Below are 55,124 nucleotides of genomic sequence, written 5' to 3' on the forward strand. Positions count from 1 at the left end.
GGTCGTCGCGGCCTCAGGCGACGCCGGTCGTGATCGCCGCAAGAGCGAGGTAGCGGCCGGTTTTGGCGACGGTGACGAGCAGCAGGAACGACCAGAGCGGCTCGCGCAGCGCGCCGGCCACGAGCGTCAGCGGGTCGCCCACGATTGGCGCCCAGCTGAGCAGCAGCGACCAGCGCCCGTAGCGGGCGTACCAGTTCTTGGCGCGTTCGAGGCCGGCTTCGCTCGCCGGAAACCAGCGCCGATCCTTGAACCGGTCGATCTGCCGGCCGATCAGCCAGTTGGTCAGCGACCCCAGCACGTTGCCGAGGCTCGCGACCGCGACCAGCGTCCAGATCGGCTGGGTCTCCGACAGGATCAGCGCGACGAGCAGCGCCTCGGACTGGGCGGGAAGCAGCGTCGCGGCCAGAAAGGCGGCGCTGAACAGGCCGAATGAGGCCGCAGGATCCATGTCGGGGAGGCTGAAAGCGAAAAGCGGGAGCCGGTCGGGCCGGCCCCCGCTTCTTCATCGTTGGCGCAGCGCCCGTCAAGCGATGCGGAAATCGTCCTCGCTGAGGTCGAGGCCGGCGGTGATTTTCGCGAACTCGACAGCCTCGAACTTATCGCCCGAACCGTCGCGGTCGTAGAACAGCGAGCCGGTCGCCGCGTCGTAGATGATGCGGTGGTCGCCGTCGGTCGCCGCGGTCCCGATCGTGAATGCGTCGGCGTCGAGCCCGCCTTCGCCGATCTTGCGGAACACGCCGGCGTCGAGCTCGATCGTGTCGTCGGCGACCGCGAAGTCGAGGATCGCGTCGACGTTCCCGCCGCCAAGCGGGCTTGAGAACGCGAACACGTCCGCGCCCGCGCCGCCGATCATGCTGTCAGCGCCGGAGCCGCCGTTCAGCGTGTCGTCGCCGACGCCGCCGACGAGGAAGTCGTCGGCGTTTCCGCCCACCACCTTGTCGTTCCCGGCGCCGGCGTTGATGTAGGTCGCCCGCGACGGGTCGTCGAAGAACATCGTGTTGTCGCCGTCGGTCCCGAGCTTCACCACCTCGAACTCGTTCCCGCGCGCGACGCCCGAGACGAGGTCGCGGACGTCGAAGGTGACGCCGGTCCCGGCCGTGAAGGTGATGCCCTCGTCGTCGACGCGGGTGATCGGGCCAGTCAGGCCGTCCGCGCCGTCCTCGGCCTGCATGCGCACGGCGAGGCCGCCGTCCTGGTTCGGCATGGTCCCGGAGTCGAAGCCCGAGCCGTTGCCGACTTCGGTGGAGGTGAAGGTCAGGCGCACCTCCGTCGGGGTCGTGGCGTTCACCACCACTTCGTCTCCGCCGCGGTCGAGCTGGATCTGGTCGGCGCCGTCGGTGGTGATGTTGTGGATTACCGTGTCGGCTCCGCGCCCGCCCTTGATGACGTCGTCGCCGCCGCCGCCGATGAAGCTGTCGTCGCCGAGGCGGCCGAGCAGCGTGTCGTTGCCTGCGCCGCCGACCAGGAAGTCGTCGACGTCGCCGCCCACGATCTTGTCGTTCCCCATGCCGCCGTTGATGTAGTAGGCGCGGTCCTTGTCGACTGCGTTCAGGAAGTCGTCGCCCGAGGTGCCGAGCCGCACCACCTCGAACCCGTCGCCGCGCGCGACGCCGGAGACGAGGTCGCGGACGTCGAAGGTCACGCCCTCGCCGGCGATGAAGGTGACGCCCTCGTCGTCGACGCGGGTGATCGGGCCGGTCAGGCCGTCCGAGCCGTCCTCGGCCTGCATGCGGACAGCGAGGCCGCCGTCCTGGTTGGGCATGGTCCCGCTGTCGTTGGCGTTCCCGTTGCCGACCTCGGACGAGGTGAAGGTGAGGCGGACCTGGGTCTCGGCGGCGGCGGTCACGTTCACCGTGTCGTCGTCGGCCCCGAGATTGACCTGGTCGGCGCCGTCCGTGGTGATGTTGTGGAACACGACGTCGTCGCCGCGGCCGCCGAAGATCGAGTCGTCGCCGGAACCGCCGATGAAGCTGTCGGCGCCGAGGCGTCCGTTCAGCACGTCCGCGCCGGCTCCGCCGACCAGAAAGTCGCGCCCGACGCCGCCGAGGATGCCGTCGTCGCCGGCGCCGCCGTTGATGTAGTGGTTGCGCTGGTTGTCGTCGGCGCGCAGCGCGTCGTCTTTCGAGGTTCCGAGCGTGACGACGTCGAATTCGTCGCCGCGCGCCGCGCCGGAGACAAGATCGCGGACGTCGAACTTCACGCCGTCGCCGGCCACGAAGGTGATGCCCTCGTCGTCGGTGCGGGTGATCGGACCGGTGAGGCCGTCGGAGCCGTCCTCGGCCTGAAGCCGCACCGCAAGGCCGCCGTCCTGGTTCGGAAGCGTCCCGCTGTCGTTCGTGTCGCCGTTGCCGACTTCCGCCGAAGTGAAGGTGAGCCGCACCTGCGTCTCGCCGGTCCCGCTTCCCTCGACCTCGACCCGGTCGAAGCCCTGGCCGAGATTGATCTCGTCCGCCCCGTCGGTCAGCACGTTGAGGAAGGCGGCGTCGCCGCCGCGCCCGCCGAAGATGGTGTCGTCGCCAAGGCCCGCGTCGATGCTGTCGCGGCCGTCGGTGGTCTGCGGAATGTCGTTCGCGCCGTCCGGCGGCGTCTTGCCGTCGTCCGCGCGGTGAATGAAGTCGCTGCCGGCCGTTCCCGTGACATTCGCCATGCGTCGTCCTCCCAGTCGTGTCGACTCGCTAAGACGCCCACTCGGGTGCGTCCGAGGGGGCTACCCGCGGCGCGGGAGGCGGGATGCAGATCGGGTGATCACTTAACCGTGTCGTAACCATGCGGGTCGTCGCGCCCATCCGAGGCCGCGGCTTGGTCGTGGCCGACGGCGCGCCATAACGGCAGAGCCGGAAGGGAGGCGGCGAGCCGCGATGGGACGTCTGGGACTGGGATTCATCTGCGTGGCCGGCGCGCTCGCCGCGGGCGTCGCGGGGCTCGTCGCCATGGGGGCCGGCCGCGCCGCGATCCCGCCGGACACGCTCGTCATCGGCCAGCTCGCGGAGCCGAAATCGCTTGATCCGGCGACGGTGACGGCCGTCAACGACTTCCGCATCCTGGTCAACGTCTTCGAGGGGCTGACGCGCTACCGGCCCGGGACGCTCGAGGTCGGCCCGGGCCTCGCGGAGCGCTGGGAAATCCTCGACGGCGGAAAGACCTACGTCTTCCACCTGAAGCCGGGTGTTCGCTTCCATGACGGAACGCCCTTCGACGCCGACGCCGTGAAGTTCAATCTCGACCGGATGCTCGACCCGAAGCATCCGGCGGCCGGAACCGGCCCGTTCCCGCTCTCCTTCTTCTTCAAGCCGGTGCGCGAAGTCATTGTTGTCGATCCGTTAACCATAAAGCTGCGGCTCGAGGCGCCTTACGCCCCGCTGCTTTCGAACCTCGCTTATCCGGCCGGGCTGATGGTCTCGCCGACGGCCGTCACGAAGCTCGGCCGGGGGTTTGCACGCGCGCCGGTCGGCACCGGACCGTTCCGCTTCGCGGGCTGGGAGAGCGAGCGGCAGGTCAGGCTGGAGGCGAACCGCGAGCACCGGGACGGTGCGCCGAAAATCGACGCGCTCGTGTTCCGGCCGATCGCCGACGCCAACGCACGGCTGAGCGAGATGCTCGCCGGCGGCCTCGACGTGATGCCGGAGCTTCCGGCCGACAGCGTCGCGGCCTTTCGCGGCGACCCGCGTTTTCGTCTCGCGGAGGCCGCAGGGCCGCATCTGTGGTTCCTGATCCTCAACGTCCGCGAAGGGCCGACCAAGGACGTCCGGGTGCGCCGGGCGATCAGTCTCGCGATCGACAGGGAAACGCTCGTCCACGACGTGCTGCAGGGAACCGCGACCGCGCCTGCAGGTCCGATCTCCGAGGCGTTCGGCCCCGCGAGCGACCCGGCGGTGACGCCTTATCCGCACGATCCCGAGAAGGCGCGCGCGCTCATTCGCGAGGCCGGAGCCGAGGGCGCGCGCGTCACCCTGCTCGCGGCCGAGGGCGGCTCCGGCATGCTGGAGCCGATCGCGATGGCGACGGCGATCCAGTCGGACCTGCGTCGCGTCGGCCTCGACGCGCGCGTCGAGACCTTCGAGTGGAACGCCTATCTCGCCCGCGTCAACGGCGGCCTGAAGGACGCCGCCATGGCCGAGATGGCGTGGATGACGAACGACCCCGACACGCTGCCCTCGCTCGCGCTCAAGGGTTCGGCGACGCCCGACAAAGGAGGCTTCAACGCCGGATACTACGAGAACCCCGAGCTCGACCGGCTGCTCGACGAGGCCCGCGCCGAGCAGGACCCGAAGGCGCGCGCCGCGCTCTACCGGCGCGTCGACCGGCTCGTCCATGACGACGCGCCTTGGGCGTTCGTGGCGAGCTGGAAGCAGGACGCCGCCGTCTCCGCGAGCGTTCAGGGGTTCGAGCTTCAGCCGTCATTTTTGATGGATCTGCGTATGGTTAACAAGAAGTGAGCATGCGGAGAGGAAAGCACGCAGTCCGCCTCAGCCGCTGCGGCGCCCGATGATCGCCTATGCGCTCCGCCGGATCGCGCTCGCCGTGCCCGTGCTGTTCGGCGTGTCGGTGGTCGTGTTTCTCGTCATGGCGCTGATCCCGGGCGATCCCGCGCTCGCCATTCTCGGCGCCTTCGCGACGCCCGAGACGGTGGCGCGGCTGAACGCCGACCTCGGCCTCGACCAGCCTCTGCCGGTTCGCTACCTGATCTGGCTGAAGGGCGTGCTCACCGGCGATCTCGGCCGCTCCTACGCGCTCGACCGGCCGGTGCTCGACGAGGTGCGCGACCGTATCGGCCCGACGCTGATCCTCGCCTCCGCCGCGCTCTCGCTCAGCGTGTTCTTCGGGCTTGCGGCGGGCGTCGTCTCGGCGGTCCGCCAGAACACCGCCTTCGACGGCGCGGTGCGGCTGCTGCTCCTCGTCGGGATCTCCACCCCGTCGTTCTTCTTCGGCATCCTCGCCGCGCAGTGGCTGGGGGTGGAGCTCGGCTGGTTTCCCACCGGCGGAATGGTCTCGCTGTTCGGCGGGCGGGGGCTTTTCGACCTGCTGCACCACCTCGTCCTGCCGGCCGTCACGCTTGCGGTCGTCGCGACCGCGATCGTCGGCCGGCTCACCCGCGCCGCGATGCTCGACGTGCTGCGGCAGGACCATGTCCGCACCGCCCGCGCCAAGGGCGTCGCCGAGGACCGGGTGATCGGCGTCCATGCCCTGAAGCCCGCGCTTGTCGCGGTGGTCCCGGTCATCGGCCTGCAAGCCGGATACGTGCTGGGCGGCGCTGTCTATGTCGAGACCGTGTTCCAGTGGCCGGGCATCGGCCGGATGCTGGTCGAGGCGATCGGCCGCCGCGACGTGCTGCTCGTGCAGGGCGGCGTGCTGGTCGTGGCGACGCTCTACGTCGCGATCAACGTCGCGACCGACCTGCTGCAGGCCGCGCTTGATCCGAGGATCAAGACGTGACGGCGACGGCGATCGAAGCGCCCCGAAGCCAAGGCCGCGCCGGAGCGCTGTCGCGGCTCGTCCGCCAGCCGCTCGCGGCGGTCGGGCTCGGGATCGTCGGCATGTTCGTCGCGGCCGCGGTCCTGGCGCCGCTCCTTCCGCTCGCTGACCCCGATCTCGCCGAGCCCGCGCGACGCCTCATGCCGCCGCTCTCGGGCCATGGCCTTCTCGGGACCGACCAGCTCGGCCGCGACGTGCTCGCGCGCGTCGTCTGGGGTCTGCGCGTCAGCCTCGCGGTCGGGGCCCTGGCGACGCTCGCGGCGGCGTTCGTCGGCTCGGCGATCGGGCTTCTGGCCGCCTTCTACGGTCGTTTCGTCGACGGCGCGCTGATGCGGCTGGTCGACGTGCTGATGGCGTTTCCCTACCTGCTGCTCGCGCTCGGCGTGGTGGCGACGCTCGGGCCCGGCCTCATGAACGCCGCCATCGCGATCGCGATCGCCAACGTGCCGTTCTTCGCCCGCGCGGTCCGCGGTTCGGCGCTCGTGGTCGTGGGCCGCGACTATGTCGAGGCCGCGCGGATGGCCGGCCTCTCGGACCTGCGCATTCTCCTCGCGGAAGTGCTGCCGAACGTTTTGCCGCTGATCGTGGTGACGGCCGCCACCACCATCGGCTGGATGATCCTGGAGACCGCCGGCCTGTCGTTTCTCGGCCTCGGCGCGCAGCCGCCGCAGGCCGATCTCGGCTCGATGCTCGGCGACGGCCGCAAGACGCTCGCGGTCGCGCCGCATGTCGCGGCGGTCCCGGGCGTCGTCACCTTCCTGCTGGTCGTCGGCTTGAATCTCTTGGGCGACGGCCTGCGGGACCTGCTCGACCCGCGCATGGCCGACGGGCGGGGCGGGGCGCCGGCGGCCGCCACGGCGGTCGAGCGACCCGCCGACCGCTGCCCGTCGACGGCGACGCAGGACGCCGACCCGCTGCTTGCGGTCGAGGCTCTCACCACGGCGTTCGATCTCCCGTCGGGGCGTCACGCGGCGGTCCGCGAGGTCTCCTTCGCGCTCGAACCCGGCGGTTCTCTTGGGATCGTGGGCGAGTCCGGGTCGGGCAAGTCGGTCACGGCGCTGTCGCTCGCCCGGCTCGTCGCCTCGCCGCCGGGCGCGATCGTCGGCGGCCGCGCGGCGCTGCGGGGCGAGGACATTTTCGCGTTGTCTTTCGAAGACTTGCGGGCGGTCCGCGGGGCCCGGATCGCCTATGTGTTCCAGGATCCCTCGACCACGCTGAACCCCGTCATGGCCGTCGGCCGGCAGATCGCCGAGGCGGTCGCGGCGCATGGCGGCGTCGCCGCGAAGGCTGCGGAAGCGCGCGCGCGCGAGCTGATCGTCGAGGTCGAACTTCCTGATCCCGAACGCATTTTCTCGGCCTATCCGCACGAGCTTTCGGGCGGCCAGCGCCAGCGCGTCGGCGTCGCGATGGCGGTGGCGGCTGATCCGGAGGTTCTGATCGCCGACGAGCCGACGACCGCGCTCGACGCCACCACGCAGGCTACGGCGCTGAGATTGTTCAAGAAACTGCGGACGGAACGCGGCGCGGCGCTCGTCTTCGTCAGCCATGATTTCTCGGTGATCGAGGCGCTCTGCGAGCGGGTCGCGGTGATGTACGCCGGCGAGATCGTCGAGGAAGGGCCGACCCGCGAGGTGCTCCAAAGCCCGCGCCATCCCTACAGCGCGAGGCTTCTCGCCTGCGCGCCGAAGCTCGGCAAGCCGGACCGGGCGCTCGAGGCGATCGAGGGCGGGCCGCCGCCGATCGACGGCCGGCCGCAGGGCTGTTCGTTCGCGCCGCGCTGCCGGATCGGCGTGGCCGATTGCGCGGCCGGGCCGATCGCGCTCTCCGACCTCGGCGGCGGCCGAAAAGCCCGTTGCATCCGCGTGTTGGAGGTGGCGGATGGCCGGTATTGAGGTGGCCGCGCTGGCGGCGCAAGACGTGGCGAAGCGCTATGGCGGCCGCGCCGCGCTCGACGGCGTCTCGGTTTCGGTCGCGCGCGGCGAGGCGCTCGGCGTCGTGGGCGAGTCCGGATCCGGGAAATCGACGCTCGCCCGCGTCATGGTCGGGCTGCTGGCGCCCGACGAGGGCGCGGTCGCGGCCTCGGGCGAGACGTTCGATCCGAAGACGGCGCGCGGCCGGGCGGCCTTGCGCCGACGCGCCCAGTTCGTGTTCCAGGACGCCGCGAGCGCCTTCAACCCGCGCCGCACCATCGGCCAGAGCCTCGAGGCGCCGCTGATCGGCCTGACGAGGCTCGGCCGGGCCGACCGGCGCCGGCGGACGGCCGAGACGCTCGAGCTCGTCGGCCTTCGCGCGGAGCACGCCGAGCGTCATCCGCACGAATTTTCGGGCGGCCAGCTCCAGCGCGCCGGGATCGCCCGCGCGCTCATCGCCGAACCCGACGTCGTCGCGCTCGACGAGCCGGTCTCGGCGCTCGACGTCTCCGTGCAGGCGCAGATCCTCGCGCTGCTGAAGCGTCTTCGGGCCGAGCGCGGCCTCACCATGATCTTCGTCAGCCACGACCTCGCGGTGGTCGAAACGCTGTGCGACCGGATCGCGGTCATTAAGGCGGGACGGATCGTGGAGGAGGGCGCCTGCCGCGAGACGCTCGCCCGTCCGCGGGAGGATTACACCCGCGCGCTCGTCGCCGCGGCGGCCGGCGGCCATGGCTGAAGTCGTGGATACGCGGCTCCGCCGGGCATGACGGCGTCTCCCTTCTCGGCGGTCTTCGGCTTATAGGTCCGCCACCAGTCCACAGCACGGGAGACCGCCATGACGGCGTCGAGCGACAAGATCGAACAGGCCGCGGCGTTGCTGGCCTCCGCCCGCCCGCCCGGGGCGGCGCTGGAGATCCTGCCGGCCGAGCTCGCGCCCGCCGACGCGGCCGAGGCCTGGGCGGTCCATCAGGCGTTCGTCGCCAAAAGCGGCCCGGCGGTCGCGTGGAAGGTCGGCGCCTCCTCGCCGCAGGCCGAAATCGGCGTCGGCGAGATCGCGGCCGACACGCTTCATCAGAGCCCGGCCCGCATGCCCGCGGCCGCGCTGCGGCTCTGGGCCGTCGAGGCCGAGATCGCGGTCACGCTCGGCCGCGACCTCTGCCCGCGCGAAACGCCTTACGAGACCGAGGAGGTGCTCGCCGCCGTCGCGACATGGCATGCGGCGATCGAGGTGCTGGACACCGCCTTCGCCGAATGGCGCGGCGCGCCCTCGCTCTGGAAGGTGGCGGACCGCCAGAACCACGGCGCGCTGATCGTCGGTCCGGGAACCGAACGCCGGCCCGAGGGACCGCTCGGCGAACTGCCGGTACGCCTCAAGATCGACGGCGCGCCGGCGTTCGAACATCGCGGCGGCAACAACGCCGGCGACCCGACCTGGCTGCTGGTCGCGCTCGTCAACCGCCTCGCCAAGACCGACCGCTGGCTTAAGGCCGGCGACGTCGTCACCACCGGTTCGGCGACGCCGTTCCTTCAGGCCAAGACCGGTCAGCGCGTCGCGGCGGAGTTCGACGGCCTGGAGGCCGCGGAGCTCGTCGTCGAGGCCTGAGCGGCGCCCGCCTGCGGCCGGGCTGCGCCGCGGCGGCGGATGTCGGGCCTGAGCGAGGAGGCGGCGTCGTCGAAGCCGCCTCCGACCGTTCCCCACTGGTCGCCATAGCTGCGGCGCGTGCGCGGATCGATGATCGCGAGCGGCGTCGAGACGATCGCGCCGGCGGCCGCGCCCGCGCTCGAGGCGACGCCCGTGGTGAGTTGGCCGACGCGCTCGCCGAGGCTCAGGTCGCTGTCGGCGATCTGCTGGCCCTCGACGAGCCGCCCGCCGATCGCCTTCACCACCGCGGCGCTCGCGAACTTGCCGTGCCGCAGCTTGTCGGCGCTTTCGACGTCGGTGAGGTCGAAGGCGTCGATGTTGGCGTCGCGGAACTCCGAGGCGTAGGGCTCGGCCTTCGGGTCGATCGCCCCGAGCCGCGGCACCTTGCCGGCGAGGCGGCTCGAAACCATCAGCGCGCGGTCGTCGGTCGAGGTGAAGATCGTGAAGCGCGGCCGCGCGTTCGCAGGCCCCATCTCTCCGAGCTGCTGCTTGAACACGTCGACGTCGACGTCGGGCGCGGCCAGGATCACGTTGCTGATCTTCGGCGCGATGCGGCCGTTTCGGATCGACATCTGGCGCAGCGATTCAAGCGTCAGGAACGATCCCATCGAATGGGCGAGGATCGAGACGTCCTGGATCTCCGGGGCCTTGGCGAGCGTCTGGAGCGTCTCCTCCAGCGCGTCGCGCGAATAGTTCGTGCTCTCGCGATCGTACTGATAGGCGAAGACCGAGCCGCGCGACGGCCAGGTGAACAGCACCGGCACCGCGTCTGTCCCGCTGTCATGCACGATCTGCGCGAAGCGGTAGACCGCGTCCTCATAGGTGTTGTTGAAGCCGTGGATGAAGAGGAGGACGTGCTTGCGCCCCTTCGCCTCGCGCTTGAACCAGGCGCGGGCGCCGTCGCGCGTCACCTCGTTGGCCGCGAGTGTGGCGAACTCCTTCGACGGGTCGGGCGGCAGCTTCTTGGGCCACTGCACGTCGCCGATCTGGCGCGTCTGGTCCGGCGGGATCGAGATGCGGATGTCGGTGAGCGAGATCTTCGAGGCGCGCTCGCCCGAAAACAGCTTGCCGGGCTCGGCGGTCGCAAGCCGCGTCGTGACCGCCATCAGGTCGACGCTCGAGGCTCCCGGCGTCTGCGCGGTCACGGGCGTCAGCACGCCCTCGGGCCGCCCGCCGCAGGCGGCGAGAAACCCAGTCACGAGCAGAACTGCGCAGCGGCGACCGGTTCCTGGCAACGCCCCGATACTCCCCGACAAGCCGGCCCGCAGGGCGACGCCGACGGGGTTTCATAGCCCGGCGGGGCGGCGGCGTCGACCGTGCGAGGCTTGCGCCGGTATAGAGGTATTTCGCATCGGCAAGACGAAATGTTGCGTCGCAAAAGTCGAAGATGAACGTTAAATGAACGTCTCTACGATTTGCGGAACGAAATGTACCGCTCGCCTCAATAAGACCTGCGCTTCGTCATTGACGGATCAAATTCTGCGAATAGGTAGGATCCGGGGCTGACGAGGCGATCGTGGCTCGTAACCATCGAACTGCCTGAAACGCGACAAGGTTGATCATGAGAAAAACAAGGATCCTGCTGCTGGCGGGCACTGTGCTGCCGGCGTTCGCGATCGCCGCGCCGAGCTTCGCCGCTCCGCTCGCCTCCGATCGGCCGATGGTCGTCGCGCAGGCCGACGAGGGCGGCAAGGAGCAGCGCCGCGAGGAACGGCAGCAGCAGCGCCAGGAGCGTCAGGAGCAGCGCCAGCAGGAGCGCCAGGAGCGTCAGCAGACCCGCGAGGAGCGCCCGAGCCGCGAGGAGCGCCAGCAGGAGCGTCAGCAGACTCGCGAAGAGCGCCCGAGCCGCGAAGAACGCCAGCAGACCCGCGAGGATCGGCCGAGCCGCGAAGAGCGTCAGCAGGCCCAGGAGCGTCCGAGCCGCGAGGAGCGGCAGCAGGAGCGCCAGCAACAGCGCGAGGAGCGTCAGCAGACCCGCGAGGATCGGCCGAACCGCGAAGAACGTCAGCAGACCCGCGACGCCGAGCGCGAGCAGCGCAAGCGCGACCAGGCGGCGTCTCCCGACAAGCCCGCGTCTTCCGACAAGCCCGCGGCCGGCGGATCGCCGAGCGCGACCGGCGGCGGAGCCGGTTCGGGATCCGACGCCCGGTCCGAGGATCGCAAGGACCGCGCGCAGCAGATGCGTGAGGACCGCCAGCGCGACCGCGCCAACGACGCCAATCGCCCCAACGCCACGGGCGGCGGCGCCGGCTCCGGTCCTGGCTCCGACACGCGTTCGGAGGATCGCAAGGATCGCGCGCAGCAGATGCGCGAGGACCGCGAGCGCGAGCGCGCCAATGACGGCGGCCGCCCGGGCGCTGACCGGCCGAGCAACGACCGTCCGGCCGCCGGCGACGACCGCCGCGAAGACGCGCGCGATCGTCGCGACGACCGTCAGGAGCGCCGCGAGGACGCTCGTCAGGACAACCGCGAGGAGCGCCTGCGCGAGCGTCTGCGCGACGAGCGCCGCGACAACGAGCGTCTCGAGGACCGCGTCGACCGCCTGAAGGACCAGCGCCGCGAGACCCGCGACGGCTCCCGCATCATCATCACGGAGCCGGGCGGGCGCCGGATCATCCGCGACGGCGACCGCGTCATCATCCGCCGCGACGAGGCCGCGCGCTTCCGCTTCGGCGTGAACCCGCGCGACATCCGCGAGGAGCGCCGCGGCGGCGAGATCCGCACGGTCGTCACCCGGCCGGACGGCTCGCGCGTCGTCACCGTGACGGACGAGGACGGCCGCCTGATCCGCCGCGTCCGCGAGTATCGCGGGCAGGAATACGTGCTGATCGACAACCGCCCGCGCGGCGGCCGCGACGGGCTGTTCATCAATCTCGACATCGCCCCGCCGCGGATCTCGGTGCCGCGCGAGCGCTACATCGTGGACGCCGACGTCGCGTCCGAGCGCGACATCTCCGAGGCCTTCGACGCTCCGCCGGTCGAGCGGCTGGAGCGCAGCTACTCGCTCGACGAGATCCGTCAGAGCGCGCCGCTGCGCCAGTACGTCCGCTCGGTCGATCTCGACTCGGTGACCTTCGACACAGGCTCCTGGTACGTCCGCGACGACCAGATCTCGAAGCTCGAGAAGGTCGGCCAGGCGATGGAGGCCGCGGTCAAGAAGAACCCGCGCACGGTCTTCATGGTCGAGGGCCACACCGACGCGGTCGGCTCGGACGAGGACAACCTGTCGCTCTCCGACCGGCGCGCCGAGGCGGTCGCCGAAGTGCTCACCAAGTACTTCGACATTCCGGCCGAGAACCTGACCACGCAGGGCTATGGCGAGCAGTATCTCAAGGTCCAGACCGACGGGGCCGAAGAGCGCAACCGCCGCGTGACGGTGCGCAACATCACGACGCTGCTCTCCAGCGAGAAATAAGCCTTCCGGGCCTGTCCCCCGGAACCACGACAGACGGCGCGCGGCGCTACCGCGCGCCGTTTCTTTTTGAACGAATGGCGCCCAACCGGTTGGCGCGCCTCATTTTCGCCCTAACCTCCCTAGGGGGGCCGGTCATCGGTCCGTCACATGGAAAGAGGGGACAGGCGGATGACCGACGCGACAGGCGAACCTAAACTCGAACGGTCCGTCACTCTCTGGCAGATCACGCTCTACGGCCTCGGCTCGATGCTGGGGGCCGGCATCTACGGCCTCATCGGCCAGGCGGCCGGCCAGCTCGGCTCCGCGGTCTGGATGGCGTTCATCGTCTCGATGATCGCCGCGATGCTGACGGGCCTCTCCTACGCCAACATCGTCTCGCGCTATCCCAAGGCCGGCGGCGCGGCCTACGTCACCCAGCGCGCCTACATGATCCCGCTGCTGTCCTACGTGGTCGGCCTCACGGTCGTCTGCTCGGGCCTCACCTCGATCGCGACGCAGTCGAACGTGGTGGCGGAGTCGATCGCCAAGCTCCTCGGGCTCCAGATCCCGATCTGGATGCTGGCCATCGGCTTCCTGATCTTCATCGGCGGCATCCTGCTGCGCGGCATCAGGGAATGCATGTGGTTCAACGCGCTCTGCACGGTCATCGAGGCCTCGGGGCTTCTGATCGTGATCGCGTCGGGCGTCTCCTACTGGGGCTCGCAGAACCTGCTCGAATTCCCGCCCGAGGCCAGCCACAACGGCGAGCTCGGCACGATAGCGATCCTCATCATGCAGGGCGCGGTGCTGACCTTCTTCTCCTTCATCGGCTTCGAGGACATGCTCAACGTCGCCGAGGAGGTGAAGAACCCGAAGCGCAACATGCCGCTCGCCATCATCATCGCGATGGTGGCCGCGACCGTGATCTACATGGCGGTGGCGATCACCGCGGTCTCGGTGATGCATTATTCGGAGCTGCCGAAGGCGCTCGCGCTCGTCGCGGTCGTCGAGAAGGCCTGGCCCTGGTTCCCGCCGATCATCCTCAGCGTCATCACCATCTTCGCGGTCTCCAACACCGCTCTCGTCAACTGGGTGATGGGCTCGCGGCTGCTCTACGGCATGTCGCGCCAGGGCCTGATGCCGGAGGCGCTCGGCAAGGTGAACGCGTCGCGCAAGACGCCGCATGTCGCCATCGTCACGATCTTCGGCATCGTGGTGGTGCTGTCGCTCATCGGCGACATCAAGGCGCTCGCGGCCTCGACCGTGCTGTTGCTGCTCACCGTGTTCACCGTGGTGAACGTCGCGCTCGTGATCCTCAAACAGCGCGAGCCTGCGCCCGAAGGCACCTTCGAGGTTCCGGTGTTCATCCCGATGCTCGGCGCGCTCGTGTGCTCGGCGCTCATCGTGGTGCGGCTGTTCCAGGGCGGCGACTTCACCGCGCCCGCGATCGCCATCGGCCTTATCCTGCTCATCACCGCGCTCTATTTCGTCACGGGCGCCGGACGGGACCAGGCGCGGCTGCAGCGCTTCATCGAGCAGGAGGACGCGGCGGCGGAGGCCTGACCTGCTCTCTTCGAAAGGCGTGTGAAGCTTGAAGGTCGCTCTTGTCGTCAACTCCTCGTCCGGCTCGCTTCTCGGCAAGCCGGACGCGGCCGCCGAGCTCGAGGCCAAGCTCCGCGGAGCCGGCCTCGAGGTCGTCGCCGTGCTCGACGGCGACGCGTCCGACCTCGTTTCGCGGATGGCGCAGGCCCGCGACCTGTCCGTCGACGCGATCGTGACCGCGGGCGGCGACGGCACCATCGCCACCGCCGCCGAAGCGCTGCTCGGCTCCGACAAGGCGCTCGCGCCGCTGCCGCTCGGCACCATGAACCTTCTGGCGAAGGATCTCGGGATCCCGGTCGATCTCGACGCCGCGATCGCGGTCTTCGCGGACGCCGAGACGACCGAGATCGACGTCGGCGACGTCAACGGCCACAAGTTCCTGTGCAACTCGATGCTGGGCGTGCCGGCGCGCCTTGCGGAGCGCCGCGAGCGCAATCGACTTCACATGGGCGTCGTCGGCTGGTGGCGACATGTGATCGCCGGACTAAAATCGATGTATCGCTATCCGGCGATGCGGATCGGCCTCGACCTCGGCGACGGGCCGGTGACGATCCGCTCCAAGGCCGTCGTGGTGGCCGACAACGCCTATGACGAAGGGTTCGGACACGTGCTGACCCGCTCGCGCCTCGACCGGGGCGAACTGACCCTCTACGCGACGCGTCGCCTCAGCGCCTGGCCGCTGGTGCGCCTGTCGATCCGCATGGCGCTCGGCCGCTGGACCGACGACGTCGATCTCGAGACCCACCACGTGAAGGAGCTGACGGTGACGAGCCGCAGGCGACTGCTCAGGGTGATGAACGACGGCGAGACGCGCCTCATCGCACCGCCGCTGAAATATAGAATTCTCCCCAAGGCGCTGAAGGTGCTGCGGCCGAAATCCGCCGCGCCCGCGCCGGAGCTGGAGAGCGCGGCGTGAGCGGGACGGAACATCCGGGGAGGGGAGCGCACGCCTCCTCCACCATCGCTGTCGCGATGGTCCCCCTTCTCCGCTCCGCGAAGGAGGATCAAGAGGGCGAGACGCGGCTCCAGCGGATCCTCCCCTGCCGCAGGCGGGGGAGGGGCGCCGCGAAGCGGCGAAGGGGGCCGGCGCCGCGCCTTTCCGATCGCGCGTCGATCGCCGGGGTTTCGGCGTGACCCGCCTCGTCCACCTCTCCGACCTGCATTTCGACCGCGTCGATCCCGTCATCGTCGAGGCGCTGAAGCAGGAGATCAACGACGATCCGCCGGATCTCGTGGTGGTCTCGGGCGATCTCACTCAGCGCGCCCATCGCAACGAATACCGACGCGGCGCGGAGTTCCTGCAGAGCCTCCACGCGCCGGTGCTCGCGGTGCCGGGCAATCACGACATCTCCTACATCCACCTGCTGCAGCGCTTCGTCGATCCGTTCCGGCGCTGGCGGCGCTATGTCAGCCGCGACCTCGAGCCGACCTGGACCGACGACACCGTGGCGGTGCTCGGCCTCAACACCGCGCGGCGCATGGCGTTCTCGCTCGACTGGTCGAACGGGCGCTTCAGCCTGCCGCAGCTGATGCGCTTCAAGCGCCGCGTCGAGGCGCTGCCCAAGAACCTGTTCCGGATCGTGGTCGCGCATCACGCGCTGCATCCGCCCGACGCCGAGCCCGAGCTCGACATCGTGGGGCGCGCCACTCACGCGCTCGAGACCTTTCGCGGCCTCGGCGTCGGCCTCGTGCTCGCCGGCCATCACCACCGCGGCTACCTCACCAACCACGAGCCGCTGGGCGAGGACATGCCGGTGCTCACCGTGGCGCAGGTCTCCACCGCGACCTCGACGCGGCTTCGCGGCGAGCCCAACGCCTATCACCGCATCGAGGTCGACCGGTCGGGCCTCGTCGACATCCTGGTGCGGGCCTGGGACGGCCATGGCTGGCGCGACGTTCCGGCCCGCGAGCAGGGCTGCGCGCGCCGCAAGCCGCCGCTGCCCGAGCCGACGCTCGTGCGCGAGGCCTTCGTGCAGCCGCGCGTCGCCGAGCTCGCCCGCCGCAGCAACGCGCCCGCGGGGCTCGGCTGAACGGCCTGCGCCGTCAAAGAGGAGAACCGCCGCCCGTGATCTCGCGCCGAGCCGCCACGGTCCGCATCGCCGCCGCGGCGACGCTGGCGTTCCCCGCCACGAAGCTCGCCGCCGCGCCGGCGCCGATCCCGGTGCTCGAAGGCGCTGTGTCGGCGAAGAACGCTCAAGGCGTCTTCGAGCGGGTCGCAGGCTTTTCCGACAAGATCATCGGGCTGAAGGCGACGCTCGATCCCGCCGCCGGCCTCGTAGCCGACAGGCTGCCGGACGAGGCGCTCGTCGTGTTTCTGTCGAGCACGGCGACAGGCCGCTCGGACGCGCAGAAATACCAGCTGTCCTTTGCGGGCGGCTTCGTCGAGGGCCGCGGCTTCGTCCGGCTCAACGGGTTCTTTCTCGTCAAATACGCCGGCATGGGGCAGGGGATTCTGGCCTACCAGCTGGAGCCGGTGAAGGAGAGCGAGGTCCTGCTCTCCGGCGCCAGGCTGAAGACGGTCCGGCTGCGCTGAGGCCGTTGTCTCCGGTAGCAATCTTTCCTACTTTTCAGGAAGGAGGCCTCACCGATGGCGAATGTCGAGAAGCTCAGCGTCGCTCTCACGCCCGAGATGGCCGCGATGCTGCGCGAGGCGGTGGCGTCTGGGGAATATGCGTCAGCCAGCGAGGTGATGCGGGAGGCGCTGCGAGACTGGAAGGCCCAGCGGGCTGAGCGCGAGAAGGCGATCGAAGAGATCGGCCGCCTGTGGGACGTCGGCGTTTCGAGCGGACCCACGACGGACGGCGACGAGGCTTTCGACCGTGTCAGACGCGCTTTGACCTTGAAGGCGTAGGACGCAGCCGCGCGATGACGCTTCGCCTTCGACCTGAGGCCGAGGCCGACATCCTGAGGATCGCTCGCCACATCGCCGCCGACGATCCGAGGGCCGCGCTGAACTGGATCGACGCGGTCCAGCACCGATGCCGGGCGCTCAGCCAAAATCCCGGGATGGGCGTCTCCAGGCCGGACGTGCGGCCTGAGCTGCGCATGTTTCCGTTGGGAAACTACCTGATCCTCTATCGCGGGATCGAGGGCGGCGCGGAGATCGTCCGCGTCGTCCATGGGGCGCGGCGATGGCAGGATCTGCTCTAACGGCTCAGCCGATCTTCGACATGCAGACGCTGCCGACGCCGCCCATGCCGATCGAGCGCGCCGCGCCCTTGGAGAGATCGAGGAACCGTCCGCGGATGAACGGGCCGCGGTCGTTGATGCGCACCACCACGCTCTTGCCGGTCCTCGAATTGCTGACGCGGATCTTGGTGCCGAACGGCAAGCTGCGATGGGCGGCGGTCAGCGCGTAGGGCTGCATGCGCTCGCCGCTCGCGGTCTTGGAATGCAGCGCGTACCAGGAGGCCTTGCCGCACTGGGCGGAGGCGGGCGCTGCGGCCGAAACGCAGGCGAGCGCGGTCACGCCGGCGAGCGCCAGCATGGCGGATTTACTCATAGGATCTAATTCCCCGTTGGAAAGTCTATGTCCGGAGGAGTAGCGGTCGAATGTGAGCCTCGCGTGAGCACTATGAGGCCATTGTGCGGCGCAGCGATTGGTTCCGCTCAGGCGAGATTTTTTTGATCAGCCGCCGGAAGGCCGTTGTTCTGAGATGTCTGTCTTTATTGCTTGACCGTATACGAAATATTCATATTTCAGTCTCCGCAGGACGAAGGTCCGCAGTTCCGCGACGCGACAAAGCTTTCGGCGCCTGACGGCCGCAAGCCGTCCCGGCGTCCTGCGCGCCTTTCTGCGCTTCACTCAATGCATTCTATGTATTATGTATACATATTGACGGCGCTCGGGGCGCCGACAGTTCGAACGAGAGAGCCCAGATGCGCCGCGCCGCCGACGTCACCCGCCGTTTTGTCCTGCTGGCGGCGGGGGCCGCCTTCGTGGTTCCGGCGCTTCTTCACGCGCCCGAGGCGTTCGGCGAGGCCCCGAAGACCGTGCGGATCGGGTTTCAGCGCTCGTCGACGCTGATGAGCCTGCTCAAGGCCGACGGCTCGCTCGAAAAGGCGCTGGGCGAGCGCGGCGTCGCGGTCACCTGGCACGAATTCACCAGCGGCCTGCCGATGCTGGAGGCGCTCAACGTCGGCGCGATCGACTTCAGCGCGGACGTCGCCGACACGGTGCCGGTGTTCGCCCAGGCCGCCGGCGCGAAGATCGTCTATGTGGCCGAAGAGGCGGCCTCGCCGTCCGCGCAGGCGATCCTTGTGCCGGCCTCGTCGAGCGTCGCTTCGGTGGCTGACCTCAAGGGCAAGAAGATCGCGGTCACCAAGGGCGCAGGCAGCCATTACCTGCTGCTCGCGGCGCTCGCCAAGGCCGGCCTCTCGATCAAGGACGTGACGCCGGCCTATCTCACCCCCGCCGACGGGCGCGCGGCGCTCGTCGCCGGCAAGGTCGACGCGGTGGTGATCTGGGATCCGTTCATCGCCAGCATCCAGGCGCAGACCGACGCGCGCGTCCTCGCCGACGGGACCGGGCTTTCCGGCTACAAGCGCTATTATCTCGCGACCCGCGACTTCGCCGATCGCGGCGGCGAGGCGCTCGGCCTCATCGTCGGCCGCCTGAAGGCCGCGGGCGAGCAGCTCAAGGCCGATCCGCGCGCAGGCGCCGAGAAGCTCACCGGCCTCTGGGCCATGGACGCGGCCAGCATCGAGAAGGCGAACGGCCGGCGGTCCTACAAGATCGGCGCCGTGACGCGCGAGGGGCTCTCCGAGCAGCAGAAGATCGCCGACGCCTTCTTCGGCGAGGGCCTGTTCCCCCGCAAGGTCGTGACCTCTGAACTGGCGATCTGGACGCCGCCGAGCCAGTAGCTCGATCCTGCCGGCGCTTGCGCCCGGCGACGCGTCGTGCGAGCAACCCCGAACGCCTGACATCCCGCGCCGGCGCGGCCGAACGCGCGCGCAAGCGCGGCTCGGCGCAAGCGTCGCGACGGCCAGCTCTTCCGACGTCTCGCCGGGGGCTGCGGAGACGGCGTCCTGAAAGCACGCAAGACCGTCGCCGCTGGCAGATCCCTCAGATGACCGAAGTCGCTTCCCCGTCCGCCCCGTCTCCGCTGTCGCGCGAGGTCGAACGCCGCCGCACCTTCGCGATCATCTCGCATCCTGACGCCGGCAAGACGACGCTGACCGAGAAGCTCCTGATGTTCGGCGGGGCGATCCAGCTCGCCGGCCAGGTGAAGGCCAAGGGCGAGCGCCGCCGCACGCGCTCCGACTGGATGGCGATCGAGCGCGACCGCGGCATCTCGGTCGTCACCTCGGTGATGACCTTCGAGTACCGCGACTGCGTGTTCAACCTGCTCGACACGCCGGGCCACGAGGACTTCTCGGAAGACACCTACCGCACCCTCACCGCGGTCGATTCCGCCGTGATGGTCATCGACGCCGCCAAGGGCATCGAGGAGCGCACCCGAAAGCTGTTCGAGGTCTGCCGCCTGCGCGACATCCCGATCGTGACCTTCGTCAACAAGATGGACCGCGAGAGCCGCGACCCGTTCGAGATTCTGGACGAGATCGAGCAGACGCTCGCGCTCGACGTCGCGCCGCTCACCTGGCCGATCGGCCGCGGCAAGGAGTTCGCCGGCACCTTCGAGCTGAAGACCGGCCGCATCCGCCTCGTCGACGGCGGCGACGAGAGCGCGGGCGAGGGCCTGGGCGCGCTGAAGGGGCTGGTGAACGAGCACCGGCTCGCGGAGGTCACCGACGAGCTCGAACTCGCGCAGGGCGCGCTGAAGGCCTTCGAGATGGCCTCGTTCCGCGAGGGCCACCTGACGCCGGTGCTGTTCGGCTCGGCGCTCCGGAACTTCGGCGTCCGCGACCTGCTGGACGCGCTCGCCGATCTCGCGCCGTCGCCGCAGGGTCTCGACGCCGACAAGCGAGCGGTCGCGCCGGAAGAGCCGCGCATGACCGCCTTCGTGTTCAAGGTCCAGGCCAACATGGACCCTAACCACCGCGACCGCATCGCCTTCGTGCGGCTCATTTCGGGCAAGCTCACGCGCGGCATGAAGGCCAGGCAGACCCGCACCCAGAAGATGATCGGCCTTCATGCGCCGCAGTTCTTCTTCGCGCAGGACCGCCAGCTCGCCGAGGAGGCCTACGCCGGCGACGTGGTCGGCATCCCGAACCACGGCGCGCTTCGCATCGGCGACACGCTGACCGAGGGCGAGGACATCAGCTTCCTCGGCGTGCCGAGCTTCGCGCCCGAGATCCTGCGCCGCGTGCGGCTCGAGGACGCGATGAAGGCCAAGAAGCTCAAGTCCGCGCTGCAGGAGCTCGCGGAGGAGGGGGTGGTGCAGGTGTTCCGCCCGTTCGACGGCTCGCCCGCCCTCGTCGGCGTCGTCGGCGCGCTGCAGCTCGACGTGCTGACGGGGCGCCTCCTGGCGGAATACGGCCTCGAGGTCGGCTTCGAGCAGAGCCAGTACTCGATCGCGCGCTGGATTACGGCGCCGGACCGCAAGACGCTCGAGGATTTCCTCGCCGCCAACCGCTCGAGCCTCGCCGAGGACCTCGACGGCGATCCGGTGCTGCTGGCGGGCTCCGCGTTCCAGATGGGACGCGCCAAGGAGCGCTGGGAGACCGTCGAGTTCACCGACGTGAAGGACGTGCGCAAGCAGGCGGCCTGAGGGCGCTCTTTCTCGTCTCAGTCGTCTCGACGGTCCTCATGCTGAGGAACCCTCAAAGCGGGCGTCTCGAAGCACGCAGTCCGTCTCCGTCGCATCGCGGTTGAAGCGAACTGCGTGCTTCGAGACGGCTGCTTCGCAGCCTCCTCAGCATGAGGAAGGCTGGAGTCGGAGTTCTGATCGGTCGCCGCCTTTTCTCTTTCAGCAACAGCCGGTCGGCCTCTTTCCAATCGCCTCGACGGCCCTCATGCTGAGGAGCCCGCAAAGCGGGCGTCTCGAAGCACGCAGTCCGTCTCCGCTCATGGACGCCTGGATCTACATCCTCCGCTGCTCCGACGGCTCCTACTATGTGGGCTCCACCCGCGGCGCGCTTGAGAAGCGTCTCGCCGAGCACCAGAGCGGCGCTTTCGGCGGCTACACCGCCGCGCGGCTGCCGGTGGCGCTGGTCTTCTCCGAGCGTTTCGTCCGCGTCGAGGACGCGATCGCGGCCGAGCGCCAGATCAAGGGATGGTCGCGCGCCAAGAAGGAAGCTTTGATCGCCGGACGTCTGGATCTGTTGCCGAGGCTGGCCGCGCGAACGCGCAGCTGAGGCGCACTGCGCGCTTCGAGACGGTCCTTCGGACCTCCTCAGCATGAGGTTCGTCGAGATGCATTCTGCGACTACGGCCTCTCGACGATCCTCATGCTGAGGAGCCCGCCGCAAGGCGGGCGTCTCGAAGCACGCGATCCGTCTCAGCCCCGCCTCACGCCGGCTCGCGCTCGCGCTCCTTGATCCCCTCGAAGCAGGGGCGCCGCCTCGAGAGCTCCTGGCCGACATGGTCCATGAACGCCCGGATGCGCGCGCTCGAGCGCAGGTCGGGATGGGTGAGGATCCACAGGCCCGGCGGCTGCTGGCCGGGCGGATCGTAGAGCCGCACCAGGCTCGGGAAGCGGTGGGCGATGTAGCAGGGCAGCGGCCCGACGCCGATGCCGGCCGCGATCGCCTCGGCCATGCCGAGCACCGTGTTCAGGCGGTAGACCATCTTGTGCTCGCCCACCACGTCGCGGAGCCAGCGCTGCAGCGCCGCCAGCATGTCGCCAGGGCCGATCCAGGGCAGGTGGTCGAGCGCCTCGATGCTGTCGACCTCCTTCAGCGGCGCGAGGCCGTAGACCGCCCAGTAGATCGAGGCGAGGCGCCGGCCAACCAGCGTCTCGGGCGGCGAGGAGGTGACGCGCAGCGCGATGTCGGCGTCGCGCTTGGAGAGGTTCAGCACCGCGTTGCCCACCACCACGTCGAGCGTGATCTCGGGATAGGCGCGGCGGAAGCTCGCGAACACGTCGGTCAGGCCGTGGATCAGCAGGCCGTCGTTGGTGGTGACGCGCAGCTCGCCGGTCGGCGCGAGGTCCTGGCCGAGCACCCGGCGCTCGAACGACACGATGTCGTTCGCCATCCGGTCGGCGATCGCCGACATCTCGTCGCCGGCCGGCGTCAGGCCGTAGCCGGCGCGGCCGCGCTCGAACAGGCGCGCGCCGAGCCGTTCCTCGAGCGCCCCGAGGCGCCGGAACACGGTCGAGGCGTTGACGCCGAGCATCTCGGCGGCCCCGGCGAGCGACCTCCGCTCGGAGATCGCCTTCACCAGCCGGAAATCATCCCATTGAAGCATCGAGCAAGCCGTTTTGTGAGAAGTCGTCTTGCGTCCCCGCAAGCCACATAGCCGATTGTTCGGCACAAGTCATGCAGAGGCGGCGGGCTTTGGAAACAACAATCGCTGATAGACGAGGCCGACCCCGATCAGCACGCCGCCGAGGCCGATGAAGGAGACCGCGCGCCAGACGCCGCCGAGGCCCGCGAGGTCGAGCAGGAATACCTTCAGCACGACCAGAACGGCGATGAGCGCCGAGGCGAGCCGCAGCGTCTGCGAGCGCCGCACGACGCCGACCGTCAGAAGCGCGAGCGCGAAGACGAGCCAGACGGCGGAATAGACGTACCATTCGGCGTCGCTCTCGAACGGGCCGTCGAGCTCGGGGCCCGCGAAGGCGCGGCGCACGAAGAGCGTGAGGAACGCGAAGGCGAGCGCGAGCGCCGCGCCGCCGAGCGCCCGCCGCAGCCAGACCGGGCGGCCCTCGCCGGCGAAGCGCGCCGCCGCGAAGGCTGCGAGCGCCGGCAGCAGGTAGCCGGGGATCAGCGCGTTGAAGACCGCGCCGCCCTCGACCGGCTCTCCGGTGAAGAACGGGTTCGAGACGAGCAGCAGGCCGACGACCGAGATGATGGCGCCGAGACCGCCCGCGATCACCGCGCCCCAGTTCAGCACGGGGGAAGCGCGGCCGAGCGACAGTTTTCCGGCGGCCGCCGACAGCGCGAAGGCGACGGTCGCGTCGAGGCCCGCCTCCAGGATCCCGACGCCCGGCGTCGCGACCTCGCCGCCGGTGGCGAAATGGCGCGCCTGCATGAAGCTCAAGAGCAGCGCGAACACGAGGCTGAGGCCTTCGAGCGCCTGCGAGGGAAGGGGTTGGCCGGCCTTGGCGAAGGCGCGCGCGCCGATCCAGAACGCGACCATGGGCGCGCCGTAGCCCCAGAGCAGAGCGTTGAACAGCGGCGTCGTCCCGAGGTCGTCGCCGACGATTCGCGGGTCGACGCCGATGCGGACCAGCACGATCGCGGCCGCGACGATCGCGAGCCAGCCGAGCGCGCGGATGTTCCGGCGCGCCGCCACGAGGCCGAGCGCCATGGCGAGGAACGACAGCGCGACGGTGAGCCCGCCGTCGCGCATCGCCATGGCGAGCGCAAGGCCAAGCGCGGCGGAGGCGCCCGTGGCGTAGGCCGCGGTCGCGGCGGGGCTCGCGGCGCCGGAGGGCTCGCGGCGGGCGGCGTCTTCGGTGAGCGCGGCGAGCGCGGCTGCGACCAGCACCGCGATCGCCGCGAAGCGCAGGTCCGGCGCGAATTCGGCGACACGCCAGTAGGCGCTCGCGATGAGGAGCAGCGGCGCGGCCGCGGCGGCGGCGGCCAGCAGGCCGCTTCGCCACGCCGGGCTTGCGGAGGCGATGCGGGCCGCGAACGCGCCGGCCGCGAGGAACGCCGCGCCGAGGACGCCGCAAAAGGCGAGGAAGCCGCCGAGCCCGTCGCTGCGCGGCGTCTCGCCGGGGGCGGGAAGGCTCGTGGCCTCGGCCATGGCGGTGAGCGCGCCGTCGTCGAAGGAGAGCGTGACGAGCGCCGCGAGGACCGCGCCGACGGGGGCGAGCGGCGAAAGGCCCGGCGCCCAGGCCGCGAGGCCCAGCAGCGCCAGCATCACCGCGCCGGTCGCCGCGAGCGTGGCGGCGCCGAAGCCGTCGATCGCGGGCGCTGCGGTCGCGAGCAGCGCGAACAGGGCGATCAGGGGCCCGCTGATCCAGTCCGGCGCCGCGGCTTCGGGCGCCTTGGCGGAAAGGCCCGAATGCATCGCGGCGGCGAGCGCGATGAGCCCCACCACGTAAGCCAGCAGCGGCCCCGAACCGGCGGCGAGGCCGCCGAGAACCGCAAGCGCCCCCCAGGCGAAGGCCGCGATCCCCGCCGCGAGCGCGAGCGGCGGCCAGTTCCGCATCCGCGCGACCGCGAAGGCGGCGGCCGTCGGCGCGAGGAGATAGGCGAAAAGCGCGATCGCGTTGGGCTCGTCGGAGGAGACCAGGAGAGGGGTGGCGTAGGCGCCGATGAGGCCCGCCGCGCCGAGCACCGGCCCGTGCAGCACGGCCGCGACGAGCGTCGCGACCGCCACGATCCCGAGCGCGAGGAAGGCGGCGGCCGGCGGCAGGAAGCCGTAGAGCGCATAGGCCGCGTAGACGGTCGCGAAGGCGCTGGTCGCGCCGGCCGAGGTGACGACGGCGGGAATGTCGATGGCCTTGCGGGGGCCGGAGCCTTCCGCGCGGCGAAGCCGTTCGCCAAGCGCCAGCAGCCCGGCCGAGAACAGCGCCCCGAGCGTGATCCGCGCCGCGGGGCCTATCAGCCCCTGTTCGATCGAATAGCGGACGAGGAAGATGCCGCCGAGCGCGAGCGCGAGCCCGCCGACGATCACGCTCCAGCGCGCGCCGACGAGCTCCTCCAGCGAGCGCCCGGGTTTTTGCGGCGCAGGTTTGGGAGGCGCAGGCTTGGGCGCCGGGGGCGTGGGAGCGGACATGCGCGGCGGCGACGCGGCGGCGGCGGGCGCGGGCGGCGCCTGCGCGGTCGCCGGGGCCGGCTGCGGCGCCTGCGACGGGAGGGGTGACGGCTCGGCCGCGGCTTTGCGGGCGAAGGCGCTTTCGAGGGCTGCGAGGCGCCGTTCGAGCGTGTCGATCCGCCGGCGGGCCGAAAGGCCGAGCGTCAGCCCCGCGATCGCCATGACGGGCACGGCGAGCACCAGCAGGATCAGCAGCCCGAATTCGTCCAAAGCCGCCGCCCCCCGATGCCGCGAGGGCGCGACGTTAGGGCGCCGCGTTCGGGAGAGGAAGCCGACGAAGGAGTTGGAGCGGTCGAAAGGAACTGCGTGCTTCGAGACGCGGCCGAAAGGCCGCTCCTCAGCATGAGGACCGTCGTGAAAGTCTGCAAACCTTCCTCATGCTGAGGAGCCCGCCATCGGCGGGCGTCTCGAAGCACGCAGTCGGTCTCAGCCTCGCGGCAGGCGCCGCATGATCCTGTGCTTGGCGCGCTTCATCACGCCGGGCGGGCGCTCGGGATCGACGAAGTCGGTCTCGGCGAGCGCCTCCTCGACCTCGCCGAGCTCGCGCACCTCGAGCTCGATCAGCCGCCGGCCGTTGCGCCCGAGCGCCTCGATGGTCGCGATCAGCGAGCCGGTCTCCTCGAGCTTGGCCGCCACCACCTCCGTCGTGGCGCCGAGATGCTCGGCCAAAAGGTCGTCGCGCACCGCCGCGATCTTCTTCGAGAGCGCCTCGTCGTCGTGCGCGTCGATCGCGAGATCGCACTCGGTGTCGAAGCCCATCGAGCGATTGTTGAGGTTGGAGGAGCCGACGCGCAGCAGCCGGTCGTCCACGATCATCACCTTGGCGTGGACGTAGATCGGCGCGCCCGAGGCGGTGGCGGGATAATAGACGCGGAAGCGCTTCTGCTTGTCGGCGTAGCGCACATGGTCGATGAGCCGCGCCCGGGCCGCGCCCATGGTCGCCTCCTCGAGCCAGCCGTCCTGGCTCTCGGGATTGACGATGACGATCTCGGGCCCGTCCGGCTCGACGAGGCGCGCGATCACGGCCTCGGCGATGCGCCGGCTCGCGAAATACTGGCTCTCGATGTAGAGGCTGCGCTTCGCGGTCGCGATCGCCGCGAGATAGAGCGCCTCGATCTCGGCCACCTGCGGATGGTCGTCATAGGCTGCGACCGTGCGCGAGATCGCGACGTCGACGCCCTCGAAGGTGGGGGCGAGCGGCTCCGGCCACAGATCCTCGCCCGTCGGCCCTTCGGCGAGCTTTTCGCCGGTCGCGCGGAACCAGCGCTCGCGGGCGATTTCGCCGAGCGCCCTGGCGGCAGCTCCGTCCACGCAGGTCGTTGCGTCGTGCCAGGGCTGGAGCGAGCGGCCCCAGGGCGAGCGGCGGTTCGGGTCCTTCTCGCGGTGCTCTCGCGTGTCCCAGCGCCCGAGCGTCATGTCGATGCCGCCGCAGAAGGCGAGCCGGTCGTCGATCGCCACGATCTTCTGGTGGTGGGACGCCATCGGCGGATGCGCGCCGTCGAGCTTCAGGCGGATGTTCTTCTTGGCCATCCACTGCAGCAGGTAGAACGGCGTCTCGCCGCGCGAGAGCGTCTCGACGATGCCGAAGCGCCACTTGAGGAGATAGATCTCCACCTCCGGCCGCCGGTCGGCGATCCAGGTGAGGAACGGGCCGAGCCGGTTGGGGCCTTCGAGCGTCGCGCCTTCGGGCTCGAGCTCGATGCGGCTGTCGAAGTCCCAGCCGATCAGCATCACCGAATGGCGCGCGTTCAGGATCGCCTGCTTTGCGAAGCGGTAATAGTCGTTCGCGTCGACGATGAAGGCGAAGCGCTCCGCCCGCTCGATGCGCCAGCAGGTGTCGCCCGGAACGAGAATGCTATCGGATGTCATGAGGTCGTCCGGGGGAAAATCACGCAGCCCGGCCGGGTTATAGCGCGACTTTCGTCAGGGGCGAGGCGGGGCGAGGGCGTGCGCGGATCCTCGGGGGAGGGGGACCATGGCGATAGCCATGGTGGAGGGGGCCGGCGCGCCGAAAAGAGTTCGCGCCTCACCCCCGCCCGAACCGCAGGCCGGGCGCCGGGCGCTCCTCGATCACCTCGCGGCGGAAGCGATAGAGCGCGGCGGGGCGCCCGCCCGTCTGGGTCTCGGACTGGCCCGTCGGCTCGACCAGCGCCGCGGCCTCGACGAGGCGGCGAAAATTCTGCTTGTGGAGCTTTCGGCCCGCTACCGCCTCGACGGCGAGCTGAAGCGCGGTCAGCGTGAAGCGCGGCGGCATCAGCTCGAACACCACGGGGCGATATTTCAGCTTCGATCGCAGCCGCCCCATCGCGGTGGCGAGGATGCGGCGATGGTCGTCGCGCATCGCCTCTCCGAGCCGCGGCGCGTCGGTCCTTGCGAGCGCCGCCGGGCGGCCGTCGCGGCAGGCCTCCTCTACGAGCCCGGCCTCGTAGAGCAGCTCGTAGCGGTCGAGCACCTTCTCCTCGTCCCAGGGCGCCTCGTCGAGGCCGAAACAGAAGCGCGCGCGGGCCAGGCGCGGCAGCGCGCGGCCGGTCTCGGCCTCGGGCGCCTCGGCGATCCAGTCGTTGAGCGCGGGCAGGATAGCGTGGTCGAGCACCTCGGGCCGGCGGCGGCGCCAGTCCTCCCAGGGGAAATAGGCGTACCACGGCCGGAACGCCGCGCCGGCCGCCTCGAGCGCCGCGCGGTCGCGCGGCCGGCGGGTGAGCGCGAGATAGCCGATCGACACCATGTGCCGGGCCTGGGGCACGAGCGCGCGGCCGCGGTCCCCGAAGGTGTAGAGCTGCTCCACATAGCCGACGTCGAGCGCGGTCTGGTCAAAGATCGAGGCGCGCAGCGCGATTTCGAGCGTGCGGTCGCGCGCCGGATCGAAGGCGCCGGAGGGAAGGCCCGCCGGCCCGCCGCCGCCGCGCGTGACGAGAATTTCCGGCGCCTCGTTCTCGACGGCGACCACCGCCGCCGACAGGCCGACGCCGACGGCCGCGGCGGCTTCGTTCATGAGCGGTCGGCGCGGTCGATCGCGAAGGGCGCGCCCTCGAAGGCGTCGCGCCCGCGGCCGATGGCGGCCACCGCCTCGACCATCCGTCCGCCGCGGCCGAGCGCGGCGTCCGCGAGGCTGACGATGAGGCGGTTGGGCGTCGCGGTGGGGCTGAGCTCGCGCATCGTGCGCGCGAGCTCGAATTCGTCGCGCGCCGGCTCGCGCGCGCAGGCGATGGCGAACGCCATGGCGGTGGAGCGGCTGACGCCCGCATAGCAGTGCACGAGGATCGGCCGGTCGTCGGCGGCCGCGAAATCCAGCGCGTCGGCCACGTGGCTTTCGCAGGGCGGCACATAGCCTTCGAGCGGCTCGACGATGTCGTGGAAGTAGAGCGTGAGGTGATCGTCCGGGGCGATCCGGGCCGGGCGCTCGATCTCGGTGCCCTCGGCCACCAGCGACAGCATGCGGTGGACGCCGAAGGCTTCGGCGCTCTCCTTCAGTCGGGTGATGGGGCAGACGGCGATCATCGGTCGAACGATAACAAACTTGAGGGCGTCGCGCATACCTCATACGGGGGATGCGTCATCCGCGCCGACCTCAGACCGCAAGCTCGGCGAAGCGGTCCAGAAACCGGCGCTTGGCGGTCTCGGCCGGCCAGGGCGTGAGGTCGGCGTCGTGCGGCGCGCCGACGGGGCGGCCGAAGACCGTCGTGGCCTCGGCGAGCGAGAAGCCCGCGAGCCGTGTCGCCTCCAGGAAGGCGGCGCTCTGGTCGGCGCGCTTCACGAGCTTGAGGCAGGCGGCGTCGGGCTCCGGCGAGAGGCCGAAGCGCAGGCGCACGGCTGCGGCGAGCCGCGCCTCGACCTCGCGGTAGCTGTCGCCGATCACCGCCTTGAACGGGCTGATCATGTCGCCGACGACATATTCGGGCCCGTCGTGCAGCAGCGCCCAGAGGAGGGACGCGCGCGGCGCCGCCGGTTCGATGCGGCGGGCGATCTGCTCCACCAGCAGCGAGTGCTGGGCGACGGAAAAAATGTGCTCGCCCGTGGTCTGTCCGTTCCAGCGCGCCACCCGGGCGAGGCCGTGGGCGACGTCCTCGATCTCGACGTCGAGCGGGGAGGGGGCGAGCAGGTCGAGCCGCCGTCCAGACAGCATGCGCTGCCACGCGCGCGGACCGGCGGCGCGTTTCGGGGCGCGGATGGGCGTGGTCGGGGGACGGTCGGGCATCGGGGCGCAAGGGCGGGACGGGCAGGGTCGCTTGGCCGCGATTCGGCTTTGACAGAGGCGCGGCGCGGGCCGAACCATGCGGCCCAAACGACAAAAACTCAAAAGGGACGGAAAAACCCCATGACGATCCTCTACGGCCACGAGCACCGCGCGCTTCAGGACGAGCACGATTCGCGCCGGCTCGCGGACCTCTGGCAGCAGATGCTGATCCACGGCGAGCTCGCGCCCGAAGAGCAGGGCTTCATCGCCTCGCGCGACTACTTCTTCCTCTCGACCGTCGACGCCAGCGGCTGGCCGACCGTCTCCTACAAGGGCGGCGCGCCCGGCTTCGTGCGCGTGCTCGACGCCCGGACGCTCGCCTTCCCGGGATACGACGGCAACGGCATGTTCCTGTCGGCCGGTAACATCGCCGAGAACGCCAAGGTCGGGCTGCTGTTCATCGACTTCGAGACGCCGCATCGCCTGCGCGTGCAGGGCGAGGGCGAGATCGTGCGCGAGGGCGAGCTCGTCGAGAGTTTCGTGGGCGCGGCCTATGCGGTGAAGGTCCGGATCACCGACGCCTTCGTCAATTGCGGCCGCTACATCCACAAGATGAGCCGCGTCGAGACGTCCCGCCACGTGCCGACCGAGGACGGCCAGCCGCTCGCCGAATGGAAGCGCATCGACGCCGTCCAGCCGCATCTGCCCGAGCGCGACAAGGCGCCGGCGGCGCAGGCCGGCGAACTCACCATCGAGCAATATGGCGAGAAGGTCGTGGCGGGGACGACCTGACTGCGCGAAGCGCGCAAATTTTCCGAGGCCCCGCTCGATTTGCGCGGGAAAGGACCCCTCGACGGTCACGGCGCCGCTAGCGTTTCGTGATCCACGCCCTATGACGTCTCCACCTCCCTCGGTCCGCCGGGACCGCAAGACCAATCAGGCGGAGACGCGACATGGCATCCACCACGGCCGAGACGGCCCCCGCGCCGACAGCCACGCCCTGGTACAAGATCCTCTATGTCCAGGTGCTGATCGCGGTCGCGATCGGCGTCGCGCTCGGCTACTTCTACCCCGATCTCGGCAAGGCGATGAAGCCGCTCGGCGACGGCTTCATCAAGCTCGTGAAGATGGTGATCGCGCCGATCATCTTCCTCACCGTGGTGCACGGCATCGCGTCGATGTCGGACATGAAGAAGGTCGGCCGCGTCGGCGTGAAGGCGCTCGTCTACTTCGAGCTCATGACCACGGTGGCGCTGATCATCGGCCTCGTGATCGTCAACCTGCTGCAGCCCGGCGCCGGCATGAACGTCGACCCGTCGAAGCTCGACGCCGGTTCGGTCGCCAAATACCAGAAGGCCGCCGAAGGCCAGACCATCACCGACTTCTTCCTGCACATCATTCCCGACCAGGTGGTCGGCGCCTTCGCGCAGGGCGAGATCATCCAGGTGCTGTTCTTCGCGATCCTGTTCGCCTTCGCGCTGCACATGATCGGCGACAAGGGCAAGCCGGTCATGGACCTGATCGACGCCTCGATGGAGATCTTCTTCAAGATCGTCGGCATCGTGATGCGCGCGGCCCCCATCGGCGCCTTCGGCGCGATGGCCTACACGATCGGCAGCCAGGGCGTCGGCGCGCTCGCCTCGCTCGCCTATCTCATGCTCGGCTTCTACCTCACCTGCCTGATCTTCGTGTTCGGCGTGCTGGGGATCGTGGGCTGGCTCACCGGCTTCTCGATCTTCAAGTTCGTCCGCTACATCGGCGAGGAGCTGCTGATCGTGCTCGGCACGTCCTCGTCGGAAAGCGTGCTGCCGCGCATGCTCGACAAGATGAAAAGGGCGGGCGCGGAGGAGAGCGTCGTCGGGCTCGTCATCCCGTCGGGCTATTCGTTCAATCTCGACGGCACCTGCATCTATCTGACGATGGCCGCGATCTTCCTCGCCCAGGCCACCAACACCGAGCAGACGCTCTGGCAGCAGATCGTCATCCTGCTGATCCTGCTGCTCACCTCGAAGGGGGCGGCGGGCGTCACGGGCTCCGGCTTCATCGTGCTCGCCGCGACGCTCCAGTCGGTGGAGCACATTCCCACCGCCGCGATCGCCCTCATCCTGGGCATCGACCGCTTCATGTCGGAGGCGCGCGCGCTCACCAACCTCGTCGGCAACGGCGTCGCGACCATCGTGGTGGCGAAGTGGGAGGGCGCGCTCGATGAGGAGAAGCTGCACGCCGAGCTCAACGGCAAGACCTCGGTACCGTCCGGCGAGAGCAGGGGTGCGGCGAATGGATAAAATGCAGCCGATAGTAAGAGTCGTCCCGCTTTCGGCAACCTTGGGTTAAGGTCTCGGGACCATCACCTTGGTCCCATGGGAAGTTCTCGCTCAAAGCCGATCCCCCAGGGATCGCCTGGCGGCGTCTCGATCAAGGTCTCCGAGGCGCTCGCCGATCATGCGGGCGTCGCCGCGATCGGGACCGACGATCCGATCGGCCGCGCGCTCGAAAGCGTGCGGCGACATCTGCGGATGGACGTCGCGTCCATTTCCGAGTTCGCAGGCGCGGCCAAGACCTTCCGCTACGTCCGCTCGCGCGCCGGCCGCGCGCCGATCTGGGCCGGGCTCTCGGTCCCGATCGCGGACGGCTACTGCAAGAAGGTGGTGGACGGGCTGCTGCCCGGCCTCATCGTCGACGCCTCGCGGCATCCGGCGGCGCGCGAGATCCCCGCGACGCGCGCCGTGCCGATCGGCTCGCACCTGTCGGTTCCGCTCGTGCTCGCGGACGGGCGCGTCTACGGCACGCTGTGCTGCTTCAGCTTCGCGCCGGACGTCACGCTGAACGAGCGCGACCTCGCGCTGCTCGCCGCCTTCGCCGACGTGCTCGCCTGCCAGATCGAGACGCAGCTCGTGGCGCTGCGCTCGCGCGACGAGCTCATCGATCGGCTCGCGGCCGCGATGCTCCGGCAGGAGCCTGCGATCGTCTACCAGCCGATCTTCAAGATGTTCGACATGAGCATCGCGGGCGCCGAGGCGCTCGCCCGCTTCGGGCTCGAGCCGAGGCGCGCGCCGGACGTGTGGTTCGCCGAAGCCGGCGCGCTCGACATGCGGACCGCGCTCGAGAAACAGGCGATCCGCAACGCGATCGACGGCTGCCGCGAGATCTGGACGGCGAGCCCCATCGATCTCAGCGTCAACTGCTCGCCGCAGACGATTGTCGAGGGCGACCTCGCGGCCTTCTTCCGCCACGACCCGTGCGAGCGGCTGATCCTGGAGATCACCGAGCACGACCACGTCGCCGAATACGGCCCTCTGCTGGCCGCGCTCGAGCCGCTGCGGCGCATGGGCGTGCGCGTGGCGGTCGACGACGCGGGGTCGGGCTACGCCAGCATGCGCCACATCGTTCATGTCGCGCCCGACTACATCAAGCTCGACCTCACTCTGACGCGCGGCATCGAGGAAGACCGGACGCGGCAGGCGCTCGCAAGCTCGCTGATCGAGTTCGGCCACCAGACGAACTGCAAGATCGTGGCCGAGGGCGTCGAGACGGCCGCCGAGCTGCTGACCCTCAGGAACCTCGGCGTCGACAAGGCGCAAGGCTATTTTCTCTCGCGGCCGATCCAGGCCGAGCACGTCGTGGACTTCGCCAGAGGCGCGGTCTCGACGCTCGCCGGGCGCGTGGCGTGGGAAGGCGCCGATCTCGGCACGCCGCCGACCGCGCTGCGCGCCTGAGCGTTATCGCCGGTTCCCGGGATTTGCGGGAGATCCGCAGCCGTCAGTCCCGCCTCGGCCGGAATGACGCCGGCGGTTCGGGCGCTTTTTTCTGCGGTCAGCGGCCGCCGGCGCGCCAGCACTCGTGCATGTGGTCGTCCACCATGCCGACCGCCTCCATGAAGGCGTAGACGATCACCGGACCGCAGAACACGAAGCCGCGTTTCTTCAGGTCCTTCGAGAGCTTTTCGGAGAGCGGCGTCGAAGTCGGCACCTCGGCGAAGGCGCGCGGGGCGTTGACCTTGGGCGCGCCGTCCACGAAGCCCCAGAGATAGTCGGAAAAATCCTCGCCCTTCTCGGCCATCGCGAGATAGGCGCGGGCGGATTTCACCGCGCCCTCGATCTTGGAGCGCGAGCGCACGATGCCGGGATTGGCCATCAGGCGCGCGACGTCGGCCTCGCCGTAAGCCGCCACGATCTCGGGCCGGAACCCCTCGAAGGCGGCGCGGAAGGCCTCGCGCTTCCGCAGGATCGTGATCCAGGCGAGACCCGCCTGGAAGCCGTCGAGCACCAGCTTTTCATAGAGCGCGCGGGCGTCGCGCTCCGGGCGGCCCCAGTCGGTGTCGTGATAGTGGACATAGAGCGGGTCGGTCCCGCACCAGGCGCAGCGCGTCTTCCCGTCCGGATGGACAAGGACCGAGGGTTTCGCCGAGGCTTGGCTCAAGCCGCGGTCTCGCCCGGCGCCGGGAAGCGCGTCCAGCCGGCCTTCTCGACGGTGAGCATGGCCGCGCCCGCGATCAGCGGCTGGCCCGCCTCTCGCGCTTCGGCCGCGCGGTCGAGACGAATCAGCGCGAGGCCGCGTCCTTCCACCGAGGAGCCCATGCGGCCGACCGTCTTCTCGCCGGCCAGCACCGCCGCGCCGACTTCCGGCGGCAGGCCGTCGATCCGCACCGGCGTCACCCGCGTGCGCGCCGTGCCGCGATGCTCCATGCGGCTCACGACCTCCTGGCCGACATAGCATCCCTTCTTGAAGTCGATGCCGTTCAGCTGGTCGAGGCAGGCCTCGTGCGGAAACGCGTCGCCATAGACGAAGTCGAGCCCGCCCATCGGCACGCCGAGCGCGATGCGGTGCTCGCGGTAGCGCTCGAGGCCGACGTCGGCGACGCCGTCGGGCATCGCCGAGCCCGGCGCGACATAGGCGCGCGCGCCGAGCCCGGGCAGGCGCGGGTCGATCACGAAGTCGGGCCCGCCGCGCGGCAGCAGCTGGCCGTCGCCCCAGACGACGAGCGTGCGGAACCGGTCGCTCGCGTCCTCGATCTCGACCTTCGAGCGCAGCTTGTAGAGCGTGAGCCGCCGCGCGATGTCGGCGGCGAGATGTCCGGCCAGGTCGAGGCGGAAGCCGCCCTCGATTCGCGAGGCCAGCATGTCGGCGATGATCTTGCCCTGCGGCGTCAGCAACGCCGCATAGGCCGCCCGTCCCGCCGCGAGCTTGCCCACGTCGTTGGTCAGGAGATTATCGAGAAACCGGCCGGCGTCCGACCCCGTCACGTGGAGGACGCCGCGACCGTCTAGGAAAGCGCCGCGCATCCGGCTTCTCCTGTCCGTGTTGCTTTCAGCCCCGCGCAAAGGTAGCTGGCCGGGGGAGCGGCCTCAAGCGGGTCCTTCGACGAGGAGGGAACACATGCCCGAGACCTTCGACCTCGTGATGACCGGCGGCGTCGTCGCGAACCATGACGGCGAACGCCGCGCCGATATCGGCGTGCGCGACGGCCGCATCGCCGAGATCGGCGATCTGTCCGGCGCCTCGGCCGGAGAGACGATCGACTGCGCGGGCCTTCATTTGCTGCCCGGCGTCATCGACACGCAGGTGCATTTTCGCGAGCCGGGCGCCGAGCACAAGGAAGACCTCGAATCAGGCTCGCGCGCGGCCGTGCTCGGCGGCGTGACGGCGGTGTTCGAGATGCCCAACACCAATCCGCTCACCGTCACGCCCGAGGCGCTCGCCGACAAGCTGGCGCGGGCCAAGGGCCGCATGCATTGCGACCACGCCTTCTTCGTCGGCGGCACGCATGAGAACGCCAAGCACGTCGCCGAGCTGGAGCGCCTTCCGGGGGCCGCCGGCATCAAGATCTTCATGGGCTCGTCGACCGGCTCGCTGCTCGTTCAGGACGACGACGGCGTGTCCGAGATCCTCAGGCGCACCCGCCGGCGCGTGTCGTTCCATTCCGAGGACGAGCCGCGGCTCGTCGAGCGCAAGGGCGAGCGCATCCCCGGCGACCCGCAGAGCCACCCGGTGTGGCGCGACGTCGAGGTCGCGATGAAATGCACGCGCCGCCTCACGGCGATCGCCCGCCGGCACGGCGCCAAGATCCATGTGCTGCACATTTCGACGGCCGAGGAGATGCGCTTCCTCGCCGACTACAAGGACGTGGCGACGGTCGAATGCACGCCGCACCACCTCACGCTCGGCTCCGACGCCTACGCAAGGCTCGGCGCGAAGGCGCAGATGAACCCGCCGGTGCGCGACGACGCCCATCGCGAGGGCATCTGGTGGGGGCTCCGTCAGGGCGTCGTCGACGTGCTCGGCTCCGACCACGCGCCCCATCAGCTCGAGGAGAAGGCCAAGCCCTATCCCGACAGCCCCTCGGGGATGACGGGCGTGCAGACGCTTGTGCCGATCATGCTCGACCACGTCGCGGCCGGGCGCCTCAGCCTCGCCCGCTTCGTCGACCTGTCGAGCCACGGGCCCTCGCGCATCTTCGGCATCGCGCGCAAGGGCCGGATCGCGGTCGGCTATGACGCCGACGTCACGGTGGTGGACCTGAAGCGCCGCGAGACGATCACCAATGCGTGGATCGGCTCAAAAAGCCGCTGGACGCCCTATGACGGGGTGTCGGTCACCGGGTGGCCGGTCGGGACGGTCATTCGGGGGCGGCGCGTGATGTGGGACGGGGAGATCGTGACGCCGGGATCCGGCGAGCCGGTGCGCTTCATCGACACGCTCGCCGCGTGAGCGGCGCGGCGGGACGATCTGGCCGGGCCTGCGGCCCGCGGCTTGCTTCGCAGGCGGCGGACGCCACTTCGACCCTGCGCCCCGCCCGACTCTCCAGCGAAAGCCGAACCATCGTGCCGAGGAGACGCCCGTCGTGATGGACCTGTCGCTGATCGCGACCGGCATGGCCATCGGCGTGGGCGTCAACGCGCCCGTCGGTCCGGTGAACGTCATGTGCATCCACCGGGCGATCCGGAACGGACCGACCTCGGCGATGGCGGCGGGCTTCGGGGCGTGGGTGGCGGACGTGATCTTCGCCGCCGCCGCCGCCTTCGGCGTCACGGCGATCTCGGCCTTCGTCGAGGGCCATCTGCCGGTGATCAAGGTGGTGGGCGGCGCGGTGATGATCGCCTTCGCGATGAAGCTGCTCTATGCGCCGTCTTCGATGAGCTCGGCGCCCGCCAACGACACCAAGCTGTCGCTGTTCCACGCCGCGCTCACCTCGCTGGTGCTGACCGCGACCAACCCGGCCGTGCTGCTCGGCTTCTTCGCGATCTTCGGCGGGCTCGCCGGCATCGGCGACGATCCGGGCTACGGCACGGCGGCGCAGCTCACCATCGGGGTCGCGATCGGAAGCGCGGCCTGGTGGGCGCTGCTCTCGACCGGCGCCAGCCGGCTGCGCGAGCGAATCGCGGAGAAATGGCTCGGGCGCATCAACACGATCTCGGGCGGCGCGCTCGCGATCTTCGGCTTCATCGTGCTGATCGGCGTCGCGCTCGGCTATTGAGGACGCGGCGGCTCGGGAGCCGCCGCGCCGCCTCGTCAGGTCAGCCGCAGATCACGATGAGCGTGAAGGGAGCGTCCTGCTCCTTGCGGCTCTTGCCGTTGAAGGTCTCGACATAGAGCGTGTCGGTGGTGCCGAAGAGGCCGCTGACGGTGATGAAGTTCGGCGGGAAGAAGCCCCGGAAGCGGCCGTAGCCGATCGAGCCCGTCCACACGCAGCCGGTCAGGTCGCGCTTGAACTTGACGGCCCACTGGCCGTCCTTGGCCCCGCCATTGGCGCGAACGACCGAGTCGACGCCGATGCCGTTGATGAGCGCGCCGTCGAGGTCGACCGCCGCGCCGAGCTGGGCGGCGCCGAGCGCGGAGCCGGCGACGCTCGGGCCGACCATCAGGAGGCTCGCCGAAACCGCGAGCGCTGCGAAAAGCTTAGACATGCGTATTCCCCCACAAAACGACGTTTGCAGGAGTGCTGTAGTACAGCTTCAAGTTTCGGGCAATTGACGCAAAGTTATCGTCGGGCGATCAATGCTTCTGATCGCTCGACGATGACCAATGTTGCTTGGCGCTCGGGCGTGTCGGAAAGCTGCGGTCGCACGCCCGGCGAAGTCCAGAGCGCGCGCCGACCGATCAGTGCGGCAGGCGCGGCAGCGTGTAGCCGCCGGTCCGGATGCGTTCGGGCAGCTTCTCGGCGAAGCGGGCGGTGGCCTCCTCGCCGAAGGACAGCACCAGCTCCTTCAGCGCCGCGAACAGGGCCGCATGCGCGACGCAGTCGGGCGAGATGCCGTCGAGCAGGGCCTCTTCCCAGGCCTCGTCGAGATAAGCGAGCGCGGCGCGGCGGCCGTCGACAGGGGTGTCGTCCGTAGTCGTATCGTCGTGACTCATACTCGGTCCCTGCTCCCAGACTCAGGACCGTATCGGGTTTCAGGCCCGGGCGAAGCCGATTCTCGAAGAAAGGGTTAACGCGCTTCGGAAAACTCGGGGGTGGCCGTTTACGGTCCGTAACGAGATTTCACGTCCGTCGCGATCTTCGAGGTCTCGGCCAGGAACAGCCGGCTCGCCGCGCGCGCGGCCGGCGTGCAGGCGCGGTAGCTGCGCGCCCAGGTGCGGAAGCTCGCATTGAACGCGCCGGCCAGGCGATCCCGGCGGTCGGGCGCCGGTTGCTCCGCCTCGATGAGCGCCGCCATCCGGTCGCGCCACTGGTTGGCGTCGCTCTCCTGGCAGACCGTCCGCAGGTGGTGGAGCGCGCCGAGCAGCTCGGCGAGCCGCATCATCTGCGGCTCATAGGGCGGCGGCGCGTTGGGATCGGGCGCGGCCGGCCGCGCCGGGGGAGGGGGCGCGGCGGTCGGCGTCGGGGGCGAATGGCGCTGCCGGCCGGCGTCGCCCGGCTGCGCGGCGAGCGGCGCGGCGCCGAGCGCGAGCGCCGCAAGTAGGACGACGGCGCGCCTCACGATCCCGCCTCCTTCGCAAGCGCCGCCGCGCGCTCGATCACGCGGGCGAGCCCCTCGGTGGTCTCGTAGCCGCCGATCTCGTCCGGGCCGACCCAGGCGATCGCGTCGGCCTCGTCGCCGACGCTCGCTTCGCCCGCCGTCCAGCGGCCGCAATAGGCGAAGATCACGGCGTGGCTGAGCGCGTCTCCGCCGTCGTTCCGCCGGATCGCCTCGACGACCTCGGCGAGGCCCAGGATTTCGGCCGAGACGCCGGTCTCCTCCATGAGCTCCCGGCGCGCCGCCTCCATGGCGGTCTCGCCGAACTCGATTCGCCCTCCCGGCAACGACCAGAGCCCCCGTCCGGGCTCGCGGACGCGGCGCGCGATCAGCACCTTGCCGTCGCGGAAACAGGCGAGGCTCGCGGCGAGGATCGGCCGGGGCGCCTGGCCGCCGGTCACGCGGCGCCTCCCGATTCCGCTTGATCGGACCCGTTGAGCCGTGCGAGCACGCCGGGCGCCGGAAGGCGGGGCGCCGAAGAGACTCGGTCGCCGCGATGCAGGACATCGATCATGTGCGGACGCTTCGCCCTGACTTCGCCGAGAGCCGCCGTCGAGGCGCTGACGGGCGCCGTCTCGGCCGCGGAGTTCGAGCCGCGCTATAACATCTCGCCGTCGCAAATGGTGAAGGCCGTCGCCGAAGACGGCGATAAGCGGTTGATTTCGGACTATCGCTTCGGGCTCTCGCCGGGCTTCGCCACCGAGGGGGGGGCGCCGCAGCTCGTCGTCAACGCCCGCGCCGAGACCGCGGCGCAGCGCCCGGCCTTCCGCTCCGCGCTGCATGGGCGCCGCTGCCTCGTGCCCGCCGACGCCTGGTATGAGTGGAAGACGCTCGGGCGCTTCAAGCAGCCCTATCTCATCCGCCGCGCCGACCGCGCGCTCGTGACCTTCGCGGCGCTGTGGGACGTCGCGACCCTGGCCGACGGCCAGAAGGTGAGGGCGCTCGCCATCGTCACCACGGCGGCCGGCGCCGACGTCTCGGGGATCCACGACCGCATGCCGGCGGTCGTCGCGCCCGAGCATCGCGACGCCTGGCTCGACGCGCGGGTCGACGGGGCGAGCCTCGCGCTGCGGTGCCTGGAGCCTGCGTCGGCCGGAACCTTCGAGACGATCGCGATCGGCGCGCTGATCAACCGGCCGTCGAACGACGGTCCCGAGGTCCAGCAGCCGGCGCCGGAGCGCGGCGAGGGCGACCCGGCGCAGCCGCGCCTGATCTGACGGTCTCAGCCGCGCGGCGCGACGCGGGAGTAGGGCGGGAACACGCCGCGTTCGGTCGGACGGGCGCGCTCGGCGGTGTCGACCGGCTCGCAGACGCCCGCGCTCTCGACCGCATGTTCGCGCTCGACCCAGCGGCAGGCCGCATAGCCGCCCGCGCCTTTCTGGCAGACCTGCTCCTTGTAGCGAACGACGTCGACGCGCGGCGCGCGGCAGGCGTCGACCGTCACCCTGACGCCTCCGCCCATCGGGCGGTCGGCGGCCTTGGCCGAGAACGAGAGGACGAGCGCCGCCATCAAGGCGACGAAGAGGCGGCCGGCGACGCGGGACATGGTGCGGCTCCACAGGACTTCTGGAGCCGCATCATGGAGACCCGTGGTTAAGCCGCGGTTTCCGGCGCGAGCAGCACGCCCGGATTGAACAGGCCCTTCGGATCGAGCGCGAGCTTCACGGTGCGGAACAGGTCGAGCTCGACCTGCGACTTCACGCCTGGCAGCAGGTCGCGCTTCAGCCGGCCGACGCCGTGCTCGGCCGCGATCGAGCCGCCATAGGCCGCCACGATGTCGTGCACCACGCGGTTCATCGCGTCCCAGCCTTCGAGATAGGTCTTCTTGTCGGCTCCGACCGGCTGGCTGACGTTGAAGTGGATGTTGCCGTCGCCGAGATGGCCGAAGGCGACGACGCGCGCGCCGTCGAGATGCTGCTCGACCGCGGCCGTGGCCTCGACGATGAAGTCCGCGACCTTGGAGAGCGGCGTCGAGACGTCGTGCTTGATCGAGCCGCCGGCATGGCCCTGGGCCTCGGACAGCCCGAGCCGGATGCGCCAGAAGGCTTCGGCCTGCTCGCCGGACGCCGCGATCGCGGCGTCCGTGACGGTCCCGTCCTCGAAGGCGGCCTCGAGGATCTGCTCCATGGTCTGCGCGAGCCCGACCTCGAGCGGCGACGACAGCTCCAAGAGCACGTACCAGGGCGAGGGCTCGGCGAGCGGGTCGCGCGTGCCGGGCACATGGGCGAAGGTCATTTCGAGGCCGATGCGCGGCATCAGCTCGCAGCCGGTGAGCGCCTGTCCGGCGCTCGCCCGCGCCGCGCGGAACAGCGCGAGCGCGGCGTGCGGCGAGGGCACGGCCACGAAGGCCGTCGCGGTCTCGCGCGCGGCGGGAAACAGCTTGATCACCGCCGCGGTGACGACGCCGAGCGTGCCCTCCGAGCCGATGAAGAGATGCTTGAGGTCATAGCCGGTGTTGTCCTTGCGCAGGCGTCTCAGCCCGTTCCAGATCCGCCCGTCGGGCAGCACCGCCTCGACGCCGAGCACGAGGTCGCGAGTGTTGCCGTAGGCCACGACGCCGACGCCGCCGGCGTTCGACGCGATGTTGCCGCCGATCGTGCAGGTGCCCTCCGAGCCGAGGCTCAAGGGGAACAGCCGCCCGGCCTCGGAGGCCGCCTCCTGGACGCGCTGGAGCGTGACGCCGGCCTCCACCACCATCAGGTTCTCGTCGGCGTCGACCTCGCGGATGCGGTCGAGCTTGGCGGTCGAGACGAGGATCTGCGCGCCGCTGAGATCCGGCGTCTGGCCGCCCACGAGCCCGGTGTTGCCGCCCTGGGGCACGACCGCGACGCCGGCCTCATGCGCGAGCGCGACGATCGCCGAGACCTCCTCGACGGTCCGGGGCGTCAGAACGAGCGCGGCCTTGCCCTTGTAGAGTCCGCGCGGCTCGGCGAGCTTCGGCGCGGCCGCGTCGTCGTCGAGCCGGTCGCGGTCGGCGACGAGGGCCGCGAAACGGGCGATGAGGTCTGGCGACAGGGGGGCGGCGGCTGCGGTCTCGGTCATGGCGGCGCGAGGTTAGCATTCTCGTGTGGCGGGGTCCGCACGCAATGTTCTGAACGCCGCTCCGGCGCCTTGACGAGCGGGCGCGCCAAGCTTCTAGCTCCACGCGAATGTGGGGAACCGAGATGAGCGTGAAACAGGGGCCGATGGGCCGGCGCAAGAGCGCCTCCGAGGGCAAGCGCGTTCGGCGCGAGATGCTCATCGCCGGGCTTGCGAAGTTCGGTCTTCAGAAGATCGAGAAGCGCCTGCCGGAATGGCGCAAGCGCGACTACTTCGCCTCCGCGCGCGGCCACGCCATCGAGGGCATCCCCGACGAGCGCTGCTTCGTGCTGCAGAACGTCATCCGCGCGCTGAAGGACGTGCCCGGCGACGTCGCCGAATGCGGGCTGCGCTTCGGCAAGAGCACCGCCTTCATGCTGGAGGCCGACCCGCGCAAGGACCGCTCCTGGCGCCTGTTCGACAGCTTCGAGGGCCTCTCCGAGCCGGAAGCCGCGGACGCGCTCGCCGACACCGGCAAGGCCCATTGGGGCAAGTCCGACCTCGACGTGCCCGAGGAGATCGTGCGGCGGGATCTCCAGGGCTTCGGCCAGGACCTGCACTTCTACAAGGGCTGGATCCCGACGCGCTTCCCGGAGGTCGCGGACCGGACCTTCGCGCTGCTGCATGTCGACGTCGACCTCTATCGGCCGACGGTCGATTCGCTCGAGTTCTTCTGGCCGCGCATGGTCCCGGGGGCGGTGGTGGTCTGCGACGACTACGGCTCGCGCAAGTGCCCCGGCGCCAAGCAGGCCTTCGACGAGTTCTTCGCCGACAAGGACGCGCGGCTGATCGAGCTGCCGACCGTGCAGGCGCTGGTGTTCAAGCCGGGCTGAGGGCGCGGGAGCGGCCTTCGGCGCACGCTCTCTCTCTCTCTCTCTCTCTCTCTCTCAACGGTCCTCATGCTGAGGAGCTCGCCGGAGGCGAGCGTCTCGAAGCACGCAGTACGCTTCAGCTGCGGAGACCGACTGCGTGCTTCGAGACGGCCCTTCGGGCCTCCTCAGCATGAGGACCGTTGACGGAGCGAGCGCGGGAAGTGAGGACCGGCGGAGGTTCGGGCGCTCACCCGCGCGGGGCGGCGGCCCGCTCCAGCCGGTCGCGGATCGCCTCGCCGAGGCCGGTCGCCGGGATCGGCGCGACCGCGATGCGGGCGGCGCCGGAAGCGTCGAGGCGGCGCAGCGCCGCGAACAGGCGCGCGGCCGCCTCGCGCAGGTCGCCCGACGGGCTCAGGTTCTCGTAAGCCGCCGCCTGCGCGCCGAGGCCATGGTCCGGCCCGAACCCCAGAAGGGCTTCGCCTGCGGAGAGCTCCGTCGCGTCGAGCCGCACAGCGGCGTTCGGGGCGTAATGCGAGGTGAGGCGGCCGGGCGCGAGCGGCGCGGCCTCGTCGGAGACGGCCTCCGCCAGAGAGCGCCCGAGCACGGCTTCGATCGCCTCGCGCGGCAGGCCTCCGGGCCGCAGCAGCCGCGGCTCTGCGTCGAGGCACGCGACGATCGTGGATTCGACCCCGACCGCCGTTTCGCCCCCGTCGAGGACCGCGTCGATGCGGCCGTCGAGATCGGCGAGAACATGGTCGGCGGTCGTCGGGCTCACGCGGCCTGAGCGGTTGGCCGAGGGCGCGACGACAGGGCGGCCGGCGGCCTCCAGAAGGGCGCGGGCGAGCGGATGGTCGGGCGCGCGCAGCGCGACGCTCGGAAGGCCGGCGCGAGCCAGATCGCAGACCGGGGAGGTCTCCTCGCAGGGAACCACGAGCGTCAGCGGACCCGGCCAGAACGCTGCGGCGAGCATTCGCGCGGTCGCGTCGAACCGCCCGAGCGCCAAGGCGGCTTCAAGCGAAAGCACATGGGCGATCAGCGGGTTGAACGAGGGCCTTCCCTTGGCGGCGTAGAGCGAGGCGACCGCCATCGGGTCGGTGGCGTCCGCGCCGAGGCCGTAGACGGTCTCCGTCGGGAAGGCCACGAGACCTCCCTTCGCGATCAGCCGGCCGGCCGCCGCGACGTCGGCGGCGGTGAGGCGGCGGGTGGCGCGGCTCGCAGGATGATCGGCGGCGGGGGCGGTCACTTCGGTCTCGGCGTTGGGTGGACCCCGCGCCGCGGCGCGGCGGTTGCGGGGCGGCGCGCGATGGCGGATAGACGCGTTGGAGCGGCGGCCGTCAAGCCGCGAGAAAAAAGCCGCCCGGAGGACGACCCATGACCTACCGCGCCCCCGTCGCCGACATGCTGTTCGCGCTCGAAAACGCAGGAGGGCTCTGGGCCGCGCGGGACGAGGGCCTCTACGCCGAACTCGACAGCGAGACGATCGCGGCGATCCTCGAGGAGGCCGGCGCCTTCGCGAGCGGGGAGCTCGCGCCGCTGAACCTCGCCGGCGACCGCGAGGGCTGCCGGCTCGAAGGCGGCGCGGTCACGACCCCGGCCGGCTGGGCCGGCGCCTATCAGCGCTGGGCGGCCGCCGGCTGGAACGGAGTGCTGGCCGGCGAAGCGCATGGCGGACAGGGCCTGCCCACCGCGGTCTGGGCGCTCACCAGCGAGCTCTGGTCGCAGGGCTCCATGGCGTTCGGCCTCTGTCCGCTCCTGACCCAGGGCGCGATCGAGGCGCTCGAACGCCACGCCTCCGACGAGCTCAAGGCCGCCTATCTCGACAAGCTGGTGGCCGGGACCTGGACCGCCACCATGAACCTCACCGAGCCGCAGGCGGGCTCCGACCTCGCGCTGCTGCGCGCGCGCGCCGATCGGGCGGGCGACGGGAGCTACCGGATCTTCGGATCGAAGATCTTCATCACCTATGGCGAGCACGACATGGCCGAGAACATCGTCCATCTCGTCCTTGCGCGGCTGCCGGACGCGCCCGAGGGCACGCGCGGCATCTCGCTGTTCCTCGTGCCGAAGTTCCTGCCGAACGCGGACGGGACGCCGGGCGAGCGCAACGACGTCGTCTGCGCGGGGCTCGAGGAGAAGCTCGGCATCCACGGTTCGCCGACCTGCACGATGGCCTATGGCGAGGGCGGCGGCGCGGTCGGCTTTCTGGTCGGCGAGGAGCACCGGGGCCTGGCCTGCATGTTCACGATGATGAACAACGCGCGGCTTGCGGTCGGCCTGCAGGGCGTCGCGGTCGCCGAGCGCGCGACCCAGCACGCGCTGGCCTACGCCCATGAGCGCCGGCAGGGGAAAGCCGCCGACGAGCCGGGCCCGGCGCCGATCGTTGCCCATCCGGACGTGCGGCGGATGCTGCTGACCATGAAGGCGCTGACGGCCGCGTCGCGCGGGATCTGCTACCGCGCCGCAGTCGAGCTCGATCGCGGACGCTTCCTTGAAAACACAGGAGAGGCCAAGGCCGCGCAGGAGCGCGCAAGCCTGCTGATCCCGATCGCCAAGGCGTTCGGCACCGACGTCGGCTGCGAGGTCGCCTCGCTCGGCGTGCAGGTGTTCGGCGGCATGGGCTTCGTCGAGGAGACCGGCGCGGCCCAGTTCCTGCGCGACGCGCGCATCGCGCCGATCTACGAGGGCACGAACGGCATCCAGGCGATCGACCTCGTCACCCGCAAGCTGCCGCTTTCCGGCGGCGAGACCGTGCGGGGCGTGATCGCCGACCTCCGCGGCGTCGCAAGCCGCGCCGCCGAGGCGAACGCGCCCGGCTTCGGCGCGGCCGCCCACCGGCTCGACGACGCGCTCGACGCGCTCGAGGACGCGACAGCATGGCTTTCGGCGCCGGACCGTTCGTCCGCCCATGCGCTCGCCGGCGCGACGCCTTACCTGCGGCTGTTCGGCCTTGCGGCGGGCGGGGCGGCGCTGGTCGAGGAGGCGCTCGCCGCCCGCCGGTCCGGAGACGCGCGAGCCGAGGCGCGCGCCGCGCTCGCCCGCTTCTTCGCCGAGAACCTCGCTGTGGCGGCGCGGGGTCTCGCGACGAGCGTCATGGAAGGCGCCGACGCGCTTTCCGGGGCCGACGTCGAGGCCGCGCTCGCGCTCTGAGCTCTGGCATGCCTCGACGGCGCGGGTCCTGCGCGCCATCTTGATCGCCGAAAGCGCAAGCGCCGACACAAGACCGCCGACGAAGGCCGCCCGAGGGAGGGCTCCCGCCGTGAGCACGCTGCTGATCTCGCATCCGTCCTACGCCGAGCACCTCGTGCCGCCCGGCCATCCCGAACGGCCCGAGCGCATGCGCGCCGTCGAGCAGGCGTTGGAGGCCGAGGCGTTCCAGGCGCTGCTGCGCGAGGCCGCGCCGCTCGCCGAGCCCGAGGTCGCCAAGCTCGCCCATCCCGCGCGCTTCGTCGACGCGCTCGAAGAGGCGCGGCCGCGCGAAGGCATGGTGCGGATCGACGGCGACACCGTCATGAGCCCCGGCACCTGGGAGGCGGTGCTGCGCGCGCTCGGCGCCTCGATCCACGCCGTCGACGAGGTCGTCGAGGGCCGCGTCAAGAACGCCTTCTGCGCGCAGCGTCCGCCCGGACATCACGCCGAGGCCGAGGTCGCGATGGGCTTCTGCCTGTTCAATTTCGCGGTGGTGGCGGCCAAGCACGCGCAGAAGAAGCACGGCCTCGAGAAGATCGCGATCGTCGACTTCGACGTCCATCACGGCAACGGCACGCAAGCCCTTGTCTGGTCCGACAAATCGATCTTCTACGGCTCGACCCACCAGATGCCGCTGTTCCCCGGCACCGGCGCGCGGTCCGAGATCGGCGTCGGCAACGTCGTGAACTGCCCGATGCGCGCCGGCGACGGCGGCTCGCGGTTCCACGAGGCCTTCGACCAGTCGATCCTGCCCTCGCTCAGGACGTTCTCGCCCGACCTCATCATCATCTCGGCGGGCTTCGACGCCCATGCGCGCGACCCGCTCGGCAGCCTGGAGCTCACCGCCGAGGACTATGGCTGGATGACGCGCGCGCTGCTCGACGTCGCGGAGGAAACAGCCGGGGGGCGGGTGGTGTCGGTGCTCGAAGGCGGCTACGACCTGAAGGGCCTCGCCGACTCGACGGCCGCCCATGTCCGAGCCCTGATGGGCTCCTGAGCGCAGGAAGACCGCCCCCGTGACCGAGCCGCTTGCCGATCCGAAGACCATGGCGTTCGAGGCCGCGCTCGCCGAACTCGAGAAGATCGTGGCGCGGCTCGAGCAGGGCCAGGCGCCGCTCGAGGAGTCGATCGACCTCTACCGTCGCGGCGAGACGCTGAAAGTCCGCTGCGACGAGCTGCTGAAGCGCGCCGAGGCGCGGGTCGAGACCATCGCGGTGGGGGCCGACGGCGGGGCGAGCGGCCTCAAGCCGCTCGATCCCGAATAGGCTCCGCGCGCGCTTGGGCTGCTGTCAGGGGACGAAGATCCCCGACAGGCTCAGATTGTGGACGTAGCAATAGGTTCCCTCGTCCATCCGGTTCTTGACGAACCGGTACTCGAACGACACCGGGCCCTTGTTGATCTTGAACACGCGCGTGTTCGACAGATTGACGGCGACGCTCTCGCCGAGCGGCGTCGACGTCGTGACCGGGGGCATCCGCATGGCGAAGCGGGTGACGCCGTCTCCCGTAGCGCTGAACGGTTCGTCGGGGGTGTTGATGCGCGCCGACAGGTCGATCACGCCGTAATTTCCAACCCGGGTCTCAGTGTTCAAGCACTGCATCGCCCCGGTCGCGGTGACGATGACCTTGCCGGAGTTCGGCGCGCGGAAGCTGAGCTTGTTGATCGGCCCGAACTCGCTGTAGGTGCCAAATTCCGTACAGTACCCGCCCTGGTAGACGCAGGGACCTGATCCGACCACGACAGGGTCTGCGGCCGCGGGCGCCGCGGCTGTCATGACGGAGAAAAACGCAACAAGCACAATCGCGAAGCGGTTCGTCATCGGGGACTCCGGAACCACGAGGGGCGAGGATTGGATCGACTAAATCTTGCTGCAATGCGGTGGATTAAGTATCGCGCTACCTGATTTCTCTGTCCAGTCGCCCGTCCGCTTGATCTGCGGAGCGGAGGCGAGACATCCCCTCCCGTTATCGTCCAACGGAGCCGCCAGCGGTGCTGATCGCCTACGCCCATCGCCCCGGCGGGCTGGAACGCGTCGCGTCCGAAGTCGGGCGGCCGCTGCCGGAGGGCGTCGTCTGGATCGATCTGCTGGAGCCGACCGCGGAGGAGGACCGCTTCGTCGAACAGACGATCGGCGCGAGCGTGCCGACGCGCGAGGAGATGGTCGAGATCGAGCCGTCGAGCCGGCTCTATGTCGACGGCGTCGGCCGTTACATGACGGCGTCTCTCATCTGCAACGTCGACGCGCTGTCTCCCAACTTGTCCGCCGTCACCTTCATCCTGACGCCCAAGGCGTTGGTGACGGTGCGCTACGACACACCGAAGCCGTTCGAGCTGTTCGCCTCCCGGGCCTGCAAGGCGCAGAGCTCGCCGAGCCTGACATCTCCGGAGGGCGTCCTGCTCGGCCTGTTCGACGCCGTCATCGACCGCACGGCCGACATTCTCGAGATCGTGGGGTCGGAGGTCGACCAGCTGTCCGCCACCATTTTCCGAAGGGTGGGCGCGCAGGCCTACCGCAAGCCCTACACCGATCTCCTGAAGCAGATCGGCCGCAAGGGCGACCTCAACTCCAAGGCCCGCGAGAGCCTCGTCACGTTGCAACGCGTCCTGCTCTATCTTGCGGCCGAGATCGACGGGCGCGCGCCTTCGAAGGAGACGCAGAAGCAGCTGAAGCCGATGCAGCGCGACGTCGCCTCGCTGATGGAGCACGCCAATTTCCTGAACGACAAGATCACGTTCCTGCTCGACGCCATGCTCGGAATGGTGGGCCTCGCGCAGAACGACATCGTCAAGCTGTTCTCGGTGATGGCGGTGGTGTTCCTGCCGCCGACGCTGGTGGCGTCCATCTACGGAATGAACTTCGAGAACATGCCCGAGCTCAAATGGGCCCACGGCTATCCGATGGCGCTCGGGTTCATGGTGCTGAGCGCCATCTTGCCCTACCTCTTCTTCAAGTGGCGTCGGTGGCTCTGACGCTCCCGGCCGCTTACCAATTGTTATCGGGGCGTCGGTAACTATCGCAGGGGAAGATTTCTCCCTGCGGGGTTCCATGCCCTTCTCTGCGCCTGCCTTCGCACATGAACTTGCGCCGTTCGCCTTCGCGGCGGTCGCGTCGCTGTGCCTGATCGGCGGGGCGCTCGCCGTCTATTATCTCGGTCGCCTCACCGATCCGCAGGATCGGGCGAGCCGGACGAGCGCGGCCGTCATCGCCGCGGTCACCGTCGCCGCGACCATCTGGTGCGCGCATGTCGTCGCGATCCTGGGCGTCGACGGCTCCGCCCTCGTGGGCTACGACCCGCGGATGACGGCTGCGGCCGCTGTCGTGGCGCTCGTCACGGCGGCGCTCGCGATGACGCTCTACGGGGCGAACGGCGGCTCCGCCGCCTCGGCCGGCGTCGCGCTCGGCGCGGGCGTCGCGGCGGTGCATTACGTCGGCGTCGCCGCGATGCGCGGGCCCGGCCGCTTCGCGCTCGAAAACGGCGAACTCGCGATCGGCGTCGCGCTCTCGGTCGGCGCCGCGGCGGGCGCGTTCTGGATCGCGGCGAAGATCGAACGACGGGCGGGCTTCGCGCTCGCCACCGCGCTCTTCGCCGCCGGCGTCACCGGTTTCCACGTCATCGCGGCCGACGCCCTGTCGTTCGCCGCCAATCCGCGGCTCGCGCCGAGCGGCCTCATGGTCGGCCAGGAAGCGCTCGAGCTGGTCGCGGCGCTGGTGTTCGCCGCCGTGGTCATCGGGGCGTCCGTCGGCCCGGCTCTGCGCGCCCGGCTCTCCTCGGGCCGCTCCGCCGCGCGCGAACGCGCCTTCGCCGACCTGACGCGCGAGGGCATCGTGATCTGCGAGGACGCGCGCATCGTCGACGTCAATCTCGCGGCCGCGCGCTTCGTCGGGCTCGACCCCTCGGTGATGCGCGCCCGCGCGCTCCGTGACTTCCTCGACGCGCCCGATCCCGACCGCATCCTGTCGGCGAGCCTCGCCAAGCCCCAGGAAGTCGCCGTGAAGGCGATGGGAGGCGAGGCCTCCTGGGTCGAGATCTCGAGCCGCGACGTCGCGATCGAGAACCGCCAGCGCCGGGTCTTCACGCTGCGCGACCTCTCCGAGCAGAAGCGCAACGAGCACCAGATCCGGCATCTGGCCTATCACGACCCGCTGACCGGCCTGGCCAACCGCGCGGCCTTCGGCGAGGCGCTGTCCTCGGCGCTGAAGCGCGGCGGCGAGGTGGCGCTGTTCTGCGTCGACCTCGACAAGTTCAAGGAAGTGAACGACGTCTTCGGCCATTCGGCCGGCGACGACATCCTCCGCACGGCCGCCCGCCGCCTCACCGCGGCCGCGCCGGACTGCATGGCGTTCCGCCTCGGCGGCGACGAGTTCGTGATGATCGGCACCGGCGCCGACGCCGGCGACGCCGACAAGGTCGCGTTGCGCGTCACCGAGCGCCTCAACACCGACACGGTGGTGGCCGGCCGCACGATCCGCTGCGGCGCGAGCGTCGGCTATGCGGTCTATCCCCATCACGGCGGCGACGTCGACACGCTGTTCTCCAACGCCGACGCCGCGCTCTACCGCGCCAAGGCGGACGGGCGCGGCCTCGCGCGCGGCTTCGAGCCCGAGATGGACCTCGCGCTTCGCGAGCGCCGGGCGCTGCAGCAGGACCTCACCACCGCCATCACCCGCGGCGAGATGTTCCTGCACTGGATGCCGCAGGCCAACGCCAAGACCGGCGAGATCGTCGGCTTCGAGGCGCTGATCCGCTGGAAGCATCCGACCCGCGGCGTGGTGCCGCCGGTGCAGTTCGTGCCGGTCGCCGAGGAGACCGCCGCGATCGTGCCGATCGGCGAGTGGGTGCTGCGCACCGCCTGCCGCGAAGGCATGAAATGGGCGAAGCCCGGCAAGGTCGCGGTCAACCTGTCGCCGGTGCAGTTCCAGCACGGCGACATCGTGGAGCTCGTCCATTCGATCCTGATCGAGACCGGTCTGCCGGCCGCCCGCCTCGAGCTCGAGATCACCGAAGGCGTGCTGCTCGACAACCTCACCGGCGCGCTCAACACGCTGCGGCGTTTGAAGGCGCTCGGCGTGCAGATCGCCATGGACGACTTCGGCACCGGCTACTCGTCGCTCAGCTACCTGCAGGCCTTTCCGTTCGACCGGATCAAGATCGACGCCTCGTTCATCCGCACGCTCTCGACCAGCCCGCAGGCCAAGGCCATCGTGCGCGCGGTGATCGCGCTCGGCGAAAGCCTCGAAATGCCGATCACGGCCGAGGGCGTCGAGACGCCGGAGCAGCGCGCCTTCCTCGCCGAGCTCAACTGCGAGGAGATCCAGGGCTATCTGGTCGGCCGTCCGAGCCCGGTGGTCTCGTTCGAATCGCCGTTCTCGCGCCAGCGGATGCTCGCGGCCGGCTGAGGCTTCAGCCGCCGCCCGCCTCAGAAGGGGCGGCGACCTGCGATCGCGCGGAAAACGCGCGCGAAATGGCTCTGGCTCTCAAAGCCCACCTTCGCCGCGACCTCGCCGACCGAGGCCTCGCCCGTCCGCAGCAGCCGCGCGGCGAGCTCGACGCGCCGCTCCTGGATGAAGCGCAGCGGCGTCGCGCCGGTCGCCTCGCGAAAGGCTCGGTGGAAGTGGCCCGCCGACATGCCGGCGACCTCCGCGAGCTCCGCGATCGAGATCTGCCGGTCGAGATGCGCCTCGACATGGTCGCGCACCCGCTTCAGCTTCCACCGCGGCAGCGCGGGCGTCCGTCCGGCCCGTTCGGCCGAAACGCCCGCGCGGCGGGCGACGTGGCGCGCGAGCGCGAACGCCATGGTCTCGGCGTAGGCGGCGTCGACCGCGCCGTCGGCGCGATGCATGCGGTCGATCTCGCCGACGATCGCGAACACCACCGGATCCTCGACATTGCTGAAGGGCGCGAGCCGCGCGGCGGTCTCGAGCGGCCCGAAGGACGCGCGCGACAGCGAGATCGAGGCCCATTCGGCCTCGACATGGTCGAGCGTCAGGCGCCGCTCGCAAAAGGCCGGCAGGAACGAGACGGCGCCGGCGCGGTCGGGCCCGTCATAGCGGTGGCCGTCGTCGGCGACGACGGTGAGCCGCTTCGCGCCGCCCGAAAGCGTCACCAGCAGAAGGTGGTCGTCGCTGCGCGTCACGCCCTCGACGCGGCGCGTCATGGGCCGTCGTCCGGCGTCGAAGCGGCCGCCCGCCCAGATCGCCGATCGACGATCCTGCGCTTCGGGCTCGTGCACGCGGCGAAACATCTGCGGTCCATCCGGAAAGATCAGGATCGCGTCCCGCGGATCAGGATCGCGCGCGCCGAGCTTCGCCGAAAGGCTTAGGCGATGGCAAGGACATCACGCCCCCGGAGCGAGCCATGCCGTTGACGACCCCGACACTCAGCCGCCGCGGCGTGCTTAGCGGAGCCGCAAGCCTCGGCGCGGCCTCCGCTGTCCTGGCCGCCGGCCCCGCGACGTCGCCCGCCGCGGCCCAGACGCCCGCCGCCGGGCCGGCGCCCGTTCCGGCCGGCGACGTGATCTCCCGCGCGATCCCGCGCAGCGGCGAGGTCCTGCCCGCGGTCGGGCTCGGCACCTTCCTCACCTTCGACGTCGTTCCGGGCCAGAAACGCGGCCACCTCATCGAGGTCGTGCGCCGCTTCCGCGCCGCGGGCGGCCGGGTGATCGACACGTCGCCGCTCTACGGCTCCGGCGAGATCACCGTGGGGGCGGCGCTCGCCTCGATCGAGGGGACCGACGACGTCTTCGTCACCAACAAGATCTGGTCGACGGGCGAGTATCTCGCCGACGACAGCCATGCGCGCCGCAGCCTCGACCAGAGCCTCGGGCGGCTCTGGCGCGAGAAGATCGACGTCATGCAGTGCCACAGCCTCGTCAATGTCGACGTCGTGGTCCCGCTGATGAAGGCCTGGAAAAAGGAGGGGCGGGTGCGCTTCGTCGGCGCCTCGCACCACGAGAACGCCTATCAGAGCGTGCTCGCGGGCTGGATCGGGCGCGGCGGGCTCGACTTCGTGCAGGTCAACTACTCGATCGCCAACCGCGCCGCGGAGGCGAGCGTGCTGAAGGAGGCGGCCGCCAAGGGCTGCGGCGTGCTAATCAACATGCCGTTCGAGAAGGCGCGCCTGTTCAAGCTCGTGGAGGGCCGTCCGCTGCCGGACTTCGCGGCCGACATCGGCGCGAAGAGCTGGGCGGCGTTCTTCCTGAAGTTCGTGCTCGGCCATCCGGCCGTGACCTGCGCGCTGCCTTCGACCTCGAACCCCGACCATCTCGTCGAGAACATGGAGGCGCTGCGCGGCCCGCTGCCCGACGAGGCGATGCGGGCCCGCATGATCGGCCACATGGAGAGCCTGCCGGGCTTTGCGGAGCTCATGTCCACGCCCTGGTATCCGGGCAAGCGCTATCCGGGCCTCATCGCCCGCGCGCAGGCCGAGCTCCGCGCCCGCGCCTGAGTGCAGCCTCAGACGTGCTGGCCGCCGTTGATGTGGATTTCCGATCCCGTCACGTAGGACGAGTTCTCGGTGCACAGGAAGTAGATCGTCTTCGCCACCTCGTCGGGCGTGCCGAGGCGGCGGAGCGGGATCTGCGCCACCAGCTTGTCGGTGCCGGGCGACAGGATCGCGGTGTCGATCTCGCCCGGCGCGATCGCGTTCACGCGCACGCCGAGCGGCCCGAAATCCGCCGCCATCTCGCGGGTGAGGGCCGCAAGCGCCGCCTTCGAGGTGGCGTAGGCCGCGCCGGCGAAGGGATGCACCCGCCCGCCGGCGATCGAGGTGACGTTGACGATCGAGCCGCGGGCTGCGGTGAGCTCGGCGGCGAGGCCGCGCGCCAGCATGATGGGCGCGAAGAAATTGACCTGGAACACCGTCTTCCAGTCGTCGAGCCCGGTGTCGATCGCGTTCATGCGCTCGCGGTTGGGGCCCTTCGGGCTGATGCCGGCGTTGTTAACGAGCGCATGCAGCGCGCCGCCTTCGAGGCGCTCGCGGACGTCGGCGATCGCCTCCACGGTGTTGTCGACGTCGGCGAGATCGACCTGGATGTGGTCCTCGGGCCCCGCGCCCCAGGGGCATTCTTCCGGAAAGGCGTGGCGCGAGCAGGTGATGACCCGCCAGCCGGCGGCCGAGAAGCGCTTCACCGTCGCATGGCCGATGCCCCGGCTCGCGCCGGTGAGCAGCAGCGTCTTGCGCGGCTCGTTGGAGCCGGCGCGCCGCGGCATGGCGGACGGCGCGGGGGTCGGCGCGTGCGGAGCCGCCACCGCGCCGGCGCTTGCGGCCGACAGCGAGCCCATCTGCTGCGGGCCGGCGTCGCCCGCGCGCTGGCCGGTGAACGGGCACAGCGCGCCGTCCTTCGTTTTGTCCGCGCCTTCGGGGCCGGACCGCTTGTCGTCGGTCATGGATAGAGCCTCGTGCGGACCCAGGGCGCGGCCGCCCCGGCGCGCGTGAAGACCGCGCGATCGTGCAGACGGTAGGGCATGTCGAGCCAGAACTCGACCGATGTGGGGACGATGCGCCAGCCCGTCCACCATGCCGGGCGCGGCGGCTCGCGGTCCTCGAACTCGGCCTCGCGGGTCGCCACCGCCTGCTCGAGCTCGGAGCGCGAGGCGAGCGGGCGGGACTGGATCGAGGCCCATGCGCCAATGCGGGAAAGCCGCGGGCGGCTCGCGTAATAGGCGTCGGCCTCGTCGGCCGAGACCTCCTCGACGGGGCCGCGCACGCGCACCTGCCGGCGCAGCGACTTCCAGTGGAACACGGCGGAGGCCTTGGGCTGGCCCTGCAACTCCCGCCCCTTCGCGCTGCCGCGGTTGGAGTAGAAGACGAAGCCGCGGGCATCGAGTCCGTTCAGCAACACCATCCGGACATCCGGCAGCCCTTCGGCGTCGACGGTCGCGAGCGCCATGGCGTTCGGATCGTTGATCTCGCTATCCTTGGCTTCGGCGAACCAGGCCTCGAACAGGGGATAGGGATCCTCGGCCTCGTGGAGGGCGACGGAGGCCGCCGGAAGGTCACGCGACATTAACTGCTCCTCGCCTTTACTCGCCGGGCGATCCTGGAGTTTTCGAGTACCGATGCGTAGCCACGATCCGCACGCGACGCTTGCGACCAGATCTACACGAGCGCCCCGCCCGCCGCGAGGCCGGCTGTCGGCCGTCGCCGCCGCGGCCGCGCTGTCGCTCGGCCTTGGCGCCTGCAGCGTCTCCTATCCGATCTACGGCTCCGACGACATCAAGACCGGCAGCGTCGACGCGTCGCGCGCGGCCGTGACGCCCGCTCCGAAGGACGCGGTCGCCTCGAGCCCGCTCGCCCCGCCGCCGGGCGCGAGCGCCGCCGCGCCGGCCGCGCAGGCCAGGCCCGTGGCCTACGCGCCCGCGTCCAAGAAGGACGACGACCCCGCCATCACCCCCTCGGACTGGGCCTACGCCCGCGGAGCGCTGAGCCTTGCGATGGGCGCGGACGCGGTGAACGCCTCGGTGCCGTGGGCGAACCCCGACACCGGCGCCTACGGCTCGTTCTCGGCCTCGGCCGGCGCGACCACGGAAAACGGCGCGACCTGCCGCTCCTTCGCCGCGAGCCATTCGGGCGGCGGCCACGAGCAGCGCCTCGAAGGCACGGCTTGCCGCACGGCGGCCGGCTACTGGGAAGCCGTGGCGCTCAAGACGACGGCGAGCCGCACGCTCTGAGCGCGTGTTTGCGGACGCCGGATCGGATCCAAGCACGCCGTTCGCTTGCGCGACGCTCCAGTTTCGCTCTTCCTGCGTCGGCACGACTGTTGCATTCGGGTGACAGGCGCCCACATTGAGGGAGACGGCGTCCGCGGGTTAAGTCTGCGCGACGACGCCCCCTCGAACCGACGGATTCCATAGACCGCGATGCGCGACCCCTACGCCGTGCTCGGCGTCGCCAAGACTGCGAGCGAAGCCGACGTCAAGAAGGCTTACCGCAAGCTCGCCAAGACCTGGCACCCCGACCAGAAGCCCGACGACCCGAACGCCAAGGAGAAGTTCGCGGAGATCGGCTCGGCCTATGAGCTGCTCTCCGACAAGGACAAGCGCGGGCAGTACGACCGCGGCGA

Annotated in this window: 53 protein-coding genes (1 of these 53 only partly in view); 30 read left to right on the forward strand and 23 right to left on the reverse strand. The window is 70.4% G+C overall.

The genetic code is table 11. The features are described 5' to 3' along the window. Window positions 1–13: 13 nt before the first annotated feature. Window positions 14–448, reverse strand: a complete 435-nt coding sequence (locus tag ACFOWB_RS06070; protein ID WP_261404150.1) for a YqaA family protein — start codon at window positions 446–448, stop codon at window positions 14–16. Between the two features lie 75 nt (window positions 449–523). Beyond that, window positions 524–2,647: a calcium-binding protein gene (locus ACFOWB_RS06075; protein WP_378146236.1), complete on the reverse strand. Its 2,124-nt coding sequence runs from the start codon at window positions 2,645–2,647 to the stop codon at window positions 524–526. Window positions 2,648–2,858: 211 nt separating this feature from the next. Here ACFOWB_RS06075 and ACFOWB_RS06080 point away from each other — a divergent pair, with 211 nt between their 5' ends. From ACFOWB_RS06080 to ACFOWB_RS06100, 5 genes are all read left to right on the forward strand, one after another. Continuing rightward, a complete protein-coding gene (locus tag ACFOWB_RS06080; protein WP_261404148.1) occupies window positions 2,859–4,436 on the forward strand; it encodes an ABC transporter substrate-binding protein in 1,578 nt (525 codons plus the stop codon). Window positions 4,437–4,485: 49 nt separating this feature from the next. Next, on the forward strand, window positions 4,486–5,433 hold the full coding sequence (locus tag ACFOWB_RS06085; RefSeq protein ID WP_261404147.1) for an ABC transporter permease: 948 nt from the start codon (window positions 4,486–4,488) through the stop codon (window positions 5,431–5,433). Continuing rightward, the gene (locus ACFOWB_RS06090) at window positions 5,430–7,364 is read left to right on the forward strand and encodes a dipeptide/oligopeptide/nickel ABC transporter permease/ATP-binding protein (RefSeq protein WP_261404146.1); all 1,935 of its coding nucleotides are present in this window, start codon (window positions 5,430–5,432) and stop codon (window positions 7,362–7,364) included. Before ACFOWB_RS06085 ends, ACFOWB_RS06090 begins: the two co-directional genes overlap by 4 nt. Then, window positions 7,351–8,121, forward strand: a complete 771-nt coding sequence (locus ACFOWB_RS06095; protein ID WP_261404145.1) for an ABC transporter ATP-binding protein — start codon at window positions 7,351–7,353, stop codon at window positions 8,119–8,121. The genes ACFOWB_RS06090 and ACFOWB_RS06095 overlap by 14 nt, the downstream gene beginning before the upstream one ends. Window positions 8,122–8,220: 99 nt before the next feature. Further along, the gene (locus ACFOWB_RS06100) at window positions 8,221–8,988 is read left to right on the forward strand and encodes a 2-keto-4-pentenoate hydratase (protein ID WP_261404144.1); all 768 of its coding nucleotides are present in this window, start codon (window positions 8,221–8,223) and stop codon (window positions 8,986–8,988) included. Here the strand turns inward: ACFOWB_RS06100 and ACFOWB_RS06105 are convergent. Further along, entirely contained in the window at window positions 8,928–10,226 is a 1,299-nt protein-coding gene (locus ACFOWB_RS06105) for an alpha/beta hydrolase (protein ID WP_261404143.1), read from the reverse strand. The genes ACFOWB_RS06100 and ACFOWB_RS06105 overlap by 61 nt on opposite strands. Window positions 10,227–10,588: 362 nt before the next feature. Between ACFOWB_RS06105 and ACFOWB_RS06110 the strand changes: the two genes are divergently transcribed. The 7 genes from ACFOWB_RS06110 (at window position 10,589) to ACFOWB_RS06140 (ending at window position 17,173) form a co-directional block, all read left to right on the forward strand. After that, a complete protein-coding gene (locus ACFOWB_RS06110; RefSeq protein ID WP_378146240.1) occupies window positions 10,589–12,442 on the forward strand; it encodes an OmpA family protein in 1,854 nt (617 codons plus the stop codon). A 168-nt stretch (window positions 12,443–12,610) separates the two neighbouring features. Then, complete coding sequence (locus ACFOWB_RS06115; RefSeq protein WP_261404141.1) at window positions 12,611–13,984, forward strand: APC family permease; 1,374 nt, start codon at window positions 12,611–12,613, stop codon at window positions 13,982–13,984. A gap of 28 nt (window positions 13,985–14,012) precedes the next feature. Then, complete coding sequence (locus ACFOWB_RS06120; protein WP_378146243.1) at window positions 14,013–14,939, forward strand: diacylglycerol/lipid kinase family protein; 927 nt, start codon at window positions 14,013–14,015, stop codon at window positions 14,937–14,939. A 214-nt stretch (window positions 14,940–15,153) separates the two neighbouring features. After that, a complete protein-coding gene (locus tag ACFOWB_RS06125; protein ID WP_378146245.1) occupies window positions 15,154–16,053 on the forward strand; it encodes a metallophosphoesterase family protein in 900 nt (299 codons plus the stop codon). 35 nt (window positions 16,054–16,088) lie between these two features. Then, complete coding sequence (locus ACFOWB_RS06130; protein ID WP_261404135.1) at window positions 16,089–16,556, forward strand: hypothetical protein; 468 nt, start codon at window positions 16,089–16,091, stop codon at window positions 16,554–16,556. Between the two features lie 54 nt (window positions 16,557–16,610). Continuing rightward, window positions 16,611–16,874 carry a type II toxin-antitoxin system ParD family antitoxin gene (locus ACFOWB_RS06135; RefSeq protein WP_378146247.1) on the forward strand — a complete coding sequence of 88 codons (264 nt, stop codon included), beginning with the start codon at window positions 16,611–16,613 and terminating at the stop codon, window positions 16,872–16,874. A gap of 14 nt (window positions 16,875–16,888) precedes the next feature. Then, window positions 16,889–17,173, forward strand: coding sequence for a type II toxin-antitoxin system RelE/ParE family toxin (locus tag ACFOWB_RS06140; protein ID WP_261404133.1), 285 nt, complete (start codon window positions 16,889–16,891; stop codon window positions 17,171–17,173). 4 nt (window positions 17,174–17,177) lie between these two features. On the opposite strand, the gene ACFOWB_RS06145 is transcribed toward ACFOWB_RS06140, so the two are convergent. Then, a complete protein-coding gene (locus ACFOWB_RS06145; RefSeq protein WP_378146250.1) occupies window positions 17,178–17,525 on the reverse strand; it encodes a septal ring lytic transglycosylase RlpA family protein in 348 nt (115 codons plus the stop codon). Between the two features lie 377 nt (window positions 17,526–17,902). On the opposite strand from ACFOWB_RS06145, the gene ACFOWB_RS06150 reads away from it, so the two are divergent. The 3 genes from ACFOWB_RS06150 to ACFOWB_RS06160 all read left to right on the forward strand — a co-directional run bounded on the left by ACFOWB_RS06150 (window position 17,903) and on the right by ACFOWB_RS06160 (window position 21,280). Next, window positions 17,903–18,886, forward strand: coding sequence for an aliphatic sulfonate ABC transporter substrate-binding protein (locus ACFOWB_RS06150; RefSeq protein WP_261404131.1), 984 nt, complete (start codon window positions 17,903–17,905; stop codon window positions 18,884–18,886). Window positions 18,887–19,092: 206 nt separating this feature from the next. Then, entirely contained in the window at window positions 19,093–20,694 is a 1,602-nt protein-coding gene (locus tag ACFOWB_RS06155) for a peptide chain release factor 3 (protein ID WP_378146253.1), read from the forward strand. 298 nt (window positions 20,695–20,992) lie between these two features. Next, complete coding sequence (locus ACFOWB_RS06160; RefSeq protein ID WP_261404130.1) at window positions 20,993–21,280, forward strand: GIY-YIG nuclease family protein; 288 nt, start codon at window positions 20,993–20,995, stop codon at window positions 21,278–21,280. A gap of 154 nt (window positions 21,281–21,434) precedes the next feature. Here ACFOWB_RS06160 and ACFOWB_RS06165 read toward each other — a convergent pair whose 3' ends face one another. The 6 genes from ACFOWB_RS06165 to ACFOWB_RS06190 all read right to left on the reverse strand — a co-directional run bounded on the left by ACFOWB_RS06165 (window position 21,435) and on the right by ACFOWB_RS06190 (window position 29,052). Then, window positions 21,435–22,334, reverse strand: coding sequence for a LysR family transcriptional regulator (locus tag ACFOWB_RS06165; RefSeq protein WP_378146255.1), 900 nt, complete (start codon window positions 22,332–22,334; stop codon window positions 21,435–21,437). Between the two features lie 69 nt (window positions 22,335–22,403). Next, window positions 22,404–25,067, reverse strand: coding sequence for a DUF2339 domain-containing protein (locus ACFOWB_RS06170; RefSeq protein ID WP_378146257.1), 2,664 nt, complete (start codon window positions 25,065–25,067; stop codon window positions 22,404–22,406). A gap of 216 nt (window positions 25,068–25,283) precedes the next feature. Continuing rightward, window positions 25,284–26,726 carry a phospholipase D-like domain-containing protein gene (locus ACFOWB_RS06175; protein ID WP_261404127.1) on the reverse strand — a complete coding sequence of 481 codons (1,443 nt, stop codon included), beginning with the start codon at window positions 26,724–26,726 and terminating at the stop codon, window positions 25,284–25,286. Window positions 26,727–26,883: 157 nt separating this feature from the next. Continuing rightward, on the reverse strand, window positions 26,884–27,849 hold the full coding sequence (locus tag ACFOWB_RS06180) for an NUDIX hydrolase (protein ID WP_261404126.1): 966 nt from the start codon (window positions 27,847–27,849) through the stop codon (window positions 26,884–26,886). After that, window positions 27,846–28,355 carry a tyrosine phosphatase family protein gene (locus ACFOWB_RS06185; protein WP_261404125.1) on the reverse strand — a complete coding sequence of 170 codons (510 nt, stop codon included), beginning with the start codon at window positions 28,353–28,355 and terminating at the stop codon, window positions 27,846–27,848. The genes ACFOWB_RS06180 and ACFOWB_RS06185 overlap by 4 nt, the downstream gene beginning before the upstream one ends. 70 nt (window positions 28,356–28,425) lie before the next feature. Further along, entirely contained in the window at window positions 28,426–29,052 is a 627-nt protein-coding gene (locus ACFOWB_RS06190) for an HD family hydrolase (protein WP_261404124.1), read from the reverse strand. 120 nt (window positions 29,053–29,172) lie between these two features. On the opposite strand from ACFOWB_RS06190, the gene ACFOWB_RS06195 reads away from it, so the two are divergent. From ACFOWB_RS06195 to ACFOWB_RS06205, 3 genes are all read left to right on the forward strand, one after another. Next, the gene (locus ACFOWB_RS06195; RefSeq protein WP_261404123.1) at window positions 29,173–29,823 is read left to right on the forward strand and encodes a pyridoxamine 5'-phosphate oxidase family protein; all 651 of its coding nucleotides are present in this window, start codon (window positions 29,173–29,175) and stop codon (window positions 29,821–29,823) included. A gap of 161 nt (window positions 29,824–29,984) precedes the next feature. Beyond that, complete coding sequence (locus ACFOWB_RS06200; RefSeq protein ID WP_261404122.1) at window positions 29,985–31,316, forward strand: dicarboxylate/amino acid:cation symporter; 1,332 nt, start codon at window positions 29,985–29,987, stop codon at window positions 31,314–31,316. A gap of 75 nt (window positions 31,317–31,391) precedes the next feature. Continuing rightward, window positions 31,392–32,747: a sensor domain-containing phosphodiesterase gene (locus tag ACFOWB_RS06205; protein WP_261404121.1), complete on the forward strand. Its 1,356-nt coding sequence runs from the start codon at window positions 31,392–31,394 to the stop codon at window positions 32,745–32,747. Between the two features lie 97 nt (window positions 32,748–32,844). Here the strand turns inward: ACFOWB_RS06205 and ACFOWB_RS06210 are convergent, their stop codons facing one another. Together ACFOWB_RS06210 and ygfZ are read right to left on the reverse strand one after the other, a co-directional pair. Further along, a complete protein-coding gene (locus ACFOWB_RS06210; RefSeq protein WP_261404120.1) occupies window positions 32,845–33,450 on the reverse strand; it encodes a DNA-3-methyladenine glycosylase I in 606 nt (201 codons plus the stop codon). Further along, complete coding sequence (gene ygfZ / locus ACFOWB_RS06215; RefSeq protein ID WP_261404119.1) at window positions 33,447–34,313, reverse strand: CAF17-like 4Fe-4S cluster assembly/insertion protein YgfZ; 867 nt, start codon at window positions 34,311–34,313, stop codon at window positions 33,447–33,449. The genes ACFOWB_RS06210 and ygfZ overlap by 4 nt, the downstream gene beginning before the upstream one ends. Before the next feature lie 94 nt (window positions 34,314–34,407). On the opposite strand from ygfZ, the gene ACFOWB_RS06220 reads away from it, so the two are divergent. Together ACFOWB_RS06220 and ACFOWB_RS06225 are read left to right on the forward strand one after the other, a co-directional pair. Next, entirely contained in the window at window positions 34,408–35,739 is a 1,332-nt protein-coding gene (locus tag ACFOWB_RS06220; protein ID WP_378146263.1) for a dihydroorotase, read from the forward strand. 136 nt (window positions 35,740–35,875) lie between these two features. After that, window positions 35,876–36,505: a LysE family translocator gene (locus ACFOWB_RS06225; protein ID WP_261404118.1), complete on the forward strand. Its 630-nt coding sequence runs from the start codon at window positions 35,876–35,878 to the stop codon at window positions 36,503–36,505. 40 nt (window positions 36,506–36,545) lie between these two features. On the opposite strand, the gene ACFOWB_RS06230 is transcribed toward ACFOWB_RS06225, so the two are convergent. From ACFOWB_RS06230 to ACFOWB_RS06245, 4 genes are all read right to left on the reverse strand, one after another. Continuing rightward, on the reverse strand, window positions 36,546–36,935 hold the full coding sequence (locus ACFOWB_RS06230) for a hypothetical protein (protein ID WP_378146266.1): 390 nt from the start codon (window positions 36,933–36,935) through the stop codon (window positions 36,546–36,548). A 193-nt stretch (window positions 36,936–37,128) separates the two neighbouring features. Continuing rightward, window positions 37,129–37,383: a hypothetical protein gene (locus ACFOWB_RS06235; protein ID WP_261404116.1), complete on the reverse strand. Its 255-nt coding sequence runs from the start codon at window positions 37,381–37,383 to the stop codon at window positions 37,129–37,131. A 107-nt stretch (window positions 37,384–37,490) separates the two neighbouring features. Then, on the reverse strand, window positions 37,491–37,949 hold the full coding sequence (locus tag ACFOWB_RS06240) for a TIGR02301 family protein (RefSeq protein WP_261404115.1): 459 nt from the start codon (window positions 37,947–37,949) through the stop codon (window positions 37,491–37,493). Next, a complete protein-coding gene (locus ACFOWB_RS06245) occupies window positions 37,946–38,386 on the reverse strand; it encodes an NUDIX hydrolase (RefSeq protein WP_261404114.1) in 441 nt (146 codons plus the stop codon). The genes ACFOWB_RS06240 and ACFOWB_RS06245 overlap by 4 nt, the downstream gene beginning before the upstream one ends. Before the next feature lie 111 nt (window positions 38,387–38,497). Here ACFOWB_RS06245 and ACFOWB_RS06250 point away from each other — a divergent pair, with 111 nt between their 5' ends. Beyond that, window positions 38,498–39,202: an SOS response-associated peptidase gene (locus tag ACFOWB_RS06250; protein ID WP_378146270.1), complete on the forward strand. Its 705-nt coding sequence runs from the start codon at window positions 38,498–38,500 to the stop codon at window positions 39,200–39,202. Window positions 39,203–39,207: 5 nt separating this feature from the next. On the opposite strand, the gene ACFOWB_RS06255 is transcribed toward ACFOWB_RS06250, so the two are convergent. Further along, window positions 39,208–39,531, reverse strand: a complete 324-nt coding sequence (locus ACFOWB_RS06255) for a hypothetical protein (RefSeq protein WP_378146272.1) — start codon at window positions 39,529–39,531, stop codon at window positions 39,208–39,210. Between the two features lie 47 nt (window positions 39,532–39,578). Then, complete coding sequence (locus tag ACFOWB_RS06260; RefSeq protein ID WP_378146274.1) at window positions 39,579–41,027, reverse strand: FAD-binding oxidoreductase; 1,449 nt, start codon at window positions 41,025–41,027, stop codon at window positions 39,579–39,581. A 122-nt stretch (window positions 41,028–41,149) separates the two neighbouring features. Between ACFOWB_RS06260 and ACFOWB_RS06265 the strand changes: the two genes are divergently transcribed. Then, the gene (locus tag ACFOWB_RS06265; protein WP_261404113.1) at window positions 41,150–41,896 is read left to right on the forward strand and encodes a TylF/MycF family methyltransferase; all 747 of its coding nucleotides are present in this window, start codon (window positions 41,150–41,152) and stop codon (window positions 41,894–41,896) included. Window positions 41,897–42,122: 226 nt separating this feature from the next. On the opposite strand, the gene ACFOWB_RS06270 is transcribed toward ACFOWB_RS06265, so the two are convergent. Further along, window positions 42,123–43,118 (reverse strand): L-threonylcarbamoyladenylate synthase, encoded by a 996-nt coding sequence (locus ACFOWB_RS06270; protein ID WP_378146276.1) that lies wholly within the window; start codon window positions 43,116–43,118, stop codon window positions 42,123–42,125. Window positions 43,119–43,246: 128 nt separating this feature from the next. Here ACFOWB_RS06270 and ACFOWB_RS06275 point away from each other — a divergent pair, with 128 nt between their 5' ends. The 3 genes from ACFOWB_RS06275 (at window position 43,247) to ACFOWB_RS06285 (ending at window position 46,326) form a co-directional block, all read left to right on the forward strand. Then, window positions 43,247–45,022, forward strand: a complete 1,776-nt coding sequence (locus ACFOWB_RS06275; protein WP_261404111.1) for an acyl-CoA dehydrogenase — start codon at window positions 43,247–43,249, stop codon at window positions 45,020–45,022. Between the two features lie 109 nt (window positions 45,023–45,131). Then, window positions 45,132–46,058, forward strand: coding sequence for a histone deacetylase family protein (locus tag ACFOWB_RS06280; protein ID WP_261404110.1), 927 nt, complete (start codon window positions 45,132–45,134; stop codon window positions 46,056–46,058). A 19-nt stretch (window positions 46,059–46,077) separates the two neighbouring features. Next, window positions 46,078–46,326: an exodeoxyribonuclease VII small subunit gene (locus ACFOWB_RS06285; RefSeq protein ID WP_378146279.1), complete on the forward strand. Its 249-nt coding sequence runs from the start codon at window positions 46,078–46,080 to the stop codon at window positions 46,324–46,326. 24 nt (window positions 46,327–46,350) lie between these two features. Here ACFOWB_RS06285 and ACFOWB_RS06290 read toward each other — a convergent pair whose 3' ends face one another. Next, window positions 46,351–46,881: a hypothetical protein gene (locus tag ACFOWB_RS06290; RefSeq protein ID WP_378146281.1), complete on the reverse strand. Its 531-nt coding sequence runs from the start codon at window positions 46,879–46,881 to the stop codon at window positions 46,351–46,353. A 170-nt stretch (window positions 46,882–47,051) separates the two neighbouring features. Here ACFOWB_RS06290 and ACFOWB_RS06295 point away from each other — a divergent pair, with 170 nt between their 5' ends. Both ACFOWB_RS06295 and ACFOWB_RS06300 read left to right on the forward strand, forming a co-directional pair. After that, window positions 47,052–48,032 carry a magnesium transporter CorA family protein gene (locus ACFOWB_RS06295; protein ID WP_378146283.1) on the forward strand — a complete coding sequence of 327 codons (981 nt, stop codon included), beginning with the start codon at window positions 47,052–47,054 and terminating at the stop codon, window positions 48,030–48,032. A 76-nt stretch (window positions 48,033–48,108) separates the two neighbouring features. Continuing rightward, on the forward strand, window positions 48,109–50,460 hold the full coding sequence (locus tag ACFOWB_RS06300; protein ID WP_378146285.1) for a putative bifunctional diguanylate cyclase/phosphodiesterase: 2,352 nt from the start codon (window positions 48,109–48,111) through the stop codon (window positions 50,458–50,460). A gap of 20 nt (window positions 50,461–50,480) precedes the next feature. On the opposite strand, the gene ACFOWB_RS06305 is transcribed toward ACFOWB_RS06300, so the two are convergent. Then, window positions 50,481–51,305, reverse strand: coding sequence for a helix-turn-helix domain-containing protein (locus tag ACFOWB_RS06305; protein ID WP_378146287.1), 825 nt, complete (start codon window positions 51,303–51,305; stop codon window positions 50,481–50,483). A 113-nt stretch (window positions 51,306–51,418) separates the two neighbouring features. On the opposite strand from ACFOWB_RS06305, the gene ACFOWB_RS06310 reads away from it, so the two are divergent. After that, window positions 51,419–52,507 (forward strand): aldo/keto reductase, encoded by a 1,089-nt coding sequence (locus ACFOWB_RS06310; RefSeq protein ID WP_378146289.1) that lies wholly within the window; start codon window positions 51,419–51,421, stop codon window positions 52,505–52,507. An 8-nt stretch (window positions 52,508–52,515) separates the two neighbouring features. Here ACFOWB_RS06310 and ACFOWB_RS06315 read toward each other — a convergent pair whose 3' ends face one another. Together ACFOWB_RS06315 and pdxH are read right to left on the reverse strand one after the other, a co-directional pair. Then, window positions 52,516–53,271, reverse strand: coding sequence for an SDR family NAD(P)-dependent oxidoreductase (locus tag ACFOWB_RS06315; RefSeq protein ID WP_378146886.1), 756 nt, complete (start codon window positions 53,269–53,271; stop codon window positions 52,516–52,518). A 173-nt stretch (window positions 53,272–53,444) separates the two neighbouring features. Continuing rightward, complete coding sequence (gene pdxH / locus ACFOWB_RS06320) at window positions 53,445–54,068, reverse strand: pyridoxamine 5'-phosphate oxidase (RefSeq protein WP_378146291.1); 624 nt, start codon at window positions 54,066–54,068, stop codon at window positions 53,445–53,447. Window positions 54,069–54,120: 52 nt separating this feature from the next. Between pdxH and ACFOWB_RS06325 the strand changes: the two genes are divergently transcribed. Together ACFOWB_RS06325 and ACFOWB_RS06330 are read left to right on the forward strand one after the other, a co-directional pair. Then, on the forward strand, window positions 54,121–54,732 hold the full coding sequence (locus ACFOWB_RS06325; protein ID WP_378146293.1) for an RT0821/Lpp0805 family surface protein: 612 nt from the start codon (window positions 54,121–54,123) through the stop codon (window positions 54,730–54,732). 189 nt (window positions 54,733–54,921) lie between these two features. After that, a protein-coding gene (locus tag ACFOWB_RS06330; protein WP_378146295.1) for a DnaJ C-terminal domain-containing protein crosses the window boundary here: on the forward strand, window positions 54,922–55,124 show its beginning. Its footprint extends 754 nt past the window's final position; only the first 203 of its 957 coding nucleotides appear in the window; its start codon is at window positions 54,922–54,924; its stop codon lies beyond the right edge, outside the window.

The sequence above is a fragment of the Chenggangzhangella methanolivorans genome (genome assembly GCF_042648545.1).
Lineage (GTDB): Bacteria > Pseudomonadota > Alphaproteobacteria > Rhizobiales > Methylopilaceae > Methylopila > Methylopila methanolivorans.

Bases quoted from the DNA above. Each gene is read 5' to 3' on its own strand.
- ACFOWB_RS06070 (WP_261404150.1), bottom strand. From the start codon at position 448: ATGGATCCTGCGGCCTCATTCGGCCTGTTCAGCGCCGCCTTTCTGGCC.
- ACFOWB_RS06075 (WP_378146236.1), bottom strand. From the start codon at position 2,647: ATGGCGAATGTCACGGGAACGGCCGGCAGCGACTTCATTCACCGCGCG.
- ACFOWB_RS06080 (WP_261404148.1), top strand. From the start codon at position 2,859: ATGGGACGTCTGGGACTGGGATTCATCTGCGTGGCCGGCGCGCTCGCC.
- ACFOWB_RS06085 (WP_261404147.1), top strand. From the start codon at position 4,486: ATGATCGCCTATGCGCTCCGCCGGATCGCGCTCGCCGTGCCCGTGCTG.
- ACFOWB_RS06095 (WP_261404145.1), top strand. From the start codon at position 7,351: ATGGCCGGTATTGAGGTGGCCGCGCTGGCGGCGCAAGACGTGGCGAAG.
- ACFOWB_RS06100 (WP_261404144.1), top strand. From the start codon at position 8,221: ATGACGGCGTCGAGCGACAAGATCGAACAGGCCGCGGCGTTGCTGGCC.
- ACFOWB_RS06110 (WP_378146240.1), top strand. From the start codon at position 10,589: ATGAGAAAAACAAGGATCCTGCTGCTGGCGGGCACTGTGCTGCCGGCG.
- ACFOWB_RS06115 (WP_261404141.1), top strand. From the start codon at position 12,611: ATGACCGACGCGACAGGCGAACCTAAACTCGAACGGTCCGTCACTCTC.
- ACFOWB_RS06135 (WP_378146247.1), top strand. From the start codon at position 16,611: ATGGCGAATGTCGAGAAGCTCAGCGTCGCTCTCACGCCCGAGATGGCC.
- ACFOWB_RS06140 (WP_261404133.1), top strand. From the start codon at position 16,889: ATGACGCTTCGCCTTCGACCTGAGGCCGAGGCCGACATCCTGAGGATC.
- ACFOWB_RS06145 (WP_378146250.1), bottom strand. From the start codon at position 17,525: ATGAGTAAATCCGCCATGCTGGCGCTCGCCGGCGTGACCGCGCTCGCC.
- ACFOWB_RS06150 (WP_261404131.1), top strand. From the start codon at position 17,903: ATGCGCCGCGCCGCCGACGTCACCCGCCGTTTTGTCCTGCTGGCGGCG.
- ACFOWB_RS06155 (WP_378146253.1), top strand. From the start codon at position 19,093: ATGACCGAAGTCGCTTCCCCGTCCGCCCCGTCTCCGCTGTCGCGCGAG.
- ACFOWB_RS06160 (WP_261404130.1), top strand. From the start codon at position 20,993: ATGGACGCCTGGATCTACATCCTCCGCTGCTCCGACGGCTCCTACTAT.
- ACFOWB_RS06165 (WP_378146255.1), bottom strand. From the start codon at position 22,334: ATGCTTCAATGGGATGATTTCCGGCTGGTGAAGGCGATCTCCGAGCGG.
- ACFOWB_RS06175 (WP_261404127.1), bottom strand. From the start codon at position 26,726: ATGACATCCGATAGCATTCTCGTTCCGGGCGACACCTGCTGGCGCATC.
- ACFOWB_RS06180 (WP_261404126.1), bottom strand. From the start codon at position 27,849: ATGAACGAAGCCGCCGCGGCCGTCGGCGTCGGCCTGTCGGCGGCGGTG.
- ACFOWB_RS06185 (WP_261404125.1), bottom strand. From the start codon at position 28,355: ATGATCGCCGTCTGCCCCATCACCCGACTGAAGGAGAGCGCCGAAGCC.
- ACFOWB_RS06190 (WP_261404124.1), bottom strand. From the start codon at position 29,052: ATGCCCGACCGTCCCCCGACCACGCCCATCCGCGCCCCGAAACGCGCC.
- ACFOWB_RS06195 (WP_261404123.1), top strand. From the start codon at position 29,173: ATGACGATCCTCTACGGCCACGAGCACCGCGCGCTTCAGGACGAGCAC.
- ACFOWB_RS06200 (WP_261404122.1), top strand. From the start codon at position 29,985: ATGGCATCCACCACGGCCGAGACGGCCCCCGCGCCGACAGCCACGCCC.
- ACFOWB_RS06205 (WP_261404121.1), top strand. From the start codon at position 31,392: ATGGGAAGTTCTCGCTCAAAGCCGATCCCCCAGGGATCGCCTGGCGGC.
- ygfZ (WP_261404119.1), bottom strand. From the start codon at position 34,313: ATGCGCGGCGCTTTCCTAGACGGTCGCGGCGTCCTCCACGTGACGGGG.
- ACFOWB_RS06220 (WP_378146263.1), top strand. From the start codon at position 34,408: ATGCCCGAGACCTTCGACCTCGTGATGACCGGCGGCGTCGTCGCGAAC.
- ACFOWB_RS06225 (WP_261404118.1), top strand. From the start codon at position 35,876: ATGGACCTGTCGCTGATCGCGACCGGCATGGCCATCGGCGTGGGCGTC.
- ACFOWB_RS06230 (WP_378146266.1), bottom strand. From the start codon at position 36,935: ATGTCTAAGCTTTTCGCAGCGCTCGCGGTTTCGGCGAGCCTCCTGATG.
- ACFOWB_RS06235 (WP_261404116.1), bottom strand. From the start codon at position 37,383: ATGAGTCACGACGATACGACTACGGACGACACCCCTGTCGACGGCCGC.
- ACFOWB_RS06250 (WP_378146270.1), top strand. From the start codon at position 38,498: ATGTGCGGACGCTTCGCCCTGACTTCGCCGAGAGCCGCCGTCGAGGCG.
- ACFOWB_RS06255 (WP_378146272.1), bottom strand. From the start codon at position 39,531: ATGTCCCGCGTCGCCGGCCGCCTCTTCGTCGCCTTGATGGCGGCGCTC.
- ACFOWB_RS06260 (WP_378146274.1), bottom strand. From the start codon at position 41,027: ATGACCGAGACCGCAGCCGCCGCCCCCCTGTCGCCAGACCTCATCGCC.
- ACFOWB_RS06265 (WP_261404113.1), top strand. From the start codon at position 41,150: ATGAGCGTGAAACAGGGGCCGATGGGCCGGCGCAAGAGCGCCTCCGAG.
- ACFOWB_RS06275 (WP_261404111.1), top strand. From the start codon at position 43,247: ATGACCTACCGCGCCCCCGTCGCCGACATGCTGTTCGCGCTCGAAAAC.
- ACFOWB_RS06290 (WP_378146281.1), bottom strand. From the start codon at position 46,881: ATGACGAACCGCTTCGCGATTGTGCTTGTTGCGTTTTTCTCCGTCATG.
- ACFOWB_RS06300 (WP_378146285.1), top strand. From the start codon at position 48,109: ATGCCCTTCTCTGCGCCTGCCTTCGCACATGAACTTGCGCCGTTCGCC.
- ACFOWB_RS06305 (WP_378146287.1), bottom strand. From the start codon at position 51,305: ATGTTTCGCCGCGTGCACGAGCCCGAAGCGCAGGATCGTCGATCGGCG.
- ACFOWB_RS06310 (WP_378146289.1), top strand. From the start codon at position 51,419: ATGCCGTTGACGACCCCGACACTCAGCCGCCGCGGCGTGCTTAGCGGA.
- ACFOWB_RS06315 (WP_378146886.1), bottom strand. From the start codon at position 53,271: ATGCCGCGGCGCGCCGGCTCCAACGAGCCGCGCAAGACGCTGCTGCTC.
- pdxH (WP_378146291.1), bottom strand. From the start codon at position 54,068: ATGTCGCGTGACCTTCCGGCGGCCTCCGTCGCCCTCCACGAGGCCGAG.
- ACFOWB_RS06325 (WP_378146293.1), top strand. From the start codon at position 54,121: ATGCGTAGCCACGATCCGCACGCGACGCTTGCGACCAGATCTACACGA.